The organism is Streptomyces sp. URMC 124, from assembly GCF_051386455.1.
Lineage (GTDB): Bacteria > Actinomycetota > Actinomycetes > Streptomycetales > Streptomycetaceae > Streptomyces.
In genome coordinates this window covers 1-51,206 of the sequence record NZ_JBPQTS010000031.1, presented here as the reverse complement: position 1 = coordinate 51,206, position 51,206 = coordinate 1, and the positions used below count along the sequence as shown (strand labels likewise).

At 70.9% G+C, this 51,206-nt stretch carries 57 protein-coding genes; 21 read left to right on the top strand and 36 right to left on the bottom strand.

The genetic code is table 11. The features are described from left to right. Positions 1 to 163: 163 nt before the first annotated feature. The 17 genes from ACSNOG_RS09435 (at position 164) to ACSNOG_RS09355 (ending at position 21,289) form a co-directional block, all read left to right on the top strand. Positions 164 to 418 carry a hypothetical protein gene (locus ACSNOG_RS09435; protein ID WP_436752119.1) on the top strand — a complete coding sequence of 85 codons (255 nt, stop codon included), beginning with the start codon at positions 164 to 166 and terminating at the stop codon, positions 416 to 418. 10 nt (positions 419 to 428) lie between these two features. Then, positions 429 to 1,628 carry a DUF4255 domain-containing protein gene (locus ACSNOG_RS09430; RefSeq protein WP_436752118.1) on the top strand — a complete coding sequence of 400 codons (1,200 nt, stop codon included), beginning with the start codon at positions 429 to 431 and terminating at the stop codon, positions 1,626 to 1,628. Further along, complete coding sequence (locus tag ACSNOG_RS09425) at positions 1,625 to 3,874, top strand: ATP-binding protein (protein ID WP_436752117.1); 2,250 nt, start codon at positions 1,625 to 1,627, stop codon at positions 3,872 to 3,874. The genes ACSNOG_RS09430 and ACSNOG_RS09425 overlap by 4 nt, the downstream gene beginning before the upstream one ends. Then, entirely contained in the window at positions 3,871 to 4,164 is a 294-nt protein-coding gene (locus tag ACSNOG_RS09420; RefSeq protein ID WP_436752116.1) for a hypothetical protein, read from the top strand. The genes ACSNOG_RS09425 and ACSNOG_RS09420 overlap by 4 nt, the downstream gene beginning before the upstream one ends. Next, entirely contained in the window at positions 4,161 to 4,802 is a 642-nt protein-coding gene (locus tag ACSNOG_RS09415; RefSeq protein ID WP_436752115.1) for a hypothetical protein, read from the top strand. The genes ACSNOG_RS09420 and ACSNOG_RS09415 overlap by 4 nt, the downstream gene beginning before the upstream one ends. A 24-nt stretch (positions 4,803 to 4,826) precedes the next feature. Beyond that, positions 4,827 to 5,153: a hypothetical protein gene (locus ACSNOG_RS09410; protein WP_436752114.1), complete on the top strand. Its 327-nt coding sequence runs from the start codon at positions 4,827 to 4,829 to the stop codon at positions 5,151 to 5,153. Next, positions 5,150 to 6,271: a hypothetical protein gene (locus tag ACSNOG_RS09405; protein WP_436752113.1), complete on the top strand. Its 1,122-nt coding sequence runs from the start codon at positions 5,150 to 5,152 to the stop codon at positions 6,269 to 6,271. Before ACSNOG_RS09410 ends, ACSNOG_RS09405 begins: the two co-directional genes overlap by 4 nt. Beyond that, positions 6,268 to 6,801 carry a phage baseplate assembly protein V gene (locus ACSNOG_RS09400; RefSeq protein WP_436752112.1) on the top strand — a complete coding sequence of 178 codons (534 nt, stop codon included), beginning with the start codon at positions 6,268 to 6,270 and terminating at the stop codon, positions 6,799 to 6,801. Before ACSNOG_RS09405 ends, ACSNOG_RS09400 begins: the two co-directional genes overlap by 4 nt. A gap of 9 nt (positions 6,802 to 6,810) precedes the next feature. After that, on the top strand, positions 6,811 to 7,152 hold the full coding sequence (locus tag ACSNOG_RS09395; protein WP_436752111.1) for a hypothetical protein: 342 nt from the start codon (positions 6,811 to 6,813) through the stop codon (positions 7,150 to 7,152). A 7-nt stretch (positions 7,153 to 7,159) separates the two neighbouring features. Further along, positions 7,160 to 7,522: a GPW/gp25 family protein gene (locus ACSNOG_RS09390; protein WP_436752110.1), complete on the top strand. Its 363-nt coding sequence runs from the start codon at positions 7,160 to 7,162 to the stop codon at positions 7,520 to 7,522. Continuing rightward, entirely contained in the window at positions 7,519 to 10,527 is a 3,009-nt protein-coding gene (locus tag ACSNOG_RS09385; RefSeq protein WP_436752109.1) for a putative baseplate assembly protein, read from the top strand. The genes ACSNOG_RS09390 and ACSNOG_RS09385 overlap by 4 nt, the downstream gene beginning before the upstream one ends. Further along, positions 10,524 to 13,799, top strand: a complete 3,276-nt coding sequence (locus ACSNOG_RS09380; RefSeq protein ID WP_436752108.1) for a putative baseplate assembly protein — start codon at positions 10,524 to 10,526, stop codon at positions 13,797 to 13,799. Before ACSNOG_RS09385 ends, ACSNOG_RS09380 begins: the two co-directional genes overlap by 4 nt. Next, positions 13,796 to 16,045 (top strand): hypothetical protein, encoded by a 2,250-nt coding sequence (locus tag ACSNOG_RS09375; protein ID WP_436752107.1) that lies wholly within the window; start codon positions 13,796 to 13,798, stop codon positions 16,043 to 16,045. The genes ACSNOG_RS09380 and ACSNOG_RS09375 overlap by 4 nt, the downstream gene beginning before the upstream one ends. 45 nt (positions 16,046 to 16,090) lie before the next feature. Further along, positions 16,091 to 17,530: a DUF6519 domain-containing protein gene (locus ACSNOG_RS09370; protein ID WP_436752106.1), complete on the top strand. Its 1,440-nt coding sequence runs from the start codon at positions 16,091 to 16,093 to the stop codon at positions 17,528 to 17,530. A gap of 105 nt (positions 17,531 to 17,635) precedes the next feature. Further along, positions 17,636 to 18,955 (top strand): TolB family protein, encoded by a 1,320-nt coding sequence (locus tag ACSNOG_RS09365; RefSeq protein WP_436752105.1) that lies wholly within the window; start codon positions 17,636 to 17,638, stop codon positions 18,953 to 18,955. A 188-nt stretch (positions 18,956 to 19,143) separates the two neighbouring features. Next, positions 19,144 to 20,247 carry an alpha/beta hydrolase gene (locus ACSNOG_RS09360; RefSeq protein ID WP_436752104.1) on the top strand — a complete coding sequence of 368 codons (1,104 nt, stop codon included), beginning with the start codon at positions 19,144 to 19,146 and terminating at the stop codon, positions 20,245 to 20,247. Between the two features lie 418 nt (positions 20,248 to 20,665). After that, positions 20,666 to 21,289, top strand: coding sequence for a GntR family transcriptional regulator (locus ACSNOG_RS09355; RefSeq protein ID WP_436752103.1), 624 nt, complete (start codon positions 20,666 to 20,668; stop codon positions 21,287 to 21,289). Between the two features lie 363 nt (positions 21,290 to 21,652). On the opposite strand, the gene ACSNOG_RS09350 is transcribed toward ACSNOG_RS09355, so the two are convergent. Continuing rightward, a complete protein-coding gene (locus ACSNOG_RS09350) occupies positions 21,653 to 21,922 on the bottom strand; it encodes a hypothetical protein (RefSeq protein ID WP_436752102.1) in 270 nt (89 codons plus the stop codon). 146 nt (positions 21,923 to 22,068) lie between these two features. Between ACSNOG_RS09350 and ACSNOG_RS09345 the strand changes: the two genes are divergently transcribed. Then, a complete protein-coding gene (locus tag ACSNOG_RS09345; protein WP_436752101.1) occupies positions 22,069 to 22,302 on the top strand; it encodes a hypothetical protein in 234 nt (77 codons plus the stop codon). A gap of 10 nt (positions 22,303 to 22,312) precedes the next feature. Continuing rightward, on the top strand, positions 22,313 to 22,615 hold the full coding sequence (locus tag ACSNOG_RS09340; RefSeq protein ID WP_436752100.1) for a DUF6233 domain-containing protein: 303 nt from the start codon (positions 22,313 to 22,315) through the stop codon (positions 22,613 to 22,615). A 14-nt stretch (positions 22,616 to 22,629) separates the two neighbouring features. On the opposite strand, the gene ACSNOG_RS09335 is transcribed toward ACSNOG_RS09340, so the two are convergent. The 3 genes from ACSNOG_RS09335 to ACSNOG_RS09325 all read right to left on the bottom strand — a co-directional run bounded on the left by ACSNOG_RS09335 (position 22,630) and on the right by ACSNOG_RS09325 (position 24,384). Further along, the gene (locus ACSNOG_RS09335) at positions 22,630 to 23,661 is read right to left on the bottom strand and encodes a tyrosine-type recombinase/integrase (RefSeq protein ID WP_436752099.1); all 1,032 of its coding nucleotides are present in this window, start codon (positions 23,659 to 23,661) and stop codon (positions 22,630 to 22,632) included. Beyond that, positions 23,658 to 23,879 carry a hypothetical protein gene (locus tag ACSNOG_RS09330; protein WP_436752098.1) on the bottom strand — a complete coding sequence of 74 codons (222 nt, stop codon included), beginning with the start codon at positions 23,877 to 23,879 and terminating at the stop codon, positions 23,658 to 23,660. The genes ACSNOG_RS09335 and ACSNOG_RS09330 overlap by 4 nt, the downstream gene beginning before the upstream one ends. A gap of 253 nt (positions 23,880 to 24,132) precedes the next feature. Next, entirely contained in the window at positions 24,133 to 24,384 is a 252-nt protein-coding gene (locus tag ACSNOG_RS09325) for a hypothetical protein (protein WP_436752097.1), read from the bottom strand. A 262-nt stretch (positions 24,385 to 24,646) separates the two neighbouring features. On the opposite strand from ACSNOG_RS09325, the gene ACSNOG_RS09320 reads away from it, so the two are divergent. Beyond that, a complete protein-coding gene (locus ACSNOG_RS09320; RefSeq protein WP_436752096.1) occupies positions 24,647 to 24,934 on the top strand; it encodes a sigma-70 family RNA polymerase sigma factor in 288 nt (95 codons plus the stop codon). Between the two features lie 179 nt (positions 24,935 to 25,113). Beyond that, positions 25,114 to 25,719 (top strand): hypothetical protein, encoded by a 606-nt coding sequence (locus tag ACSNOG_RS09315; protein WP_436752095.1) that lies wholly within the window; start codon positions 25,114 to 25,116, stop codon positions 25,717 to 25,719. A 241-nt stretch (positions 25,720 to 25,960) separates the two neighbouring features. Here ACSNOG_RS09315 and ACSNOG_RS09310 read toward each other — a convergent pair whose 3' ends face one another. From ACSNOG_RS09310 to ACSNOG_RS09155, 32 genes are all read right to left on the bottom strand, one after another. After that, positions 25,961 to 26,104 carry a hypothetical protein gene (locus ACSNOG_RS09310; RefSeq protein ID WP_436752094.1) on the bottom strand — a complete coding sequence of 48 codons (144 nt, stop codon included), beginning with the start codon at positions 26,102 to 26,104 and terminating at the stop codon, positions 25,961 to 25,963. Positions 26,105 to 26,106: 2 nt separating this feature from the next. Beyond that, positions 26,107 to 26,466: a hypothetical protein gene (locus ACSNOG_RS09305; RefSeq protein WP_436752093.1), complete on the bottom strand. Its 360-nt coding sequence runs from the start codon at positions 26,464 to 26,466 to the stop codon at positions 26,107 to 26,109. Beyond that, positions 26,463 to 26,909: a hypothetical protein gene (locus tag ACSNOG_RS09300; protein ID WP_436752092.1), complete on the bottom strand. Its 447-nt coding sequence runs from the start codon at positions 26,907 to 26,909 to the stop codon at positions 26,463 to 26,465. Before ACSNOG_RS09300 ends, ACSNOG_RS09305 begins: the two co-directional genes overlap by 4 nt. Continuing rightward, complete coding sequence (locus ACSNOG_RS09295) at positions 26,909 to 27,277, bottom strand: hypothetical protein (protein WP_436752091.1); 369 nt, start codon at positions 27,275 to 27,277, stop codon at positions 26,909 to 26,911. The genes ACSNOG_RS09300 and ACSNOG_RS09295 overlap by 1 nt, the downstream gene beginning before the upstream one ends. A 5-nt stretch (positions 27,278 to 27,282) precedes the next feature. Beyond that, the gene (locus tag ACSNOG_RS09290; protein ID WP_436752090.1) at positions 27,283 to 28,233 is read right to left on the bottom strand and encodes a peptidoglycan recognition protein family protein; all 951 of its coding nucleotides are present in this window, start codon (positions 28,231 to 28,233) and stop codon (positions 27,283 to 27,285) included. A gap of 62 nt (positions 28,234 to 28,295) precedes the next feature. Further along, a complete protein-coding gene (locus tag ACSNOG_RS09285; protein WP_436752089.1) occupies positions 28,296 to 28,961 on the bottom strand; it encodes a hypothetical protein in 666 nt (221 codons plus the stop codon). 10 nt (positions 28,962 to 28,971) lie between these two features. Continuing rightward, positions 28,972 to 29,709 carry a hypothetical protein gene (locus ACSNOG_RS09280; protein ID WP_436752088.1) on the bottom strand — a complete coding sequence of 246 codons (738 nt, stop codon included), beginning with the start codon at positions 29,707 to 29,709 and terminating at the stop codon, positions 28,972 to 28,974. Beyond that, entirely contained in the window at positions 29,706 to 30,797 is a 1,092-nt protein-coding gene (locus tag ACSNOG_RS09275) for a DUF5047 domain-containing protein (protein ID WP_436752087.1), read from the bottom strand. Before ACSNOG_RS09275 ends, ACSNOG_RS09280 begins: the two co-directional genes overlap by 4 nt. Then, entirely contained in the window at positions 30,798 to 33,035 is a 2,238-nt protein-coding gene (locus tag ACSNOG_RS09270) for a hypothetical protein (RefSeq protein ID WP_436752086.1), read from the bottom strand. 6 nt (positions 33,036 to 33,041) lie between these two features. Then, positions 33,042 to 36,473, bottom strand: a complete 3,432-nt coding sequence (locus tag ACSNOG_RS09265) for a phage tail tape measure protein (protein WP_436752085.1) — start codon at positions 36,471 to 36,473, stop codon at positions 33,042 to 33,044. A 20-nt stretch (positions 36,474 to 36,493) separates the two neighbouring features. Continuing rightward, entirely contained in the window at positions 36,494 to 36,799 is a 306-nt protein-coding gene (locus ACSNOG_RS09260) for a hypothetical protein (protein WP_436752084.1), read from the bottom strand. A gap of 107 nt (positions 36,800 to 36,906) precedes the next feature. After that, a complete protein-coding gene (locus tag ACSNOG_RS09255; protein WP_436752083.1) occupies positions 36,907 to 37,245 on the bottom strand; it encodes a hypothetical protein in 339 nt (112 codons plus the stop codon). Positions 37,246 to 37,248: 3 nt separating this feature from the next. Continuing rightward, the gene (locus tag ACSNOG_RS09250; protein ID WP_436752082.1) at positions 37,249 to 37,584 is read right to left on the bottom strand and encodes a hypothetical protein; all 336 of its coding nucleotides are present in this window, start codon (positions 37,582 to 37,584) and stop codon (positions 37,249 to 37,251) included. 69 nt (positions 37,585 to 37,653) lie between these two features. Beyond that, positions 37,654 to 38,175: a hypothetical protein gene (locus tag ACSNOG_RS09245; RefSeq protein WP_436752081.1), complete on the bottom strand. Its 522-nt coding sequence runs from the start codon at positions 38,173 to 38,175 to the stop codon at positions 37,654 to 37,656. Positions 38,176 to 38,227: 52 nt separating this feature from the next. Continuing rightward, positions 38,228 to 38,668 (bottom strand): hypothetical protein, encoded by a 441-nt coding sequence (locus ACSNOG_RS09240; RefSeq protein ID WP_436752080.1) that lies wholly within the window; start codon positions 38,666 to 38,668, stop codon positions 38,228 to 38,230. After that, complete coding sequence (locus tag ACSNOG_RS09235; protein ID WP_436752079.1) at positions 38,665 to 38,949, bottom strand: hypothetical protein; 285 nt, start codon at positions 38,947 to 38,949, stop codon at positions 38,665 to 38,667. The genes ACSNOG_RS09240 and ACSNOG_RS09235 overlap by 4 nt, the downstream gene beginning before the upstream one ends. 13 nt (positions 38,950 to 38,962) lie before the next feature. Continuing rightward, positions 38,963 to 39,283, bottom strand: a complete 321-nt coding sequence (locus tag ACSNOG_RS09230) for a hypothetical protein (RefSeq protein ID WP_436752078.1) — start codon at positions 39,281 to 39,283, stop codon at positions 38,963 to 38,965. A gap of 29 nt (positions 39,284 to 39,312) precedes the next feature. Further along, the gene (locus ACSNOG_RS09225; RefSeq protein ID WP_436752077.1) at positions 39,313 to 39,864 is read right to left on the bottom strand and encodes a mobile element protein; all 552 of its coding nucleotides are present in this window, start codon (positions 39,862 to 39,864) and stop codon (positions 39,313 to 39,315) included. Then, entirely contained in the window at positions 39,854 to 40,192 is a 339-nt protein-coding gene (locus ACSNOG_RS09220) for a hypothetical protein (protein WP_436752076.1), read from the bottom strand. The genes ACSNOG_RS09225 and ACSNOG_RS09220 overlap by 11 nt, the downstream gene beginning before the upstream one ends. After that, positions 40,192 to 40,404 (bottom strand): hypothetical protein, encoded by a 213-nt coding sequence (locus ACSNOG_RS09215; protein ID WP_382038025.1) that lies wholly within the window; start codon positions 40,402 to 40,404, stop codon positions 40,192 to 40,194. The genes ACSNOG_RS09220 and ACSNOG_RS09215 overlap by 1 nt, the downstream gene beginning before the upstream one ends. Positions 40,405 to 40,416: 12 nt before the next feature. After that, on the bottom strand, positions 40,417 to 41,748 hold the full coding sequence (locus ACSNOG_RS09210; protein WP_436752075.1) for a phage major capsid protein: 1,332 nt from the start codon (positions 41,746 to 41,748) through the stop codon (positions 40,417 to 40,419). Between the two features lie 6 nt (positions 41,749 to 41,754). Further along, positions 41,755 to 42,624, bottom strand: a complete 870-nt coding sequence (locus ACSNOG_RS09205) for an HK97 family phage prohead protease (protein WP_436752074.1) — start codon at positions 42,622 to 42,624, stop codon at positions 41,755 to 41,757. A 1-nt stretch (position 42,625) separates the two neighbouring features. After that, positions 42,626 to 44,557 carry a phage portal protein gene (locus ACSNOG_RS09200; RefSeq protein WP_436752073.1) on the bottom strand — a complete coding sequence of 644 codons (1,932 nt, stop codon included), beginning with the start codon at positions 44,555 to 44,557 and terminating at the stop codon, positions 42,626 to 42,628. Continuing rightward, positions 44,557 to 44,781, bottom strand: a complete 225-nt coding sequence (locus tag ACSNOG_RS09195; protein WP_436752072.1) for a hypothetical protein — start codon at positions 44,779 to 44,781, stop codon at positions 44,557 to 44,559. Before ACSNOG_RS09195 ends, ACSNOG_RS09200 begins: the two co-directional genes overlap by 1 nt. Before the next feature lie 21 nt (positions 44,782 to 44,802). Continuing rightward, positions 44,803 to 46,524, bottom strand: coding sequence for a terminase large subunit (locus ACSNOG_RS09190; RefSeq protein ID WP_436752071.1), 1,722 nt, complete (start codon positions 46,522 to 46,524; stop codon positions 44,803 to 44,805). After that, on the bottom strand, positions 46,487 to 46,951 hold the full coding sequence (locus ACSNOG_RS09185) for a phage terminase small subunit P27 family (RefSeq protein WP_436752070.1): 465 nt from the start codon (positions 46,949 to 46,951) through the stop codon (positions 46,487 to 46,489). Before ACSNOG_RS09185 ends, ACSNOG_RS09190 begins: the two co-directional genes overlap by 38 nt. A gap of 204 nt (positions 46,952 to 47,155) precedes the next feature. Next, positions 47,156 to 47,506, bottom strand: a complete 351-nt coding sequence (locus tag ACSNOG_RS09180; RefSeq protein WP_436752069.1) for an HNH endonuclease — start codon at positions 47,504 to 47,506, stop codon at positions 47,156 to 47,158. Between the two features lie 86 nt (positions 47,507 to 47,592). After that, on the bottom strand, positions 47,593 to 47,934 hold the full coding sequence (locus ACSNOG_RS09175; protein ID WP_436752068.1) for a hypothetical protein: 342 nt from the start codon (positions 47,932 to 47,934) through the stop codon (positions 47,593 to 47,595). Between the two features lie 14 nt (positions 47,935 to 47,948). Beyond that, positions 47,949 to 48,278 (bottom strand): hypothetical protein, encoded by a 330-nt coding sequence (locus ACSNOG_RS09170; RefSeq protein ID WP_436752067.1) that lies wholly within the window; start codon positions 48,276 to 48,278, stop codon positions 47,949 to 47,951. Positions 48,279 to 48,294: 16 nt separating this feature from the next. Continuing rightward, a complete protein-coding gene (locus ACSNOG_RS09165; RefSeq protein ID WP_436752066.1) occupies positions 48,295 to 49,683 on the bottom strand; it encodes a hypothetical protein in 1,389 nt (462 codons plus the stop codon). Between the two features lie 78 nt (positions 49,684 to 49,761). After that, complete coding sequence (locus ACSNOG_RS09160; RefSeq protein WP_436752065.1) at positions 49,762 to 50,559, bottom strand: glycoside hydrolase family 16 protein; 798 nt, start codon at positions 50,557 to 50,559, stop codon at positions 49,762 to 49,764. A gap of 106 nt (positions 50,560 to 50,665) precedes the next feature. After that, positions 50,666 to 50,896, bottom strand: coding sequence for a hypothetical protein (locus ACSNOG_RS09155; RefSeq protein WP_436752064.1), 231 nt, complete (start codon positions 50,894 to 50,896; stop codon positions 50,666 to 50,668). Positions 50,897 to 51,206: the final 310 nt, after the last annotated feature.

Sequence of the window (51,206 nt, the reverse complement as noted above, 5' to 3'; positions counted from 1 at the left end):
CCCCACGCCGCCGCACCCGGCGGAGCTCGCCGAGCCCCCCGCCGCATCCCGGCCGCCGTCCCCTCTCCACGCACCCGCCGCGGCAACGCCTCGCTTCCGCCACGCGCCTGCCACCTCGCCGGTTCCTCCTGACGCCCACCTCGTGCAACCTGTCGCACCCCCCGTGCCCACGCCCGTTCGCACCGGCCCGCCGGAGCCGCTGCCCACCGGGAGGACCCGCGCGGAACGCGGCCGGAGCGGACTGCGTCACCCCGCCCCCGGCGCGCGGGACGCCGCCGAGACCGTCGTCCGCATCAGCATCGAGCGGCTGGAGGTCCGGGCGGCGCCTCCGGCGTCCCCGGCGGCGCGCCCGCAGGATGCCGGGCGCACCCGTAAGGCCGGCCCCGGCCTCGACGAGTACCTGCGGGGCCGGACGTGAGGGGCCGGACGTGAGCGACTCGGCCGCCGTCGCCGCCGTCACCAGCGCCCTGCACGTGGTTCTGCGCAGGGCGCTCGAACCCACGGTCCCGCTGATCCAGGTCACCTCGAAGACGCCCGACGAGGCCGCGGCCCATCACGAGTCCCCGGCCCTGAACCTGTTCCTGTACCGGATGACGACCGACGGCAGCTGGCGCAACACGGATCCGCCCGGGACCCGTCCCGGAGAGACCGGGCGGCCCGCCCTGCCCGTCGTCCTGCACTACCTCCTCACCCCCTATCCGACGGACGACCCGCAGGGCCTGCTCGCCCTCCGGATGCTCGGTGCGGCGATGGCTGCCCTGCACGACCACAGCGAACTCGGGCCGGACGACTACGCCGAGGACCCGGTCCTCGGCGACGCCCACCTGCAGCCCGAGCCCGTACGGATTACTCCGGCGGACCTGTCCGTCGACGACATGTCCAAGCTGTGGAGCGCCTTCCAGAGCCAGTACCGGGTCTCGGTCGCGTACGAGGCCCGCATCGTGCTGCTCGACAGCGCCCGGCCCGCCCGCGCCCCGCTGCCGGTGGTGCGGCGCGGGACCGAGGGACGGGGGCCCGAGGCCGCCCCGGACCCGGTCGATCCGCACCCCGTACTGACCGGCGTGACCCCGCAGGTCGCGACGGTCGCCGACGAACTCGTCCTGACCGGCCGCAAGCTGGACGCCGGAACGCCGGTCGTCCACCTCACCCACCCGCTGTTCGGCGCGGTCCCCCTGACCACGACCGCGGTGAGCGAGAACGAGGTGCGGGCCGCCTTCGGAGAGGACGACAAGCTGGTGCCGGGGCCGTGGTCGGTGACCGTCGTCCTCAGCCGTGACGACGGCACGCGGCAGGTCACCCGGACGCTCCCGCTGGCGGTCGCGCCGAGTATCACCTCTGCCCTGCCGCTGTCGGCGCAGCGCAGCAGCGAGGGCGAGGTGAAGCTCAAGGTGGAGTGCAAACCGCCGGTCGCGGCCGGCCAGCGGATCCGGCTGCTGGTCGGGGACCGTCCCGTGCCCGTCACGCCCTTCCAGGGGGCGCGCGCGAAGACGCTGGCCTTCTCCTTCCTCACCTCCGGACCGGGCCGCCACGTGCTGCGGCTGCGCGTCGACGGGGTGGACAGCCCCGTCATCGACGCCGGTGCCACCCCGCCCCGCATCGACGAGGACCTGGCGGTGGTGGTGACGTGACCTCCGTCAAGCCGGGCTCGGCGCACAAGCCGGGCCCAGAGCCCAAGCCGGGCCCAGAGCCCAAGCCGGGCCCAGAGCCCGAGCCAGGCCCGGCGCGCAAGCCGGGCCGTGCCTCCGCGCCCGCAGGTGCCGCGCCCACGGTAGATGCGGGCGCGCAGGCCCCGCCGGAGAGGTGGGAAGACGCCAACGAGCGCTATCTGGAGGCCGGCCTCGCATGGCTGCGGCTCCTGCTGCGCGCCGCGGCAGGCAGACAGCAGGCCGGCAGAGACCAGGCCGGCAGAGACCAGGCCGGCAAGGACCAGGTCGGCAGAGACCGGACCGCGGCCGACCGGACCGAGCGCGTCCCCGTCACCGACAAGCAACTCGCCTCCGCCGCCGCGGCCATGGAGCGTGCCGCGGCCGCCGACCCGCCGCCCGCCCTCGTCTCCCTCGGCGGGCTGCTGGGCCTGTCCGCGTTCGAGCGGCACGCCCTGCTGCTGTGCGCCGCACCGGAGCTGGACCCCGGCTTCGCGGAGCTGTGCGCGGCGGCGCAGGGCGACCCGGGCCTGCCCTGCGCCACGTTCGCCCTGGCACTGTCGGTGCTGCCGGAGCCCGCGTGGGACGTGCTCTCCCCGTACCGGGGACTGCGGTACTGGAGGCTGGTCGAGATCGACCGTGCGGCGGGCCGGACGCTGGTGACCAGCCCGCTGCGCGCCGACGAACGCATCGTCAACCACCTCAAGGGGCTGGACTACGTCGACGAGCGCCTCGAATCGCTGGTCACCCTGCTGCGGCCCGCACCCGGCCCGGTGGACCGCGCCGCCGGCTCCGGTACCGATGCAGGCCACCCGGCCGCCGCCGAGATCCTCACCCACTGGCAGCACGCCCCCGCGTGGTCCGGCGGTCGCATGCCGGTCGTCCAGCTCGTGGGCCCCGACCGGGAGACGAAGCGCGCCGTGGCGGTCGAGGCCGCCGCCGCGGCGGGGCTGCTGCTGTACGGGATGCCGGCCGGTCTGCTGCCGGGCGCGGCGGCGGAGCTCGACACGGTGGCCCGGCTCTGGCAGCGGGAGTCCCGTCTGCTGCCGCTGGCCCTGTGGCTGGACGCCGGGGACGAGGGGCGCGCCGACGGCGACGGAGCCGCCGGCGGGGAGACGGCCGGGCGGCTCGGCCGCTTCCTCGACCGTGTCGGCGGCCCGTGCCTGGTGGCCACCAGGGAGACCCGGGCCGACGTGCCCGCGCCCACCGCCGTGGTGGAGGTCGTCCCGCCGCCGGCCGCGGAGCGGGCCGCCGCCTGGCGCACGCTGCTGCCCCCGGCGGACGCGGACCGGCTGGCCGGGCAGTTCGCCCTGGACCTGCCCTCGATCCACGAGATCGCGGCCGCCGCGGGCGGCGACTTCGACGCCGCCTGGCGGGACTGCCTCGTGCGCACCCGCCCCCGCCTCGGCGGACTGGCCCAGCGGCTGGAGCCGGAGGCCTGCTGGGACGACATCGTGCTGCCCGCGCGGGAGGCGGGGCTGCTCCGGCAGATCGCGGCCCAGGTGGCCCACCGCGACACCGTGTACCGGGCGTGGGGCTTCGCGCAGCCGGCCGGCCGCGGGCTGGGGATCAGCGCGCTGTTCACCGGGCCCAGCGGCACCGGGAAGACCATGGCGGCCGAGGTGCTCGCCCGGCACCTGCGCCTCGACCTGTTCCGGGTGGACCTCTCCGCGGCGGTCAGCAAGTACATCGGCGAGACGGAGAAGAACCTGCGCCGGCTCTTCGACGCCGCCGAGCCGGGCGGCACCATCCTCTTCTTCGACGAGGCCGACGCGCTCTTCGGCAAGCGCAGCGAGGTCAAGGACTCCCACGACCGGTACGCCAACATCGAGGTCGGCTACCTGCTGCAGCGCATGGAGTCCTACAGGGGACTCGCCATCCTGGCCACGAACCAGCGGCGCGCGCTGGACACGGCGTTCGTGCGCCGGCTGCGTTTCATCGTGCCCTTCGACTTCCCCGGCCCCGACGAACGCCGCCGCATGTGGGAGCGCGCCTTCCCGGCCGCCGCGCCGGTCGACGCCCTCGACGCGGGCCGGCTGGCCGAACTCCCGCTCAGCGGCGGGATGATCCGCAACATCGCGCTCAACGCGGCCTTCGACGCCGCCTCGGCGGGCACCCCCATCGGCATGCCGGGCGTGCTGGCCGCGGCCCGGGCCGAACTGCGCAAGACCGACATGCCGATGCCGGGTGCGGACTTCTCCTGGGACGGTCAGCCGGAGGTGACCCCGTGAAGGTCGAACTGTCCATCGGACGGCTGGTGCTCGACGGCGTTCCCGGCCACCGGGCCGCCGCCCTGCGCCGGGCGCTGGAGACGGAACTCGGCGCCCTGCTCACCGCCGCACCGCCCCGCGGGCAGGGAGACCTCCACCTGCGCCGCGCCGCGACGGCACCGGTGCGCGCCACCGCCGACCCCGCCGCCCTCGGCCGGCGCATCGCCCACGCCGTCCACGGGGCCCTCGGAACGCCCGGCACCACTCCGGTGGCCGGGGCCGCGGCCGCGCACCGGGAGACGCCCCGATGACGACGCCCCTCGCCCTGCGCGGCGGGTTCGTGTTCCTCGACCCGGAGCAGGGCCGCGTCCTGCGGGTCGCGCCGTTCCAGTACAACCCCGACACCCTCACCCGCAGCCTGCAGCCGCGCGGCGCCGGGGCCGAGGGCGGCGACCGGCTGGAGGCGCTGCGGCTCAGCGGCCCGCCGCAGGAGACGTTCAAGTTCGAAGCGGAGTTCGACGCCGCCGACCGGACCGACAAGGGCGGCCGGCCCGACCCGGCGGCCGGCACCGGGCTCTTCGCGGTGCTCTCCGCCCTGGAGAGAGCCATCCACCCCACGGGGGCCCAACTGCGCGAGTCCGAACGGCTGTCGTCCATGGGAATGATCGAGATCGCCCCGATGGAGTCGCCGCTGACCGTCCTCGTGCTCGGCCGGCGCAGGGTCGTACCGGTGCGGATCACGGAGATGTCCGTCACGGAGGAGGCCTACGACAGCGCCCTCCAGCCGGTGCGGGCCAAGGTGTCCCTGTCCGTGCGCACCCTGACCACCGACGACGTCGGCTTCGAGCACCGGGCCGGGGCGCTCTACCTCCGCTACCACCAGGGCAAGGAGAGCTTCGCCGCCCTCGGCGCGTACGGATCCGACGCCGTCGGCCTGACCGGGATCTGAGCGCGGGGAACCGAGGAGACACCGATGATCGAGTCCACCAGCCGCTACCACGGGCTCCCCACCGCCACCTGGACCGGCCCGGACGGACGGACCGTCGCCTACGTCCGGCGCCGCTTCCCGCCCCACCCCGAGGACCTGGCGACCATCCGCGAGGAAGCGGTCGGGGTGGGGGAGCGGCTCGACGCGTTCGCCGCACGGCACCTGGGCGACCCCGAGCAGGACTGGCGGATCGCCGACGCCCACCGGGTGCTGCGCCCCGACGACCTCACCGCGCTGCCGGGCCGGCGGCTGCGGATCACCCTGCCCGCGGGGATGCCGGGCGCGTACGCGGTGGGGGGCGCCCCGGGATGACCCACAGTGTGCAACTGATGCTGCTCACGGGGAAGTACGTGCCCACGCCGGCGCCTCCCTCGCTCCTCGACGCCCTGCGGTCGGTGCAGGTCACGGTCGCGAGCGAGGGGGCGAGCGGCTTCCAGCTGACGTTCGCGCTCGGCAAGCGGTCGGCCGTGACGCGGGAGATGCTCCCGCTGGGGATGCTGGACCCGCAGACCCGCATCATCGTGACGGCCGTCGTCGGCGGCATGCCGCACGTACTGATGGACGGCCTGATCACCCGACAGGACCAGGCGTGCGGGTCGTCTCCGGGGAGCTCGACGCTCACGGTGACGGGTCAGGACATCTCCATCGTCATGGACCGGGAGGAGAAGCTGCAGCCCCACCCGGGCCTGACACCGCACCTGACGGTCATGGAGCTGTGCGTCGGCTATCTGCGGTACGGCATCGTGCCGCTGGCCGTCCCGCCGCTGCTCCCGGTGCTTCCGACTCCCGTCCAGACGCCACCCCTCCAGTGCGGCACCGACCTGGCGTATATCAAGAACCTGGCGGCGCGCGTCGGCTACGTCTTCTACATCGACTCCGGGCCCCTCCCGGGCGCCAACATCGCCTACTGGGGGCCGGAAGTGCGGGCGGGTGTGCCGCAGCCCGCGCTCACCGTCGACTCGGACGCCGCGACCAACGTCGAATCGCTGAGCTTCGGCTACGACGGCCTCTCCCGCACCACCTACTCGATCGGCATCACCGAGCCCACTACCAAGATCAGTTTCTCGGTGCCGGTCCCCGACGTGAGCCCCCTGCGGCCGCCCCTCGCCGTACGCCCGGCGCCGGCGTTCCAGGAGAAGCCCCTGCCCGACCTGACCGGCCGCTCCCTCCCGGAGATCCTGCTGATGGGGCTCGGCGAGACCGCCCGGTCCAGCGACGTCGTCACGGGTCAGGGCCGGCTGGACGTCCTGCGCTACGGGCACGTCCTGAGCGCCCGCCGCCTGGTGGGTGTCCGCGGCGCGGGCCTGGCCTACGACGGCCTGTGGTACGTGCGCAGCGTCACGCACGAGATCAAGCGCGGCGAGTACAAGCAGAGCTTCAGCCTCACCCGCGAGGGCCTCGTCTCGAACACACCGGTGGTGATCCCATGACAGCCTCCACGACGAAGCGGTTCCACGGCCTGCACCAGGGCGTGGTCGTGTCCAACGAGGATCCGCTCCAGGAAGGCCGGCTGCTGGTGCGCGTCCCCGAGGTGCTCGGCAACCACCCCGGCATCTGGGCCTCGCCCCTGTCGCCCGTCGCGGGCGTCGCCAGCGGCATGTACGTCGTACCGCTGGTCAACTCGGGCGTGTGGGTGCAGTTCCTGGAGGGAGACCCCCACCGGGCGGTCTGGGTGGGATTCTGGCGCGGCGGCGCGGGGGACGTGCCCCCGGCCGCCCGTACCTCCCCGCCCGGAACCCCGCAGATCGTGCTGGCCACCCCCGGGCAGAAGGCCCTGGTGATCAGCGACGCGCCGGCGCCGATGGGCGGCATCAAGCTGCAGTTCCTGGGCGAGGCCGGGCCCTACATCAAGATCACCGCACTGGGCATCGAGCTCTCCTGCGGGCCCGGGCTGGCCAGCATCAAGCTGGAGGGGCCGGTCGTGAGCATCAACGGCACCTCGCTGCAGGTCGTGGGGTGAGCGCGGGTCATGCCCGGACTGGTCCTGCACGCCGGCGCCGTCATGATGTGCGCCCACCCGCCGGGCGTCGTGACCCTGCCCGCGCCCACCCAGCTGAAGGTGCTGGTCGGCCTCCAGCCGGTCGCGACCGTCGCGGACGTCTTCGTGGTCGGGGGCTGCGCCCTGACCGGTTCCCCTTCGCCCCCGTGCGTCACCGTGCGCTGGTTCCAGTTCTCCGCCCGCGTGCTGGCCGGCGGCCGGCCCGTCCTCGTACAGCCGGCCCCGCCTCCCGGTCCGGGGCCCGCCACCGGGGTGCCCGCCCCCGGACCGCCGATGGTCCAGGCCATGCAGATCAAGGTGAGAGCGAGCTGAGCGGACCGTGGACATCGACTTCCCCTACCGCATCGACGAGCGCGGCCGCACCGCGGAGACCGGCCACCCCGACCACGTCCGCGACATGGTCGAGATCGTGCTCTTCACCACCCCCGGCGAGCGCGTCAACCGCCCCGACTTCGGCTGCGGGCTGCTCGACCTGGTCTTCGCCCCCAACGGCCCCGAGCTCGCGGCCACCGTGGAGCTGACCGCCCAGGCCGCACTGCAGCGCTGGCTCGGCGACCTGCTCTCCGTCGAGGCCCTCGCCGTCACCGCCGAGGAGTCGGTCCTCACCGTCTCGCTGAGCTACCGGCTCACCGCCACGGGACAGCGCCACAGCATCGTCGTCGACGGGGGGACCGCGGCATGAACCCCCAGGGCCCGCCGGTCTGCGACGACGAGCGGCGCCGCGCCTCCGTCCGCCGGGCCGGGCTGGCCGGCATCGACTCGGTGACCGTCGACGCCGACCAGCGCGGACTCACCGTCACGCTGTTCGGCGCCGTCCCGCCCGGCATCGACCGGCACGGCTTCCGCATCGAGGGCGGCCGGCGCGTCACCGGCATCCAGGTCGTCGCCGCCACGCTCCACGGCTGCGCCGACGGGGACCCCACCACCGACGTGCACCTCGCCCTCGACCGGCGCGGCGACACCTCCACCTACCGCGTGCTCGCCCTCGGCGACGCCTTCGACCCCCGTTACGTCGCGCACGAGTTCGCCTTCCGGCAGCACTGCCCCACCGGCCTGGACTGCCGGCCCGACGGCGGCCCGCCCCCGCCTTCGCCCCCGGCCCGTCCGGCACCCGCCATCGACTACCTGACCAAGGACTACGCCGGCTTCCGGCGCCTGCTCCTGGACCGGCTCGCCCTGACCGTGCCGGACTGGACCGAGCGCCACGTGCCGGACCTCGGCATCACCCTGGTCGAGATCCTCGCCCACGTCGGCGACCGGCTCAGCTACCAGCAGGACGCCGTAGCCGCCGAGGCGTACCTCGACACCGCCCGGCTGCGGACCTCCGTCCGCCGGCACGCCCGCCTGGTCGACTACCCCATGCACGACGGCTGCGCCGCCCGGACCTTCGTCTGCGTAGAGACCGAAACGGACATGGACGCCGACCCCGCCGAATTCGCCTTCGCCGTCGTGCCCCCCGGGCAGCTTCCCGACGCGGGGCCGGTGATCGCCGATGATGTCCTACGGGCCCGGGCACAGGTCTGTTTCCGGCCCCTGGAGGACCGCACGATCCGCCTCCGCGCCCACCACAGCCGCATCGAGCTGTGGGCCTGGGGCAACGAGCAGTGCCACCTGCCCGCGGGAGCGACCGAAGCCACCCTGCGCGACGGGGGGACGGAGGACGGGCGTCCGCGCCGGATCCTGGACCTCACCCCCGGCGACGTCCTGGTCCTGGAAGAGGAACGCGGCCCGGCCACCGGCGCCCGCGCCGACGCCGACCCCGCCCACCGGCAGGCCGTCCGCCTCACCCGCGTCACGCCGCGCATCGACGCCGTCGAACAGGTCCCCGTCCTGGACGTCGCCTGGGACCCCGAGGACGCCCTGACCTTCCCCCTCCACCTCAACACCCGCGGATGCAAACTCCCCCTGGCCGTCGCCCGGGGCAACGCCGTACTCGTCGAACACGGTCTGGACAACACCTGGGGGACGGGCGCAAAGGCACCGGTGTTCACCGCGCCCGACCCCGCGGCCGGCGGGAAGCCCTTCGCCCCGGCCCTGCCCGACACCGGCATCACCTGGTCCGCCCGCTTTCCCGAGCCGGCCGACATCGCCACCGCGCAGGCGCGTCAGCTCGCGCTGCTTCCGGAACGTGCGCGCGACCGGATCCGTAACCTCTTGCACGCGGCGAACGCCGCGGGGAAAGACACCGGGAAAGACGCCAGTAAGGAGACCGGGCAAGCCACCGGTAAGGAAACCGGGAGCGACTACGGCGGCGAAGCCGGGAGCGCTGCCGAGTCCGGCTCCCGCAGCTATCCCGGGGACGACGCCGCGGCCGGGGGCTCCGCCCCTACCGACGACGACCGCGCACTGGCGATCCTCTTCGGGGAGGAGACCCTGCGCGCAGTCGGCCTCTACGAGGACCGCAGGCGTGCCCTCGACACCCTCCTCTCCCGCTTCGACCACTTCCTGGCCGCCAAGCTCCGGCGCCTGGCCACGCTCGTCCAGCAGGCCCGCTCCGGATACGTCCTGCCGGAAGAGGACGTCACCGGGGAGCTCACCGGAAGCTGGGGCCCGGACGCCCGGGCCCTCCTCCCCGACTCCCCGCTCCTGCACGGACCGGCAGCCCGCGCCCTGCGGACCGACCCCCGCGCCGCACTGCCACGGCTGCTCCTCCACCCGCTGCCTCCCGCGGAGGAGAAGAAACCAGGGCACGGCGAGCCGGCCGGGCGACCGGCACACGGCAAGAACCGCACCCAGGGCTGGGGCTTCGGCTCCGCCCCCTGGACGCCCGGCCGCGACCTGCTCGGCTGCGGCCCGCGCACCCGGCACGTCGTGGCCGAGACCGACGACGGGGGCGTCGTCACCCTGCGGTTCGGCGACGGGCGGGCGGGCTGCCTGCCGGTGCCCGGCACGAGGCTGCGGGCCGAGTACAGCATCGGCAACGGCCGCGCGGGGAACGTCGGCCCCGGCGCGGTCAACCGGGTCGCCTTCCGCACCCTCCGGCCCGGCGGCATCGTCCGCGTCCGCAACCCCCTGCCCGCCACCGGCGGCACCGACCCCGAACCCGTGGCCGACGTACGCCGCGCCGCGCCCCGCGAACCCTTCCGCAGGCTCCTGCGCGCCATCACCGCCGACGACTACGCCGCCCTGGCCCAGCAGCAGCCGGGCGTCCAGCGCGCGGCCGCGGCCCTGCGGTGGAACGGCAGCTGGTACGAGGCCGACGTCGCCCTGGACGCCCGGGGCAGCGCGGACGTGCCCCGGGCCCTGCTCGACGGCGTCCGGCAGGCCCTGCACCGCTACCGCCGCATCGGCCACGACGTCGTCACCGGGCAGGCCGTCCAAGTGCCCCTGGACGTCGCCCTGACCGTGCGGGTGGACCCCCACCACATCGCCGGGCACGTCAAACAGGCCGTGCTGAGCGCGCTGCGGCCCGGCCCCCTGCCCGGCGGCGGGCGGGGCTTCTTCGACCCCGACGCCCTCTCGTTCGGCACCCCGGTCCCCGCCAGCCGGCTGATCGCGGCGGTCGTCGCCGTCCCCGGAGTGCGGCACGCCGAAGTGACCCGCCTGCGGCGTCTGCACGGCACCGGCCCCGCCGTCCCGGACGACGGGGTGCTGCGGATGCGGGCGCTGGAGATCGCCCGGCTCGACGACGACAGCGCCCGGCCGGAGAACGGCCGGCTGGACCTCACCTTCGAAGGAGGACGATGAGCAGCCCGACCTGCCGCTGCGGCTGCCGCCCCACCACCGGCCCGGCCGGTCCGGCACGGATCCGGAACCGGCCCGGGCTGCCCGAGCTGTCCTGCCGCGCCGGGACCCACGGGCAGTTCCTGGACGCCATGCTCGCCCGGCTGTCGAGCGAGGACCACCAACAGCTCGCCCGTCTCACCCACCGCGAGACCGACGACCCGTCCATCGCCCTGCTGGACGCCTGGGCCGTCATCGGCGACATCCTGACCTTTTATCAGGAGCGCATCACCAACGAGGGCTACCTCGGCACGGCCACCGAACCGGAGTCCCTGACCCGGCTCGGCCGGCTCGTCGGCCACTGCCCGCGGCCCGCGCTGGGCGCCGGCACCTTCCTCGCCTACACCCTCGACCCCGGCGGCCGCGCCACCATCCCGGCCGGGTCGCAGGTCAAGAGCACGCCCCTGCCGGGCGGCCTCCCCCAGACCTTCGAGACGTCGGAGGACCTCCACGCCCGCGCCGAGTGGAACCAGCTGCCCGTCCGCCGCACCGAACCGCCCGAGCTCGGTCCCGAACACCTGCGGACGATGCGCTCGCTGGAACTCTCCGGTCTCCATGCGGGCCTGCGCCCCGGCGACCGGATGCTGTTCACCTTCTCCGATACCACCCCCTTCGTCGTCCACACCGTCCACGACAGCAAGGCCGACCCGGAGAACCAGCGCACCACCGTGTACTTCGCGTCGGCCACGCCCGAGGACGAGTACGCCGACGCGGTCGAGGCCCTGGGCACGGCCGTCAGCGAGGCGATGGCCGGGCGGGCTGCCGACGACAGCGTCAAGGAGGAGGTGCTCGAACCGATCCGGGAAGCAGGCACCGGTGAAGCCGGCCCCCCAAAGGCCGGCTTCCGACGGGAGTCGCTTTTCTTCGCCGGCCTCTTCGAACCGCTCAACCGGCTCGACGAGCACCTCGCCGTCGCCCGTAGGAAGGGCGACCGGGTGACCGTGGAGCTACTCGATCCGGTCGCGGCCGCGGCGAGAGCGCTCCGGATCGCGGCGGCCCGGGCGACGAAGTCCCCGGAACTGGACGCCCTGATCCACCTCGGTGAACCGCCCGCTGGGGGCAACGGCGGCAGCGGGACCCGTCACGGGCTCCTCGACTCGGGCGAGGAGCGGAAACCGAGGGCCGACGACAGCGAGCGCGAGGGCCAAGTGCTGCTCGGTCTCACCCCCGTCCTCGCCGCCCTCGCACGGCCCCCGTCCCGTCCCCCCGCCGACCGGCGCGACCTGACCACGCCCGTCGCCGACCTGTACGGGACGGGCTCCGACGCCCTGCTCAGGCTGCTGGCCGCCACCCGGCCCCAGCTCGCCGGACAGCTCTACCAGGCCATGGGGACGGCGTCCGTCACGCCGGTCGAAGATCTCCAGGAAGTCCGGTGGCTCCGGGTCAAGGCCATCCCCTACGGTGCGACCATCAGCAAGAAGCTGGCCGAGGACGCCATTAATGTGGACGGCAGCAACCGGAAGCAGCTCACCCTCGACGCCGTCTACGACGCGATTCTTCCCGGTACGCCGATCGTTGTGGAGAAGGGGGGTGCTTCTCCGCTCCTCCGCACGGTAGAGACCGTGACCCAGTGCGCCTTGCGCAAGGACGAGAACCTGGCCTTGACGGTGACCCGCATCACCCTGACGAAGGCGCTGCCCGCCACGGGCTACGAAGGCACCGAGCGCGCACTCATCACCATCTGGGCCGCCGGAGAGCCGCTCACCCCCGCCGAAGTCCCCGTCACCTCCGACGTCATGGGCCGTGAGATCACCCTCGACGACACCTACGAAGGGCTCGCCCCGGGGCGCCGGCTCGTCATCTCCGGCGAACGCACCGATGTCCCCTACACCACCGGCGTGCGCGGCACGGAGCTGGTCATGCTCGGCGGAGTGCGCCAGCAGACCGACCTCCGGCGCCCGGGCGACCGGCTGCACACCACGCTCGTCCTGACCACGGACCTCGCCTACAGCTACCGGCGGGAGACCGTCGTCATCCACGGCAACGTCGTCCCCGCCACGGTGGGCGAGAGCGTGGCGGAAGTGATCGGCAGCGGCGACGCCGCGCAGGCCGGGCAGACGTTCCCGCTGCGCCGCACGCCCCTGACCTGGCTGCCGGCGGCGACGCCCACCGGCGCCGGCGGCACGCTGACCGTCCGGGTCGGCGGCGTCGCCTGGCACGAGACGGACGACCTCTCCGAACTCGGCCCCGCCGACCGCGGATACCGGCTGCGCACGGGCCCGGACGGCGAGGCCGCGGTCACCTTCGGCGACGGCGTCCACGGCGCGCGGCTGCACACCGGGACGGAGAACGTCACCGCCACGTACCGCGTCGGCGGGGGCAGCGGTGGCAACCTGCCCACGGGCCAGGTCAACCAGGTCGTCAGCAGGCCGCTGGGCGTCAGTGCCGTCACCAACCCGCTCCCGGCGACCGGGGGCACGGACGCGGACGGCCCGGACGACACCCGCAGCCGCGTTCCCCTGAGGCTGCGCGCCCTGGACCGGATCGTGTCGCTGCGCGACCACGAGGACTTCGCCCGCGCCTACGCGGGCATCGGCAAGGCCTCCGCCCAGTACTGCCAGGACATCGGGCGCCGCGTCGTCCAGGTCACCGTCGCGACCGTCGGAGACATCCCCGTCGGGCCCGCCTCGCCGCTCCTCACCTCCCTCGAAGCCGCCCTCAACCGCTACGGGGACCCCGCGCTGCCGGTCGTGGTGGCCCTGCGCGAGCGGGTCCTCCTCGTCGTCTCGGCGGGGATCCGCGTCCTGCCCGACCACCGGTGGGACGACGTCGAACCCGCCGTCCGCCGCGCCCTGCACGACGCCCTCGGCTTCGCGCGAGCGGATCTCGCGCAGCCCGTCCACCTCAGCACCGCGATCGCCGCGGCCCAGGCCGTTCCCGGCGTCGACCACGTCGACGTGGACGTCTTCGGGGGCATCCCGGACGACATCGACACGGTGGGGCTCACGGGCCTCGCCGAACAGCTCACCCGGCCGGCCCCCTGCGTCCCGGCCCTCCGCGCCCGGTACCAGGACGTTCCCGCCCGCATCTTCGACATGGACACCCTCACCTCCGTCGCCCTGCGCTACGGACTGAGCCTCGACCGCCTCGTCGCCCTCAACCCCGGCGCCGTTCCCAGCGACGATCTGAAGACGCTCGGGACCAAGCTCATCGTCGGGCGCGGGCTGCGCCCCGCCCAGCTCGTGGTCCTCGACCCCGCGGTGCCCGAAACGCTCGTCCTGCGGAGGATCCAGTGAACCCCGACCGGCTCTACGACCTCCTGCCCGCCGTCCACCGCCGGATGGACGAGCGCAACGGCGGCCGGCTGCGCGCGCTGCTGGCCGTCATCGCCGAACAGGTCCGCGTCGTCGAGGCCGACATCGAGCGCATGTACGACGACTGGTTCATCGAGACCTGCGCCGAGTGGGCCGTCCCCTACCTCGGAGCGCTCATCGGCTACACCCTCCCGCCCGGCGCGGACGCGGCCGTCGCCGAGGCCGGGGAGGGCGGCGACCGTCTCCTCGCCTCCGTCGTGCCGCGCCGCGAGGTCGCCGACACCGTCGCCAACCGCCGGCGCAAGGGCACCCTCGCCCTCCTGGAGGATCTCGCCGCCGACGTCTCCGGCTGGCCCGCCCGGGCCGTCGAGCACCGGCGGCTGCTCGCCCTCACCCAGCCGGTACGGCGCCTCACCGCCGACGAGCACGACACCGCGCGCCGGATGCGCCGCGGAGGGTTGGCCGACCTCCGCCGGACCGAGCCCCTCAACCGGGCCGACGGCCCCTTCGACGAGCTCGCGCACACGGCCGAGGTGGCGCGCGCCGGCGGGACCCGGCGCGCCGGCCGCTACGACCTCCCCGGACTGGGGCTCCACGTCTGGCGGCTGCGGGCCCACTCCCAGACCCGGGCTCCCGCCTCCTGCCTGGACCGGGCCGCGTACCGCTTCACGTTCAGCGTGCTGGGCAACGACACCCAGCTGTTCACCCTGCCGGTACCCGAGCCGTCGCCCTGCCACATCGCGGGCGAACTCAACGTCCCGGCGCCCATCGGCCGGCGCTCCCTGACCGAGCGCCCCCACGACTACTACGGGCCCGGCAAGAGCATCTGCGTGTGGGAGGGCGACGAGGACGGGCCGCCGGTGGCACTGGAGCGGATCATCTCCGCCGACCTGTCCGGCTGGGACTACCGCACCCCGGAGGGCAAGGTCGCCGTCGACCCCGTCCTCGGCCGCATCGCCTTCCCCTCCCGGCAGGCCCCCGAGCAGGGCGTCCGGGTCACCTACCACCACGGGGCCGCGAGCGACCTGGGCGGCGGCGAATACCCGCGCCCGTACGCGACGGTGCCCGAGGGCGAGACCCCGCCCTACCGCGTCGGGCCCGGCGAGCAGTACGCCCGCATCACGGACGCCGTCGAGCAGTGGCGCGCCGACCACGACCGGTGGCGCGGCGCGTCGGAACGGCAGCAGGGTGCCGCGGACGGGACGCCGCAGCAGCAGACAGGACCGCATCAGCACCGCTTCCGCATCGTGCACCGGCCCGCCCCGCCCCGGGACCCCGGGCCGAGGCCCTCCGACGTCATCGAGATCAGCGGCAACGACGTCCACCAGGACCTCCTCGACGTCTGCCTCGACCGGGGCGACAGGCTCGTCCTGCGGGCCGCCGACGGCGCGCGTCCCGTCCTCCGCCTCATCGACCGGTCCGGCAGCCGCCCGGACGCCCTGCGCATCACCGGCACCGGGGCGGGGGAGGGGCCCGCGCCCACCGTCACCCTCGACGGCCTGATGGTCACCGGGCGCAGCATCCAGGTCCGCGGGGAGGTGGGCGAACTCCTCATCCGCCACTGCACCCTCGTACCCGGCTGGGACCTCGACGAGCGGTGCGGCCCTCGGCAGCCGGAGGAACCGAGCCTGGAACTCGTCGACACCCCCGCCGACGTCCGCGTCGAGCACAGCGTGCTCGGGACCGTCGTCGTCCGCCGCGACGAGGCGGCCGACGAGCTCCAGCGGATCCACCTCTCCGACAGCGCCCTCGACGCCACGGCACGGACCTCCGCCGCCCTCACCGGACCGGAGGACCGCCCCGCCCCCGCCGTGCTGACCGCCCACCGCACCACGGTCATCGGCACCGTCCACGTCCACTCCGTCGACCTGGCCGAGAACTGCCTGTTCGACGGGGACGTCGACGTGGTGCACGGGGCGTCCGGCTGCGTCCGGTTCTGCTGGCTGCCGCCCGTATCCCGCACCCCGCGCCGCTTCCACTGCGAACCCGAGCACTCCGGCACCGCCGCGGCCACGCCGCTGTGCTTCACCAGCACCCGCTACGGCACCCCCGGATACCTCCAGCTCGCCGACCGCTGCCCGGACGCGATCCGCCGCGGCGCGGACGACGGATCCGAACCCGGCGCGTTGCACGACCTCTTCCAGCCGCAGCGAGAGGACAATTTGCGCACGCGCCTCGCCGAGTACGCCCCCGCGGGCTGCGACCCCGCCCTCCTCTTCGCCACCTGACCCCACCTGCCCCCACCGCGGTTCAACCAGGGAGCCCGAACACCCATGCAAGGCGACTTCTCCCGCGTCACGTTCGACAAGGACCGGCGGTTCTCGGCCGTCCTGGCCCAGCAAGGACGCGTCCAGCTCGACGCGGACCTCAACGAGCAGACCGCCATCCTCATGCACTACATGCGCACCCTCGTCACCGACCTGTTCGGCCCGGCGGTCTATCCCGCGGGCATCACAGGGAATGAGGCCGGGGGCTTCAAGGTCGCGTTCGAGAACGGCACCTTCTCCGTGACGTCCGGCCGCATGTACGTGGACGGGATCCTGTGCGAGTGCGAGAAGGGGGTCGACTACCAGAACCAGCCCGACGGCCCCCCAGACCCGGACCGGACCCCGGACTTCCCGGCGTCGTTCCTGGTCTACCTCAGGGTCTGGGAAAGGCTGGTCACCGCCGCCGAGGAGCCGTCCCTGCGGGAGGTTGCCCTGGGCCTGCACGGCCCCGATACGAGTGCGCGCTCCCGCGTCGTCTGGCAGCTCGACTGGATGCCTGCCGAGGAGAGCATCTTCCACCACGATACGAAGCCTCTGACTCTGCTCAAAGCCAAGCTGGACGAACGATCCAAGCCCCGCGGCAGACTCGCCGCAAAGGTCGCGCGTCCCGAGGAGGGAAGCGCCCCGTGTGATCTGCCGCCGGAGTCGGGCTTCCGCGGTCCGGAGAACCAGCTCTACCGGGTGGAGATCCATCAGGGCGGCACGGCGGGTACTGCGACCTTCAAATGGTCGAGGGAGAACGCCTCGGTGGTCCTCCCCATCCGATCGGCCGCCGGTGCCACGCTGGAGCTGGAGTCCCTCGGTCGGGACGGACGGCTCGGTGTGGAGGCGGGGGACATCGTCGAGATCGTCGACGACGCCACGGTCTGCCGAGCGGCTGCGGACGAGATCCTCAAGACCTCCACCAGCCTGTATCGCGTCGTGGAGGTCGACCACACCGCCCGGCAGGTCGTCCTGCACGACGACCCCTCCCAGGACCGGCACCAGCCGGGTCTCGGTGCTGACCCGGCTCTGCACCCCGTGCTGCGCCGCTGGGACCACCGCCCGCAGCCGGAGAAGCCGGAGAAGGAGCAGGAGGGAGCCCGGGAGCAGCAGCATGTGCGCCGACACACGCTCCTCGTCGAGCCGGACAGCTGGATCGACCTTGAAGACGGCGTCCAGATCCGCTTCGGCACGGACAAGGACGAGAAGGCACCGCCTCGGAAGTACCGGACCGGTGATTACTGGCTGATCCCGGCACGGGTGGTCACCGGTGGGGTGGAGTGGCCGAAAGACGCCCAGGGGGAGTGGAGCCAGGAGGAGCCGCACGGTATCGACTATCACTACGCACCGTTGGCACTGGTGATCAAGGGCGAGGGAGGGGGAAAGGACATGGTGAGCGATCTCCGTACACCTCTCCGGCAGCCGCCCCCGCACAAGGTGGGCCCCGAACAGCCCGACCAGTAACCCCCGGCGTTTTCGGCTCACATCCGGATGGCCGCCGAAGGCGCAGACACGCCATGCTGCCTCCACCGGCACGGACTCACCCCCGCATCCGATGGGAGCACGAGCATGGCCGTCAACGCGCGCATCAGACGCACCCTGTTAGCCGTTACCGCGCTCACCGCACTCACCACGACCACCGTCCCCCTCACCGCCGCAGTACCGGCGACGGCGCACACCCACCCTCCCCGTACGGAGCGGGTGAGCACGGCCACCGACGGCACCGAGGCGAACGACACGGCGCACTCGCCCGCCATCAGCGCCGACGGCCGCTTCGTGGCCTTCGACTCGGAGGCGTCCAACCTCGTGCCCGGCGACACCAACGGCACCGGCGACGTCTTCGTGCGCGATCTGCGCACCGGCACCGTGGTCCGGGCCGGGGTGGGCGACGACGGGCGTCAGGCGGAGGGAGGGAGCTGGTGGGCGACGCTGAGCGCGGGCGGACGCTACGCCGCCTTCGCCTCCCGCGACGCCGCGCTCGCGCCGGGGGAGCGGCCCTCCACGGGCACCCACGTCTACGTCCGCGACCTGCGCACCGGGCGTACCGAAGCGGTCAGCATCGACGTGGACGGCGCGCCCCGGCTCCATGCCCGCCCCGCCGCCCTCAGTGCCGACGGCCGCTACGCCGCCTTCGTGGCGTCCGTGCCGCATCACGACCCGCACCTGGGCGGGTCCGCGCTCTACTTGCGCGACCGTGAGCGCGGCACGACGGAGGTGATCAGCCAGCCGCTGGAGGAGCGCCTGGACACACCGGCGATCGGCTCGGTCTCCCTCAGCGCGGACGGCCGGTACGTCGCGTTCGGTGCGGACGCGCCGAGGATCTCCGCCCGCAGCGACGCGTACGTGCGGGACCGCGTGACCGGCGAGCTGCGCAGGGTGGACCGGCTGCCCGGTGACCCGCAGCGGACCAGCAAGTGGATCAGGGAACCCTCGCTCAGCGCGGACGGCCGCCGTCTCGCCTTCCTGAGCTACCGGGGCGGTGGGGACCGGCCCACTCCCGTCACGCTGTGGGAGGTGTTCGTGCACGACCTGCGCACGGGGCGGACGGTCACCGCGAGCACCGCACCCGACGGCGGCCGTCTCGACCGGACGGCGGGGGCACCGGGGATCAGCCCCGACGGGCGGCACGTCGCCTACGCCACCTCGGCGTGCGCGACCGCCGAGCCCGGCTGCCGCTCCGCGCTGTACCTGCGCGACCTGCGGCGCGAGGGGCCCGGGGCGACGCGCCGGGTCAGCGTCGCCGTGGACGGCGGCTTCCCCGACGGGTCCGCCGAGTCGCCCGCGCTCGCCCTCGGCGGGCACGTGGTGGCCTTCGCGTCGCGTGCCACGAATCTCGTGCCCGGCGACACCAACGGCGTCACGGACGTCTTCGTGCGGCACATGAACTGAGCGCAGCGGAGCTGCCGGACGGCGCGGGCAGCCGGAGCAGGCATCTCCCGCGACCGTCATGGTCAGGTAAAAATGTCATCATTCCGTGAGAATCGGAACCCTCCGCAGCACGGACCTCATCTCCTCAGGCGCCACTGGAAACGACGAGGGCCGCACACGGTCCCCGGCACCGGAGTGAGGTCCGTTCGATGTCATACAGCCAGCCGACCACCAACCGGACCCGGCGCGGACGTCCGGCCCGTACCAGGCGCCGGGTCGTTGCCGCGGCCTCCGTCGTCACCCTCGGCCTGGTCGCCTGGCCGGTCATGTCGTACTTCGAGATCCCGCCGTTCACGGACAAGGGGGACCCGATCTCCTTCGGCAAGGGGCCGGACGGGAAGGGCGGCGACCAGGCGCCGGGCTCGAAGGCCCTGATGCCCCTGGGGCCCGACGCCGGCTTCAAGGTCTCCGGCACGGTCCCCGAGGACGGGTCCAAGATCGCCGTGACGACGTACGAGGGCAAGAAGTCCGGCTTCAAGGGCAAGGTCTGGGTGTGGGCCCCCAAGGAGTACGACGACCCGAAGTACGCCAAGAGCGGCTTCCCGGTGCTGATAGCCCTGCCGGGTGGTGCCGGCTTCCCCAACAACTACTGGATGGGCTCCGACCTCAAGCTGCAGGCCTCGATCTCCAAGTGGGCGAAAGAGGGCAAGAGCCTGCCCTTCATCGTCGCGATGCCCGTGCTGAACCCGGAGAACCACGACAAGGACCCCAAGGACCCGAAGCTGGGCCAGTACTGGGACGGCAGTGACATCCCGGGCGAGCCGAAGATGGGCACCTGGCTCACCGAGGACGTCCCGCAGCTGGTCAAGGAGAACTTCCGGACCATCAAGTCCCGCGACGGGTGGGCCTTCATGGGCTCCTCCACCGGCGCCTCGGCGGGCCTGAAGTCCGTGCTCCAGAAGCCGGACAAGTTCAAGGCCGTCATCGCCTCCGGCCCCGACATCGTCCCCGACTCCCGCCTGTGGGCCGGCCACGCGAAGGAGAAGGCGGACAACAACTCCGACGTCCTCGCCCAGCGGCTCATCGCCCGGAAGGGCCCGGACGTCTACCTCGGCTTCCAGGTCGGCTCCAGCGAGCCGGTCAAGCCGCCGATCGACCGCTTCGTCGGCAAGTACGGCAACAAGGGGCCGGTCAAGACGAAGTACCACGTCATCCAGGGCGGGGAGCACAACGCCGCCAGCTACGTGCCCAACATGGAGACCGGCGGCCTCATCCAGTGGATCAGCGAGCACATGCAGGGCCCCACGTCCTGAGGCGCTGATGCCCGGCGGGGCGGGAGGTCAGCGGAGAGGGGGCTGGCCAGCCGGAACGCTGAACTCGCAGGCCAGAAGATGCATGGGTAGCCGGCGGGGCCGCTGGGAAGCCCTTCTCGCAGATACGAGCGATCGAGCATTTGCGCGCGGAATCCTGCATGGCGCTGCATTCTCGTGCAGATTCGTGCAGCAACTTGCCTTGATCATTTCCCACTCGTCTCCCACTTTCCCCGCCTACGGCGCCGGCCCGGATCGCCCACTTGGGAGGTGGGACGGCGATCCGGGCCGGCAGTCACGGGGCCGCAGCGGCGTGAGGACTGGTCGGCGGGGGAGGCTCCGTGGGACATCTTGATATATCAAGCTCGGAGTGCGATTCCTAGCCTGATCTCTCCATGGGGATGATCATCTAGGGGTCGGCATGACGGAGGCGCTGCACCGTCGCATCGCCGCTGACCTCGTGCGCCGCATCCAGTCCGGCGAGTGGCCTTCAGGGGCGCAGCTGCCGTCGCGCGTCACCCTTGCGAGTGAGTACTCCGTGCACGAGCAGACGATCCGGCTTGCTGTGACGCTGCTGCGACGCCGCGGGATCCTCGAGGGAGAGCAGCGCCAGAGGCTGTACGTGGCGCATCCTCCTCCCATGCGCGCGCTTACGGACCCTGACGCGGAGTGGCCTCACGCGTTCGAGGTGCTCGACCGGTCCTCGCAGGCCGCCACGGTGGACCTCGCTGGCCGGTTGAGCGTTGCAGTGGGTGCCAGCTTGCGACGCGAGATCGTGGAGTGCATGGACCCGGGCGGCCGTTCGGCCATGGTCGTGACGACCTGGCGGCGCGGGAGGCGTGTTGGGCACGCGACCGCAGTCGTCGAGGTAGGGGTTGCCGAGGTGGACGTGCGGCAGGCGGCGGCTCTCGGATTGCCGGTCGACACGCTGGCGTACCGGCTCGTGCGGACGCGGCTGGACGGGCAGGGGTGCCCGGTGGAGACAGCTGATCTGATCCTGCCGATGGATCGGTGGGTGATTCGATTGACGCCTGGACACGCTTAACCCCCGTTCAGGCAGCGATCATCGCGCCGCCAGCCGACCGATGGAGGGTCGGCCTGCTCTCCATAGTGCTTGAACCTGCGACTACCGCATAGATATATGCGCGGCATAGTCGTCTTTCACCCCCGTCCGGGGGTAACTCGCGGGCCGGACAGCGTTGTCAGTGCCTGCTCGTAGCCTGCACTCATGACTGTCGCGCGCTCTGCCACTGTCGTGAATGACGAGATCCGCTCCCTGCTCGCCGGGGCTCGCGGCCGGCGGCTGGGTGTCGCGGAGCGGGAGCGGTACGAGCGGCTGCGGTCAGAGTGGGTGGCGGCTGTCCTGTGCCACCGAACCTTGAGCGATGTATTCGAAGTTTGCGCTTGGTTAGCGCCCGCGCTCCCCGTTGCCGGTGCCTAGTTCCGGGTCGTCGGCCATGGCGCGCAGCATCGCGGCGGTCTGGGCATCGGTGAGCACGGCACCAGAGGCCCGGCGGCGCGCGTCATCGGCAAGCCCGAGCTCGGCTTCAAGCGCGAGCATCGCCGCAGGTGTGTCGGTGGCAGGCGTGCCGTCGGGTTTGTGGCCAAGGCATAGGAGCGGCTCCGGCAGGTCACCGCAGCGAGAGCAGCGCAGCTCGTCGGGGATGGGCTCGGACATCGCGCCTCCTTGACCTGCAGCACTCAACCTTCGCTGACACTAACTCGCGTTCGTCAAGATCCGGTGGCAAACGGTCAAGGTTCGGTGGCACGGGATAGCGGCTGTCGAGCGGGGCCGGTGGGTGGTGGCGGCTTAGAATCGCTCGCATGCCCGATGCCCTGAATATCCCTAATGAGCTTTTTGATCTGCAGCGCGCCTCGGATGCCGAGAGGGGGAAGCTGGCTGGCCTGGACGGCGGCGACTATGACGCGCAGTGGCGTGCCTGGCGGGAGGCTGCCGAGCGAGCCCAGGCCGCCATCACCGATCATGCCGCAGCTGCCGGGCTGAACCGGTTCGAGGTCGAGAAGGCGGTGAAGAAGATGGTCCGCCACTCCGAGTAGAATCGAACGTGTGAACGACCTGCCGCCGGATCTGCCCCGCCTCCGCACCCTGGAGACGTATCTGGAGCTGCAGCTCCAGCAGGTCCGCGAGGCCATCCAGCGGCAGGAGCGCGCCCAGGCGGAGGAGGAGGGGTGGACGCTGCAGCGGATACCCAGCGGCAAGGGGCACCCGCTGCTCTGGCTCCACCGGACCTCCTGTCACCTAGCCAAGGGGGCCCGGCTCAGCCGGCAGGAGGCGGTCCTGGCCCTGGGCGAGCCCGGCGTCCGGGTCTGCGACGGCTGTCACGCTGACGAGGGCCTTAAGGGCAGCTAGCGGATCACGTTCTCTTACTCGCAGGCTTCAGATTCGAGGCGTGCGGCCAGTCGTGCGGCGAGCCCGTAGGCGGGGTGGTCGTCGAGGGCGCGCCGGCGGCGGTTGTACCGCTGCGTCGTTCGCGGGTCACTGTGGCCGACGGCGTCCTGGACCCGCTCCAGCGGGACGTTCTCGGCGAGGTTGTCGGTGATGAACTGATGCCGCAGAGTGTGGGGCTTGATGCTGGTCGCGGCGGGGATGTCGGCGGCGCGGGCGAGGACGCGGAGGTGCTTCCAGACTTCGGGCTGGGACCATCGCCGTCCCGAATCGGTGACGAACAGAGGGCCGTCGGTACGGCCACCGAGGTAGTGCTCAAGGGCGTCGAGCGCGAGCGGCGGTACAGGGTCCTTCTTCTGCTTGCCGCCTTTCAGGCGGACGGGCAGGGTGCGGTGGCCGCGGTCGTAGCCCAGGTCGGAGGCGTTTAGGGCGAGGATCTCGTCGATGCGTTTGCCGAGCAGGTAGAGCAGGAGGACGAGGGCATAGGAGCGGGGTGCCCAGTCGCGGGCCGTCTCGATGAGCCGTTCGACCTCTTCGGGGGTCATGCCCTCGGTGGGGCTGTGGTCGGGGTCGATGTAGGGCCGGTCGACGTGGGCGAAGGGGTTCGCGGGGAGGGCCTCGATGCGGACGGCGTAGTCGTAGAAGCTGCCAGCAGCGGCGAGAGCTTGAGCGCGCGCGGACTCCGAAAGTGTCGCGCCTTTGCGGCCGGGCTGTCGGGCAAGGTGGTTGGCGTAGGCGTCGGCGAGCGGCAGCTTCGCGTCAAGGGGGTGGATCTCGGTGCCGCGGGCGTAGGCCTCCCAGCGGAGGAGGTTGCGGGCGTAGGCGCGGCGGGTGTGCTTGCTCTTCTGGCGGGCGAGCCAGGCGCCGGCGGTGGTTGGAAGCGGGTCCTGGTCTCCGTAGATCTCGGCGAGGTGGTCGCGGAGCTGGCGGGCTTCGTCGGGCCAGTCGTCGCGGGGGTCGTGCCGGTCGGTCGACAACTCCGCCGACGGGCGCGGGATGAGAGCGGTCATCGCCCAAGCGCCGCGCGGACCACGGGGATGGCGACACAGACGATCGCGGCGGCCGTGGCCGCATCACCGTAGCCAGCTAGGGCGAACACGGCGGTCCACATGAACGGGATCAACGCCGCGATCACCCACGGGTCCTGTGGTGCGACGGACTTGATCGAGTTGAAGGCACGTTCGTTGAAGCGCCAGTAGGCGACTGCTGCCCGCGAGACTCGGTTCACGATGTTCCTCCGGAGTATGGGATAACTGTCATTATCAACCATCGAGTTGGAGCCTGTCAGGCGTTTGAAGCAAGAGAAGACCTCGCCCTCAAGGGGCCGGTGGTCGGCTGGGCCCGCACGTGGGGGCGGATGGCGTCGAGGTGCTTCTCGGCTGCCTCTTCCATGGCGGTCAGGGCGGCGAGCGTCGCAGCATCGTAGACGGCAGGGGCGGCGCCTGGCTGGCGCGGGGCGAGATTTGGGTAGTCGGCGCTCACTAATGGCCGCCACGGAGCGACTTGGGGTCGGCCTCCAGGTAGTCGCCCTGCCGGAACTTGCCCCGAGCGATACCGTCGGTGCCGTACAGGGTGGCGTAGCCGTCGCCGGCGGGCTCCCAGTTCCGCACAGTCACCTGAGCGAAACTGGCCCAGCCCTCCACCACCACAACGGTCCCCGGAACCGCTTGGCGGGCGGTGATGACGACGTTGGATGCGTCGATGCGGGTGCTGTGCGGGTCGTGACGGTCCATGGTGCAGCTCCATCGGCTCGGCGGGCTGAGGCCCACAGAGAGCAGAGCTGCCATGGCGGGTGCTACGTGATCCTTGAGGGGGTCTACCCAGTCTCGCGGGTGCTCTCCGCGCCCTCTTCGGCTTCGTCTGTCCCATGGTTACGCCTGCACAGCCAGCACGTGCAGGAGGTCTGCTCTCTATGGAGTTGTCGCCGGGTTCCCCCGACACGTCCAATGTAAGGGCACCCCTTACATCTGTCAAGCCTCCCCCTACACTGACTCCATGACCACGCCGCCGAGCCCCTTCGAGAACCTCAAGCACCTCGCCGAGCAGGGCGACGCCACTCAACGCGCCAAGGATGTGAGCACCGCACTCCAGGCCATCCCGGAGCTGCAGAAGTGGCTGCGCGCGATCCGGCACGAAGCTGTGCGAGAGATGCGCGAGGGCGGACACAGTCACGCTCAGGTGGCCACGGAGCTGGGTATCAGTCGGGCTCGGGCCCAGCAGATCGCAGAAGGGCGCACCACCGGCAAGCGCGCCGAGGGCGAGTCGGACAATCACCCCAAATAACGCCTGCGATATGGCAACTTATCGCGGGCACACTTCTCCCAACCGGCCTGCTCTGCAGACGGGTTGTCGAGGCATGGCCGGGGCCCAGACGTCACGTGAGGGTGACAACTCCCGTGCATCCCCTGCGGCTCAGGCGTCTCGGGCGGTACGGTGCGCCGCAACTGCTCCAAGGGGGAACCATGCGCAACGCTGCCGCTGCTCTTCTGCTCGCCGCCGGACTCTCGCTCACCGGGTGCAGCGGCGACGGATCACCGTCACCGTCCGCGGACAAGCCGTCTGCGGCGACATCCTCCGCGGCCCAGCTGTCGAGCCCGAGCGCGGACGCCCCTCTCGGTAAGAGCGTGGAGACTGTTGGCTCCGGCGGGACGGGTCGTCTCGAGGTGACGCCGACGAGCGTCGTGTACGCCACGAAGGCCATTGTCGACAAGCCGGCCCGCGGCCTGTTCGTCGTGGTGACAGTGAAGGACAAGTCGATGACGGCCGTGGCTGCGGCGGAGACGGCGCCGATCGAGCACGGCGGCTGGCAGTGGATCGCGCCGGACGGCCAGACGGTCACCACCAGGGATGGCAACGCCGACATGGTGACCTTGGACGGGTTCGATGCTGGCGGCCCGGTCCAGCCGGGGGCGTTCAAGTGGAGGGCGCGGGCCTTCGACATCGCCGAGGCGCAGCGTGGCGGAACGCTCGTCTACACCGACGGTCAGGGCATCGCGCACCGCTGGAAGATCCCGGCTCAGGACGCGGGTCCGCAGGTGGACGAGCTGAAGCGGCTCCTGGCCGGATAGCCGAGTAGGCCCCGCCGTCCCGGAGGACAGCGGGGCCTTACGTTGCTCTGATCAGCTAGCGAACTGCAGCCCAACCACGACAGCCAGAATAAGCATGGCCGGAAGCACCGAACCAGTCACCGCCGCTCGGTAGTCGGGCTGCTGGAACCATCCCCGGATGGTCAGGAACGGATTCATGACTCTCCCACTCCGCAAAAGGGTTTGGGCGCCAGTGTGACACGACCGTTGACAGCATTGCGTCCTAGCCGTCGAGCGGCGGGGCCGGCGGTTCGGGCGAGGGTTCCGGCAGGGGGTCGGCCCAGCCGAGGTCTTCGAGGGTGCCCATGTCGGCGGCCGGCGGGGTACGGGGTTGCATCGGCACGGGGGCGGGCTGGTCGTCGGGCATGGTCACACTCCAGTTCGGTTGTACTCGTCCACTAGAGGAGGTGGATCCGGCGGCTCGACACCCGACGCCCGCATCAGCGCCGTCAGCTCCCCTACATAGCCTGCGAAAGCACGCACGACACCCCGCAGTCGACTCGTCTCGGCCTTCAGCTCCCGCAGTTCTTCGGTCAGATCGTCCCGGATTGCCTTGAACGTTGCGAGATCCGCCTGCCGCTGCGCGGGCTCGGCTGTGGCCTGGGCTGCCGCCTGCGTGGCCTGAGCCGTGGCGGACGCTGCCGCCCGAGTGGCCCGCGCGGCAAAGAGACCAGCGACCACCATGCCGAGGGTCCCGATGATGGCCACGGCCCCAGCCCAGATGCTCATGTATCGTCCTCGCTCTCCCGGCTGCAGAGCTGCGGTGGGAGTTCGTACTCAGGCACGGAAGCCGCCCAGAGGATGGCGCCGATGTGGGACGTCAGGTACCAGGCGGCGACGAAGCCGCCGCGAGCGAAATCGCCACTGACGAGGGCCGCGGTGTAGGCGATGGCCCACAGGCCGGGCGGGATCAGGGCGGCCACGAAGCCAGCCCAGTCACGTCCGACCCTGACGAAGGCACAGCTCGCGGTGACGGCCCCCGCTAGAACCCAGACCCATGCCCAGCAGTGAAGCGGGGCTATGTCGGTGAGCAGTTCCAGGCCCTGAGGGCTGGGCTGTGGGGAGAGGATGAAGCCAGCACCCCAGCAGACCTTGCCGACGCCGATGATGAGGAGGAAGGTGCCGCGGCGGCCGATGCGGCGTCGCAGCCAGCAGGCCGCCGCGGAGCGCATCAGACGGTCCGGCTCGGGCCTGCGCGCCGGGCGACTGCGGCAGCCGGGGCGGGCGCGGTGATCTGGGTGCGGTCGAACATGCCGACGATGGCCGCGACGAGGGACATGGCGACAGCCTGCTTCTCGCTGCTCCAGTCGAGGCCGAAGCCGATCGCGAGAGCGAGGATGGCCTGGGCGAGACCGAGGACGGCGGCTCCGATGGCGTCGTGGGCCATGATGGCGAGGATGAGGCCGACAAGAGCGGCGGCGACGGCGTTGATGACGGCCTGCTGGTCAGTGGAGACGTCGATCCAGAATGCCGAGACGGTCTTGACGATGATGGCGACGAGGGCCAGCCACAGGGCCGGCTCCCGGTTGAGGATCTTCATGGTGCTCACTTCCAGTAAAGGCCGCGGGCGCGGGCGGCAGTGATGATGGCGGGGGCCGTGTCGGCTGCGTCGGCGGGGCCGTAGGTGATCTCGAAGCGGACGGTTTCGCCTGCGGAGATTGAGCCGACGTGAGCGAAGTCGACGAAGGATGAGCCCTCGGTGGTGACGCGTTCGATGATGGGGCCGTCCCAGCGGGAGCCGTCGGCCCGGCGGTGGTAGAAGCGTCCCTGCAGCACGCCGCCGGGCGGGGCCTTGACCGTGAGGTAGGCCGCGGCGGTGTAGGACTGGGCGCCGGCGACGAGGTCTTGGCGGCCGATCGTGAGCGTGGTCCAGGTGTTGGGTGGCAGGCTGACGGCGGTGCCGGTGTACTCGCCGAGGGTGTAGGGCACGTCGTTCTCCTGCGGGGTGCTGGGCGGGGTGGGGGTCTCGCCATTGGCGCGGGCGACGATGCCAGGGAAGATCACGTCGTGGAACTGGCGCACGCGGGCGTCGCCCGGGCAGTCGGTTCCGTCGGTTGCCCAGGCGGCGTGCAGCCGGTGGTAGCCGTAGCCGGGGTCGGCAGCGGTGCGGCAGATCCGCAGGGGGATTCCGTGCTGCTGGTGCATCCACACGCCGAGCTGGATGAGCGTCTCGATCTGGGCTGGGCTCCATGGATCGCTCGCGTCCATGTTCGAGGCGCTCTCGACGCTGACGGCGCCGGTGCCGTCCGGGCGCCTGTTTGCCTGATAGTTGGCGTCGGCTCGGGTCTGGGTGCCAATGAACTGGGCGAGGCTGCCGTCGTAGCCGAGGCCGAAGTGCGATTCGAGGTTCGTCGAGTCGCGCCAGTACTCGTAGGTGCGCTGTGGCGTCCACGGGGCGGCGATCGAGTGGAGGATCAGCTGCGTCGGCACGATCGCCGGCTGCGCGTCGGACTCGGGCTGCAGCTCCATCTTCTGGGCGCCCGGATACCAGGCCATGGGTGCCTCCAGGGCATGAAAAATGCCCCTCGGCGGGGCGCGGTTCGTGGTGATGATGCTGGTCAGGTCGCCGTCTGGTACGTGCCCCAGATCCTGAAGACGTTGGTGCTGGCCGGCGTCCACGGGCTGCTGTCGGTCCACACGTTGGCGTCACCGACGACCGAGGCGTTAGGAAACCAAACTTGATCAGTCGTGTTGGCGCCATTTTGCAGGAGAACATCCCCTTGTCCATGGTTCGGCGTGGATGCCCGGCTGAAGCTGGCGTTCAGCGAACCTGGTTCGCTGTTCGTGATCGTCGCCGCGGTGAACGGAAGCGAAAACTTATACGTTCCGCTTCCCTTGTTCGTGGTCGACCCGATCACCAGCTTGATAAAGATCTCGCACTTGGTACCGATCTTCATGTACTGGCCGACCAGCGTCCCGTTGCCCAGGGCCGGATTCGTCGTGGTAGCAGTCCAGGCCACGGAGTACGTGGTCCACTGCGTGCCATAGGGCACCGCCTTCCAAGCGGTGCCGTCGTAGACCTCTAGCGAGTTGGTGTCCTGGAGCCAGGACTCCATTCCCTCCACGGGACTGGCAATCGTTGCGGCCCGTGCCGATGCGGAGGCGAAACGCATGATTGATCGCTGAGCGAGTGCGTTAGCGATATTGGAAGCCAAGGATGCCGCGTTGGGAGCCTCAGTCAGCGAGGCGATCGATATCCCTTGACCGTAGTCGTCGGTAGCCATGGGCGCCTCCTCAGGCGACTCGGGTCAGGGACATCCATGAGTGGGTGAACAAGGTCGTGTCGCTGCCGTTGCTGGCGTTCTGGGCCCACTGCAGGGTGAAAGCGCCGCCGGTCCCGCCGACGACGACGAGCCCGGTGGGCTGGGCGGTCATGGCGTGGCTGGTGTCCGAGGCTCCGATGGGGATAGCCGTGGTGAGCGTCCCCACGCTGTCGGCACGGACCTGGGCGGTGTTGCCGCCGGACGTCATGGACAGGTCCGGGCCGTAGGCGGACCACCGGCCGGCCGTCCCGGACGGGACGCTGAACGCCAGCTTGATGCCGCCCGCGTTTGGGCCGGTCCAGAAGAGCGTCAGGGCCAACTCGTAGACGGCGTTCGCGGTGACGGTCACGGTGAGGTGCGGGTCGTCGGCCAAGGTCGTCGTGGTGTTGCGTGCGGTGTTCGCCGCCTTGCGCGCGAAGAGCTTGCTCCCCAGGGTGTCGACGGCTGTGGCCATGCGTCCGGCGGCGAGCCAGTTTCCGCTGCCGGAGACCGTGATGACGATGACGTCGTTGACGGCGGGGGCCCGGTAGGTCTCCAGCCGACGGGCAGTGATCCCGTCCGTGGTCAGCACGGTCCCGTCACTGTTGACGGTCTGGACGGTGGCGAGGCGCCAGTCCGCGCCGCGGACCGCCGGCGTCTCGACACCGGCCTGGACGGCCTGCCGCCGGATCGCATCCGCGAGGTCGGCCGGCGTTGCTGAGTCGCTCACGCGTCCTCCTTGGCAGAGATGGTGGCGATGGTGAAATCGCCGCCCACGTCAAGGGGGACGGAGAAGGACTGCACCTGATGCACTTCCTTGCTGCCGTCCGGGTACAGGACGCGGATCACGTCGCCCGGTTCCAACGCGGGGTTCGGCAGGGCGCTGATGTCGGCGGAAGCGTTCGGCGCAACAGCGGCCCGGAGCTTCAGCGTGGCCGCCGCCGTGCAAGCTGCTGTCGTCGTGAGGGTGCTGGAGCTGTAGAAGAAGGGCCTGTGCCCGAACGGGCCGTTCCAGTACGTCGGCGAGGTCGGGTCGTTGTCGACGATCAAGGCGGAGACGGGAGCGACGTTGGTCTCGCTGTTCTCTCCGCGCGCCAAGACCCCGTTGTAGACATTGTCGCCACTCATGCCGCGGCTGGCGGAGACGTAGGCGCCGCCCTCGCCAGCCGCGATCGTCCAGGCCGGTGTGCTGGTGAGCAGGTCGGGAAGCTCGGCGATGACGAAGACTCCGTCCGCATCGGCATAGGCCTCGGCGCCGATGGCCGCGGCCACTTCGGCGACGGCGGCCCAGCGGTCGCCTTCGGTGTCCCAGGTGCGGGGGCCGATCGCTGCGTCCGTCGCGCGGTTGATCACAGAGGCGGCCGGGATGCTGGTCTGGATCAGGGTGGTGACCGCGGCGACGGCGTTCCCGGACGCCTTGTACGGGGCCGTGAACTTGTCGTCCGCGACGACCGCCTCCAGTGACTTCCCGGTGATGGTGACGGGGCCGTCGTCGATGTCGCCGGCCACGGAGTCAACCCGGAAGACGCCAAGCGGCACCAGCTCCTGGCTGCCGTCGGAGTACTGCACGCCGCGGGAGATCCTCAGCGTGGCTCCGTAGACGGACAGCTTGTCCGTCGGCGTTCGCGGGATCAAGGTCGTGTCCGCGAGGGTGACGGAGCAGGTGCGGCGGACAGCTTGGCCGCGGTCGACGGTGACGGATCCGCCCGTGTGGTCCAGGCGCTCCACGCGCCCGTCCGTCCGGAAGAGCACAACCTCGGTGACCAGCGGCCCGGACTCGGCGATGGCGGCGAGGAAGCGAGCGGAGACAGCGTACATTCACCCTCCGATCCGCCGGTTGAAGAGCACGTCCTCCCACGTGGCGTAGGCGTTGAGGACGTCCTGCCAGGTGGCGAATTCGGTGAAGATGTCCTGCCAGGTGCGGCCTGCGGTGCCGGCGACGCCAACGGTGGCGGGCATGTCGACCTGCGTGAGCGGCAGCGTCCATTGGCGCCATTCCTCGTCGGCCCGGTCGACGACCCGCGGCAGTCCGACCTCGCCAACGGTGACGTACAGGTCGGTCTCGTGAACGCCGGGCACAACCTGCCAGAGCAACGTGTTGCCGGAGTCAAGCAGCCAGTTGAGGGCTGCTGTCTCTTCGTCGGTGCGGGTCCAGACGACGAGGTCGCCCTCAAGGCCGCCGCGCACGTCGGAGAGAACGACCGGGTTGCGGCGGCCGCGGACGCGGTAGGCGGACTGGGTGATCGGCCGCTTCCATGCCGGCGGGGACACGACCATGAACATCGCGTTCCTCTGCGGCTGGCCGGGGTCTTTGATCCAGCAGAGGTTCTCGTCACCTGCGGTCAGCGTGACGCCGTCGCTGGCCCGGGTGCCAGCGGTTGAGGTGAGCGTGGCCCTGATCTCGATGTAGTACGAGACCTCCACGCCGAGCGGCGCTTCGTAGTCCTCGATGACCATGAGGTCCGACGGGATCACCATCAGGCTGATCAGTCCGCTGGGTCCGCGGACAAGGGTGCGTGAACCGTCCGGGCCGATGCGGTAGATGGTGATGTACTGGCCGGCAGTGAGCTCCCGCAGGGTCAGCGTGATCGACGCAGTGTCGTCGTGGCCCTCGACGGTGGTGAGCGGCAGGGACTGCCACAGAGCGATCCGGTCGATGCGCCACACGCTGCTCGTCGTCGTGGCGGTCACGGTGTACTCGATCGCCGCCTGCGTTGCGTTCGCCGGGGCCGTGAACGTATTGCCGATCAGCCACCAGCCCGGCGTGGGGATGGCAGCCGCCGATCCGGAGGTGAGGCCCAGGTCGGTGTTCGACGCGTCGTACCAGCGGATGCCGCGGGTCAGGTTGAAGCCGCCGGCGCTGACGTTGCTGTAGACCTCGGTGCGGAACGACTGGCTGGCCGCGCCCGCGGGCAGCGCGAACTTCGCGGAGCGGATGACGCTGGTCGTGGCGGTGCTCGAGGAGACGGTACCGGCATAGGCGGCGTCGAAGCTGTAGCTGCCCCAGGGCGTCGACCGGGTGATGGTGGCGACGCCGGATACGACCGTCCAGCCCGCGACGCCCTGCTCGAAAGAGGCATCCGCGTAGGGCAGGACGGAGCCGGCGCGCAGCACGGGGGCTGTTGTGACGACGGCATTGTCGACACGGAGCACCTGTCCGGCGGTCGCGGAGTCGATGCCGACCGCGATCGAGCAGGCCGCGGTCCCCGCGGGGGCGACGGCGGAGGCGTACTCGCGGTACCAGCCGGTGCCGGGGGCCGCGAGGGTGGAGCGGGTGGCGGCGATCTGGGATCCGCCGGAGTCATAGAAGCGCAGCTCGACCCAGGTGACGCTGCCGGACGTCGGCGGGTTGAGGTAGCAGTACGCCGCGTACTCGACGCCCGGAGTTGCGTCCGGGCGGTCCGTGCTGCGCATCGACGCGTTGCCGTTGGCGGTGGCCGTCATCGCGGCGACGTGACCGCCGGCAAGGTAGTAGTCGACGGCCCAGGACACCATCGGCGCCTGGCGGGCGACCGTCGAGTTGACCTCGTTGAACCAGCCGCTCGCGTCGATCTCGCTCGACTCGGTGTTGAAGGCGAACTTGTTGCCGACGGTGGTGATCGGGAAGCCGAGGTAGAAGTTCTCGTAGTAGGAGAAGACGCCGCTGGCGGCCGGCGTGGAGGAGACGACGACCTGCGCCCGGGCCGCGGTGCCGGGGGCTTCCCCGCCGACCGCGATCCGGTGCCAGGTCGCCGACGCCGACGCGGTGGTCAGCGACCACGTGATGCTGATCTCTGCGTTGGAGGCGTCGAGCCAGCGGATCCCGATCCGCTCCGGCACGGTCGCCCCGGAGGCGTCACAGAACGCCTCATACTCGGTCCAGGGGACGACCTCGTAGGAGGAGATGGTGCGGGCCTGCATCTCCCCTGACGCCGCGGACCGGACGGCGAGGCAGCCGTCGCCGTTCCGGCCGCCGCTGCCGAGGCTGATCGTGCAGTTGAGCTTGGCGACCCAGCCCGAGGTATTCGGGTCGACGGACTCGGTCGTCGCGGACAGGAAGTTCCCCGGAATCGCCACCCGCGGTCACCTCCGTCCCGCGCGCAGGGTCTGGACGAGCTGCCCGTTGGAGCGCCGGACCTCGGCCCGCGCGATGTCCGTGATCTCCCGGTCGCCGACGTACACCTGGACGTGGAGATCTCCGAAGCCTCCGGCCGCGGCCGCCGTCATGACGTCCCACTGCGGTCCGGTCAGCACCGCTTCGGGGCGCCTGGTCCCGTTGAAGACGCTGCTGTAGCCGGGCATGAGCCAGCCGCCGGAGTCGTAGCCTCCCGGACGGTTGTAGGCGGCCGCGAGACTGCCGTAGCGCGCGAGTGCGTACCGCATGGAGGCGTACACGTTGGCCAACGGGTCATAAATGCCGCGACTCCGAAGAGGTCCGGCATATGCGTTGAAAGTGCTTGCGATTGTCTGCATGAGGCCCCTGGAGGGGTCCCCTGCCTGGGCGTTGCTGTCCCAAAGGTTGATTGCCATGGGGTTGCCGCCTGACTCCTGGTTCATGCGGCGGAGCACGATGGGCAGGAGGGATGCGGGCTGGCCGACGAGCTTGAGTGCCTGGAGGACGACGCCGGACCAGCGTTCGACTCCGGACCCGCCGATGTTGCCGCCGCCGAAGTCGAGGAACTTCTTTGCGGCGGAGACGACCTTGTCCTTCAACTCTTTGATCATCTTGAGCGGGAGGCCGGCAACGCCCTGGGCCCACTGGCTCGTGGCGATGCTGCGGATCTTGTCCCGCGTCGGCTGGATGATCTTGTCCCAGATCTTCTCCGGGTCGGTCAGGATGTCCCACGCACTGCCGGCCCAGCCCCCGATGGTCTTCGCCGCGCCGGTGATCCCGCCCCAGATGTCGGACACGATCCCGCCGTCGGCGAAGCGCTGCACGGGACCGCCTGCGGCGAAGGGCAGAGCTCCGTAGCGGTTGATGTAGTCCAGCGTGCCGAACCCGATCTTGCGGGCGGAGTCGCGGCGGACAACGTACTCGTCCGCCATCATCAGGGCAGGGATGGAGTCCCGGCCCGGCACGCCGCCCCGGGTGCGCCCGCCCCGGGCGAACTTGACCGCCTCCAGTTTGCCCAGGTCGAGCAGCCCGGCGACTGTGTTCCAGACCTTGCGGATGCCGTTGTTGTAGACGACATCGACGACGAACTGGACGGGCGCCCGCGTCTTGTCCTTGATCGTGGACCAGACGCGGCCGATGAACCCGACCCCGCTGTCGAAGGCGTCGGCGACCGACCGCACGCCCCGCTTGAGCAGGTCGAACGCAGGGCTGATCACGTTCCGCCAGACGCTGGAGATCACGCTGCCCGCAGCCGACCAGACGGGGCGGATGACGCTGTCGTAGATCCAGCGGAAGGTCCCGGCCAACGGGCCGGTAATGAAGGACCGCACCGCTGTGAAGGTCGCGAGGACACTGTCCCACCAGGCCCGCACCACCAGGGCGATGCCTTGGAAGACTGGCACGGCGATGTTTCTCCAGAGCCACGTCGCTACCGAGCCGAGCAGCCGCACCCCACCCATGAACAAATCGAACGTGGGTTTCACTGCGTTGGCCCAGAGCCACGTCGCCACCGCGGCGATGCCCTGAAAGGCGGGCCGGATCGCTGCCGTCCAAAGCCACAGCGCCACGGCGGCGATGCCCTCGAGAGCTGGTTTGAAGGCGACAGCCCAGAGCCACGTCGCGATTGCCCCCAAGAGCTTGATCGCGAGGTAGATCGGGGTAATCACGGCGGTGACCACGATCGCCAGGAGCACGCGGGCGCCCAGCCCGATCGCCGAGAAGACAGGGCTCAGGACGTTCGACCACAGCCATACCGCCGCTGCTCCCACGGCCTGAGCCCCGGTGACGATCCCGGCCAGGGCGGGCTTGAGGACCGAGTTCCAGGCCCACATCGCTGCCGCCTGTATCCCCGCCCATGCGGCCTGCACGGCGTCGCGAAACCAGCCGACCTTCTGGTAGGCGACGACGAGGGCGGCGCCGAGCGCAAGGATCGCCGTGATCCCCAAGATGACCGGGTTGGCGTTCATGACCAGGTTAAAGGCGCCCATAGCGAGGGTGGCGCCGTTCTGCACGACCGTCCACGCCAGGATCGCCGCCCTGTAGAGGGAGAAGACGGCCGTGACAGCCGCGGTGGCCACGGCCTGCGCGGTCAGGGCAAGGGTGAAGCCGCCGACCGCGATACCGATCGGGATGAGCCAGGTGCCCATGTCGCGCAACCAGCCGACGACCCCAAGGCCGGCGTCCTTCAGGCTGGACAGGGCGGGCATGACGGTGCCCAGCAGGGCCGAGCTCACCGCCATCAGGGGAGGCAGTACGTAGGTGTTGACGCCCGTGCCGATCTGGCCCAGGACCGGCAGGACTTGGCCGCCGAGGAAGTCGACGAAGTTCTGCTTGAGGGTGCGGGTGAACACCTCGATCTCGTGGGTGGGGCCGGAGTGCAAGTCCTTCCCGAGCTGGCCCGCTGCTCCTCCGAGCTTGCCCATGCCCGTGGCCGCCTTGCCCGGGTCGAGCTTGAAGAGGGCGGCGCCGAGGTCTTCGGCCTGGGTGCCGAAGAGGCCGACCGCGGCAGCGTTGCGCTCGACCGGGTCCTTCATGGCGCGCAGCTTGTCCAGGACGGTCTGCAGTCCTGCGCGTGCGCCTTCGCCGCCCTTGCTGATCTGCGCTTCCATCTTCTCGGCACTCAGGCCGAGAGCCTCATACGCTTCCCGGGACCCCTTGGACATGTCGATCGCCCGGATCGAGAACTCCTTGAAGGCGTCGGCGATGATGTCCGTGTCACGGGCACCGCCCTGCAGGCCCTGGCGGAAGAGGCCGAGGGAAGTCTGGGCGTCCAGGCCCAGCTTCTTCAGCTGGACCGGGTACTCCTGAAACGTCTCTAGGAGGTCTTCGGCGTTGGGGCCGAGCCGCTGCATCCCGACGGTGATGACGTCGAGCGCGTCCTCCGCTGACGGCGCCAGCCCGTTCTTCAGGAGCGCCGAGACAGCCTGCGTCTGCAGCGACATGTCCGTGCCGAACGTCGTGGAGACGTCCGCCATCTTCGCGGCGATGGACTCCAGCTGCTTGTTCGTCGCGTCCGGAGGGACCAGGCCGGCGTTGACGATCGACCGGATCGCCTCGGCACCCTGTTCGAAGGACTCGGTGATGCCGTGGCTGTAGAGCTGTCCGGCGACCTTGCCGTACTTGGCGGCCTGGGGGCCGGTCGCGCCGAGCTGGGCTCGGAGGATGCCGGTGATGTTGGCCTGCTCCATGGCCTCGTGCAGACCGGCCACGATGAGAGCTCCGGCAGCCACGCCGGCCGCTGCTGCCCCCTGCTTCAGGCGGTCCTTGAAGCCGCTGCCGGCTTCTTCGCCGGCGGCCTCGCCGGCTTCGCCCGCGGGTCCGACCAGTTGGGCGCGCAGCTCGGCACCGATCCCCCGGACCGAGGGGATGATCTGGATGGAGGCGTAGCCCACGTTTGCCACCGGCCACCTCCTCGGTCAGGTCAGGCGATGCGGCCGTCGGCGATGGCGCGTCGGCGTTCCTCCCGGCGGCGGCGTGCGTCGTCGAGACGGGCCGTGCGTGCGGGGCTGAGCTTTGGCCGGGAGGGTGCGGTGTCCCACCAGCGCGGGTACGGCTTCGGCTTCTTCGGCAGGTCGGACTTCTTCGTGACGGCGGTGGCCTGCACGTGCCAGTCCAGGTGGGCGACCATGTCGAAGACGTCAGCGAGCAGGACCTGCTCGCCGGTCGGCTCTGGTCGGCCCTGGGCGAGGGCGGTGCGGGTGGCTGACTGCGGGGACAGGCCCCGCACCAGGCTGGACAGCTCCCGCCAGGTCAGCTGTCCGGTGAACAGGTCTCGGAGCCGGACCCCGTACTCGCGGCGGAGGTCTGCCTCTACGGCACGTCCGTGCTTGCGGATCAGCTCGCAGAGGCCTCGGATTCCCCCGGCTCCAGCCCGCAGTGCCGGCGGTAGCCGTCGAAGAGGGCCTTCATCTTGTACTGCGGGAGCTTGATCTTTCGGAACTCCGCCCATGCTTGGTCACCGAGGGCGGCCCGGAAGATTCCGGTCATGGCGGTGATGTCGCCGCCCTCGGCCGCCTCCACCAGCGTCCAGACGTCCAGGCTCTGCATGTGGGCGAACATCCATCTCTTGCCCGCCCAGTGGACGCGCCAGGGTGTCAGGTCGACCTCGGCCTCGACGGCGTCGAGGTTGAAGTCGAACGGCTCATTGTCGGGAGTCGCGGTTCGGGTGGCCATCGGTCACTCGCTCTCGTCGGCGGGCTTCAGGATCTGGATGCTGCGGGCGGGCAGGGTCAGGCGGACCATGCCGGCGCCGTCGGGCTGGAGGGTGACCTCGATGAGGTCGGCCTGGACCAGCCAGGGAAACGGGCGGCCGTCGACTTCGACAGAGCCGCCGGGCTGGATGACAATGCGCTCGGCCACCGGCGGCGGTACGGCCGTGGAGCGGGGCCGCTCAGTGTGCAGGGCGGCGACCACGCGGCCGCGGAGGTGACGGGGCAGGTCCTCGCCGTCGGTGATGAGGCCAAGCTGGACGGCTTTGGCAGTGATCTGCTCGTCGGTGAAGGACAGAGGCATCGCGGTTCCCTCGGTGGGTGGGGGCCGGGGCGCGGTCCGAACCGCGACGAAAGGACCGCGCCCCGGCGGTCAGGCGCCGGCCGTGAACTGGCGGACGAAGAGGACTTTGCCGCTGGTGGGGAAGATCGTTGCGACGAACTTCGCGGTCGCCAGGTCGGTCTCGTTCTCGGTGACGTCGCCATCGACGGTGACCTCGGCGTACTGAGCGGTGATCACACGCTTGATCTTGTCGTCCTCGCGGACCTCGAACGCCATCTTCACCTGTGCCGGGCGCGGCACGATCAGCTGCGTGTCCGTGCTGCCGGGCCACAGCAGCGACCGGGTGGTGGCGTTGTCCTCCAGCGCCGTGAAGGACTTGGTCAGCTTGAAGTGCGCACGCGACGTCCTGACGAGGATGCCGCCCCAGGCGTACTTGTCGTCCACGTCCTCGTCGCGAGACTCAGTGAACCCGTCGTCGCCGTCGAGGAGACCCACCAGGTCCCACTCAGAGGGGAAAGGGTCGTCGACGGTCGCGGGGTTCACGGCACTCAGCGGCCCGACGTACACGTCGGCGTCCGTCCAGAGTGCGGCGTTTGTCGGGTCGCCGGCCACGGCGTCCTCCTTCGTGTGTCTCGGTCAGGACGTCGCGGTTCGTGCAGCAGGGTCAGGCCACGGTGGGTCGGACATTGGCGAGCACCGTGAACGTGCTCAGATCGATGCCACTTGAGCCCGGTGAGTTCTGGCTGGAGTCGTCGACGGCAGCCAGTGGGCCAGTGGCTGGGCGCACGCCGCGAATCACCGGACCGGAGTGGACGATCAGCAGGCCCTGGCACAGCTGCGCCAGGTCGTGAGCCTGATCAGGGTCCTGGTGCCAGATGGTCACCCGCAACGTGCACCGGGTATTGGCCATCGACGAATGCGGCAAGTCGCTGTCCTTGCGCACCAGGACATACGGCAGGTGCGGTGTCTCGGGCGACCGGTCGCCGGGCACGCTCGTGCCCACCGTCGCCCCGGCCGCATACGGCTCCAGCCGCCCCGCCAGCGCTGTCCGCAGGACGCCAGCTGCAGCGGCCTGCGTGTCAGGGAAGAGCACCAGGGGTTTCACCTTGCACCCCACTCCTTGACCTCCAGGCGGGCTGCGCCAGCCGCCCGGGTCAAGACGCCGTGTTTGGCCTGCAGGCCCATGCCGCGTGGGTGGGCGATCACCACGGATGCCGCGCCGCGGTCGGTGGTGTAGGGGCGGACGTGGACCGGGACGTTTTCCGGCACGAGGCCGCGGGCATGCGCGGCGACCTCGGCGGCGACCTGGTCAACGAGGGCCCGAACGGCCTGGCCGCGTAGCACCTCGCGCACGCCGGCACTGTCGAGCCGGAAGTCGGTGAGCATCAGGGCACCTTCCTTATCCGGTCGCGCGGACCAGGTCGAACTCGACGTGGTGGGTGCCGCCTTCAATCGGGTCGCTCCAGCGGGCGACCTCGCCGTCTATCTCCAGGGTCATGCCGTCCCACTCGATGCGGTCGGCAGCCCGGACGTCGAGGTCGACGCCGGGCGGGGACTGCACATGCCACCCGGTAATCACGGCAGTGCGCTCGGGGGTGGCGGTCTCGGCCGCAGTGGTGGGCTGGATGCTCACCTCGGTGATCGGCAGGCGCGAGACTGCGTCGGGCGACCAGTCGGTGACCACGTTGCCGCCGCGGTCCAGGCGGGTGCCCGCACGCACGCGCACAATGTTCTGATCGAAGAACTGCATCACGCATCGCTTCCGGTGCGGACCTTGTGCCGGTTAACCGCGGCCGTCCACTGGGCCGTGACCCCGACGGAGGCCTGCGTGCCGAAGGTCACGCTCTGACCGCCGACGGCTTTGGACTGAACCCCGGGCACCACCGTGTACAGCGAACGGGCCTGGTCGATGACGGCCTCGGCGGCGTCGTCGGGGATCTCCGCCCACCCGTGGCTGTAGACGACCTCCAGGCAGCCCAGCCGGTCCGGCCAGTACTGGCAGCCCAGGCGCCGCAGGATTCCGGACTCCGACCATTCGTAGTCCGTGCCTGCCACCAGGAGCGTGCCGTCGAGCGTGACGGAGGAGACGGCCACGGTCGGCCAGACCGGCAGCAGCACCGCCCCGCGGCCATTGCCGTCCAGACGGACGGTCTCCCCTGCGACGAGCGTCACTGGGTGGCCGACCGCGCCGCGGAAGCGGCGGGTCGCCGCCCGCAGAGCGGCCAGCAGCTTCGGGTCGTCCGGGCTCTTGCCCAGCCACACGGCCAGCTCGGCCGGGTCGGCGAGGAGGTCAGTCGCCACCGCCGCCGGCCTTGGTTGCCGAGGTGGTGCGGGCCTTGTTCCGGGCGGCGGTACGCGCCTTGCTCGCAGGCTCGGCGGCACCCTCTGGCTTCGGGGCGTCGGCGAGGTCCGCGTCCGTCAGGCCGCGCGCCGCGGCGTCGGCGTCGTTGAACTTCATCACCGTCTCGGTGCCGGCGGTGCGGATGCGGTACTTCTTCAGAGGGCCGCCCACGACGGCCACCTCCTCGGGCAGGTCGAAGGGCACGCTGGCCGAGGGCGGGCCGCAGGCGGCGTGTTCGGCGCCGCAGCACGGGCACCGCCCGTTGGCCAGACGTGAGGTGATCAGCATCAGGGCGCGAGTTGGCCGGAGGTACGCATCGCGGCCAGCAGCGCGTTGAGCTTGGTGCGCAGGGCGTTGACGTCCGCGAGCAGCGCGTCGTACTCCGCTTTGGTCGGCGTCGCGCCGGCCGCTGCCGCTGCGGTGGCTGCGGCAGCGTTGGTGACGGCGGCAGTCTGCTTGCCTTCTCGGGCCGCCCCCGCCGCGGGGTTCAGGTAGGGCATGGCGGTCTCCGATCAGGCGGTGAGGTCGACCTCGACGAAGGCGTTCGGCTGGACGATGCCGAAGGCGGCACGCATCTCCGCGAGGATCGCGACCAGATTTCGCACGAAGAAGTCGAGGTGTGAATCGGTGATCTGGATGGTGGCCTGCTCGCGGTCCCACAGGATGGCCTTGCGCCAGTCGCCGACGTAGCCGGTGCCCGCGGGGACGGCCTCGGTCTCGATGACCGGGATGCCCCACAGCGTCTGTGCCGTGCCGGCGCCCGAGGGCCCGCCGAAGTAGTACCGGCCCTCGTTGTCCTGGAGGAGATCGATGGTCTCCAGGTCCGCGGGGTTGAGGACGAAGGCGTTGGCGATCGACCGGCCGACCGTGCGGACCTTCGTCTTCGCCTTGCGGAGGGTGACCAGGATGTTGGTGTCCCAGGCCTGTGCCTGCACACCGGAGACGGTGCCGACGCCTTCGAAGTTTTCGCCGGTGCCGTCGCCCTGGATGATCTGGTCTTCGACCTCCTCTTCCAGGCCGTAGCGCAGGAACGCGTCGATGAGAGTGCGGATCTGCGCTGCGTCCGACAGGGCCCGCTTGGTGATCGGGATCCAGTGCGCGATGGTCTTCACCGGCGTGTTGATCTTCGCCGTGGCCAGGGCCGACTCCGGCTTGTAGCCACCGCCGGAGGCATTGACCAGCGCGCCGGGCACCGAGGCCGGGGCGGTCGGTGCTGCCGCGGTGGTGGCCTCCGCGACGGGGGCGGCGTTGTTAGTGACCGACGTGACCCGCACGTACTCGACCGTGTCCGACGTCGTGGTGCCGTTGGTGACCACGTCCCGGATCCTCAGCGGCCGCTGGAAGGCGTCCAGGCCGACCTGCAGGCCCAGCTGGTCGTTGAGGACGAAGGCGCCGGCGGAGGTGTCGGAGGCTCCGGTGACCAGGGACTTGAAGCCGGCCAGCCCGGACTGTACGCGCTGCTTCTGCCCGAACTGGCCGCTGGGCGCGGTGGCCATGAGGGCCGCGTACTCGGCGGAGTCGGTGAACTGCTCGCCGGTGCTCTTGCGCCGGTCGGGCAGTTCGAACCCGGAGGCCGTCCTCCGGCGGCCGTCCTCATCGGTCTTGGCGTTGAGGGCGATGTCGTCGCCGAGGTCGGCAAGCGTCTTGCGGAGCTCGTCGTTGCCCTTGAGCCTTTCGATCTCGCTCTTGGCGTCGGTGGCCTTGGCCATGTGCTCCCGCAGCTGCGTCGCCTCCTCGGGCGTGAAGTCGCGGTCGCCGTCCTCTTCTGCCGCCTTGGTGATCTGGCGTGCCTCGAGGAGGTGGTGCTTCATGAGCTCCTTGAGCTCATCGATCTTGCTGGGCATGTGTCCTCATTCCGTGAGCGAGAGCTCCAGCTCCTTCAGCTGCAGCTCGGTGCGCAGACGGGCAGAGGCGGCACCGGCCTTGGCGGCCCTCTCTTCGGGGGCTTCGCGGAGATCCGGCGTGGTCTCGTCCTCGGTGCTGCTGGGGGTGGTGCCCTCGGTGTCCTGGGCGGGCGGGGCCTCTGGCTGGGCGGACGGCGTGGTGCCGTCGGCCGCCGGGCCCGGCTGGCCGGACTCCTCGATGGTGTTCCTCTGCGGGGCGGGCCCGGACTTGTCCGGCTCCGCCGCGGCGAGCACCTCACCGATCGCGTTGTACGCCTCGGTGAGCGTGTCGAAGTTCTTCTGCGACAGCACGCGCCCGGCCTTCGCGCCTCGGGCGAGGCCGGCGGCCTTGGCGGCCAGGAGCTCGGTCTCCTGATTCGCACCCACCAGGGTGGGGCCGACCTCGTGGATCTTCAGCTTGCGCAGCTCGTACACCTCGCGGCCGTCCCGCTCGCCCCAGCCGCCGTCCTCGATGTCGTAGGCGAAGCTGAACTGGGTGACCCTGCGGCCCTTCAGGAGCCGGAAAACCTGCTGGGCCTTGGGGTTGTCCAGGTCGAGCTGGCCGGTGACGAGGAGCCCGCCGGCGGCCTCGCGGGCGTCGGTGACGTGCCCGATGTGCGAGAAGGGGTCGCTCCAGTCGTGGGACCAGATCACCGGGATGGGGTCACCGGAGTCCTTCCAGCGCGCGAGGTCGTCGGCGAACGCGCCCGGCATGACGACGTCCCCGACGCTGTCTTCGTTACCGAACACCGAGACGATCGCGGTGAACTCACCGGCGCCGAGCCCGTCCCCTTCGCCTGCGGCCTTCACCCGCGCGGGGGCATCCTTCGTCAGCACGTCAGCCCTCCTTCGCGTAGTCGAGAGTGCAATGGCAGTTCGCGAGCTCTTTCGCTTCGCCCCGCCCGTCCCCGGGCCAGCGCAGCCCGTTGGAGAACACGTCGTCCAGGGCGACCCGCTCGCCGTTCTGCGCCTTGTGCGAGGGGCGCGGGTTGGTTCCGCCCGTGCGCCAGATCTTCTTCGTCAGCCCGCTCACGCCCGCGGCGTCGTGCCCGCCGAAGCCGCGCAGCCCCGTCCCGGCGGTGACCGCCCGCATCGCGGCCGCCGCGACCCAGGTGCCGGCCGCTGACTTCAGGGCCTCCCGCCAGTCCTCCCCGCCGGTGGCCTGGACCTGGGCGACGGCCTCGCGACCGGCCTCCTCGTGTTGCTCGGCATGGGTTTCGGCTGCTGCCAGCACCCATGCGAGCATCACCTCCGCCGACCAGCCCTCAGCCTCGGGGTTCCACAGCGAGAGGACTTCCCAGGCCCCCACCTGTGCCATCCGGTAGCCGTGATCGGCCAGCAGGGCGGTCAGCTGCGCGAGCCTGTCGTCGTGCCCGGCCGCCCACAACTGCAGCAGGTCCGGCACGCCGCCGTCTTTCGCACCGGACGCCGTCAGCAACCGGCCCGCGGCCCGCTCGGTGAAGCGCACCAGCGAGGCCTCCAGCGCCTCCTGCTCGATCGCGGCCGTGCCCAGGTCAGCCGGCCTGGCGCCCTTGACCAGCGCCAGGCCGCGCGCTTTTGGGAGCGCCTCCGGCGCCGGCGCCGTATCCCGAGGCGAGGCCAGCCCGCCTTCGGTGACGTTCATCGGGACGATCAACTCGTCCCCGCCCTCCACCGCCGGCAGGTTGTTGCGCGCACGGATCTCGTTGCGGGTCATCCACGGCCCGCCCGTCGCCGTCGACGCCGCCACCGCCTGCTCCTCGAAGGAACCGCGCAGCTTCGCGGCGATGTTGAACTCCGCGTACACGTCGCGGTTGTCCGGAAGGTCGGGCAGGATCTGCGCGCCGATCTCCTGCTCCAGCATCACCAGCCACGGCCCGAGCGTGTCCTGGTAGAGGTGGCTGTGCTGCTCACGGATGTTGGAGTAGGTCGCGTGGTCGAGGATCCCGATCAGCGGCGGCGGGATGAAGTACGCGGCCGACACTTCCTCGCGGGTCAGTTTCCGCGCCTCGATGTACTGGGCCTGCTCGGGATTGAAGCCGACCGGCACGTACTCCATGCCGTCCTCAAGGATGGGCGTGCCGCCCTCAGCGCCGCCGCCAGAGGCGAAGGTCCGCCACATCTCACGGAAGCGTTGCTTCTCCTTGCCGCTCCACTCGGGCGCGTCCATGGGGCGCTTGATGACGCCCGTCATGCGGGCTCCGCCGCGCCACATCGCCGCCCGCTGCTTCGACGCCTCGGTCGACTCCAACAGCAGCTCCCGAAGCGACTCGATCGGCGAGGCTCCGTAGGTCAGAGTTTCCGGCGCGTAGCCGTGGAGGTGTACCACCTCGTCGACACCGAACTCGCGTCCACCCGCCGTTTCGTAGTGATCAGGCGCGATCCAGTTGCCGCCGTGGGGGCGGATCAGCGTCGGCGGGACCGGAAGGATCCGCACCCGCCCGTCCAGCTTCAGCTTGATCCCGTAGGCGTTGTCGTACAGCGCCAGGTCAGAGACCATCCGCTCCACAAAGCGGTACTGCGTCATGCCCGGAAGCGGCGAGCTCAGCAGCACCGCCAACGGGTGATCGGTCAGCCGCTCCCGGTCGGTATCCGATAGCCGCCGGAACACGTGAATGCCCAGCTGTGCGACGTTGCGGGCGATGAAGCCGATCACCGTGCGGACCTGCGGCTGTGTCCGCCAGATCGCCTCGTACTCCCACGGCGCCGCCAGCAGCGGCATCGGAGCGAAGGTCGGCAGCACCCCGGCGCCGGTGGTCGACAGCCGCCCGGAGGAGACGACGAACGCCATTACCCACCCCCGCCCGCGGCCAGCACCTGGGTGAACTCCACCCGGGTCCGCTCGACAACGACCTCGCCGTCCACGCGCTGCGGCTCCCGGCCCGCCTCCAGCAGCTCCACGTCGCGCAGCACCAGCAGCGGGCCCCGCTGCGCCCACAGCACCCCGGCGAACGCCTTGTCGGAGAGGTTGACCACGACCCGCTTACGGACCGCCGTGCGACGCCACGCGAACATGTGCGACCCCCTTGCCGGCCGCTACACGACCATGATCTCGTCCTCATCCGCGTACCGGCTTCTACGCCTCGGCGGCCGCGCCACGACCTCCGCCATTGCTGTGGCCAGCGCGCTCACGCCGTCGATCTTGTCGCCGCTGTTGGCCTTGTCCGGCTTCACGTTGCCGGCCGGGTCCATGGCCACCGCCAGGTTGTCCACGCACCAGCGGGTCACGGGATGGCCCCCGTGCCGCAGCGCCGGCGCCTCCGCGGTGCCCTGCAGCGTCAGCCGCTGGATCTCCTTCAGGACCGGGGACATGGTCGCGAAGCCCTGCCGGACTTTGACCATCGGCGCCCGCTCACTGATCAGATCGTTGGTCAGCTGCGAGGCGTTCCACGGGTCGTAGCCGATGCTCTTGACCTTGAAAGAGTCCCGGTCCCGGCGGACCTGCTCCTTGATCCAGTCGTAGTCCGCGACGTTCCCCGGCGTCGCCACCAGGAAGCCCTCCCGCACCCACCGCGAAGCAGCCCCAGCCGTGCGCTTGTCCAGCGCCCGGAGGTTGTCTTCCGGCGTCCAGAACCGGAACACGGCGTCCAGGGTGCCGGTGCGGTCGTCAGGGAAGAGCCAGCACAACGCACACAGGTCGGACGTGCTCGCCAGGTCCAGGCCGCCATACGCCTCCCTCCCTGCCAGCCGCCGCTCATCCACCAGCCCCGCGTTGCGGTCCCAGGCGTCCAGCGTCAGGAAGCGCGTCGTCTGCTTGGTCCGGATCCCCAAATGCAGGCGCAGGAATTTCGCCAGGTCAGCCGGCGACTGCTGCGCCTCCGCCGAGGCGCCCCGCAGATAGGCGGCCGAGGGCGACACCCCGTAGCCGGGGTTCGCCTTGCGCCACGTCGCCTCGGCGTGCGGATCGTCGTCCTCGCCCGCACCCCACACCACCCCATAGGTATCCGGGTCATGCAGAGCGCCGCGAGCCAGCTGCTCGATGTACTGCCGCTTCCGGTCGTAGATCGACTCCTGCTTGCCGTCATCCGCCGTCGTGATCGTCACGACCAGCGGCTGACGCCTAGAGCCCGTGCCCGTCTCGATCGTCTCGACCAGATCCGGCGTCTTGTGGACGTGCAGCTCGTCGATGATCCCGCCATGCACGTTCGCCCCGTGCATCGCCTCGGCGACCGAGGAGACCACCGTGAAGTACGAGCCCGAAGCCGGGTGCGTGATCTTCTTCGTGAACGCCTTGACGTTCCCCTTCAACGCCGGGGCCCGCTCGGCGATCTGTCGGATCGGATCGAACGTGAAGCGGGCCTGCCGCTCGTTCGTCGCCGCCGCGTACACCTGGGCGCCCGGCTCGCCGTCCGCCGCCATCAAGTACACCGCGATCCCGCCAGAGAGCGTGGTCTTCCCGTTACGGCGGGGGACGTCGACGTACAACTTACGGACGACGCGGACATGCCCGTCGGCCTCATCGTCCCAGCGCACCCACCCGAACACCGGCGCCAGGATGTACGCCACCTGCCACGGATCCGGGTCGAGAGGCTTGCCAGCCCATTTGCCCTGGGTGTGCCGCAGCAGGTGGAATGCCTGCAGGACCCGGTCCACCCGGTCCGGGTCGAAGACGGCGCCCGGGGCCTCGCCGGGGCTCGGGGTCTGGACCTTCGGCGGGCAGTCCGGCAGGGGGATCCCGCGGTCCTTGCAGTACCAGGCAACCTCGGGACTGATGCCCAGGTCAGCCGCCGCCGGCGAACGGGTTCGCTTCGTCGCCATCGCCGCCCCCGCCCCGCGCCAGGGCCTGCTCCGTCGACGGCGTCAGGCCGAAGTGGGTAGCCCAGCTCCTCATCTCACGCCCGGCGTTCCGTGCAATGGCCACGGCTGGGTGAGCGAGGGTGCCCTGCCTCGCCTCGATCGTCAGCCCCTCAGCCTGGATCGTCCGTGTCGCCGCGACGAACACCGCCCACGCCTCGCAGTACGCGGCCAGCGCAGCCCGGTCCGACTCCTTGACCAGGTCCAGCCGCGACAGCTCCGGCATCACGCGGTCCCATTCGGCGGCCGCCTCCGGGCTCAGCCACTCGGGGGCCTCGGGTGGCAGCCGCTTGAACGCCGGACCTGGGTTGACCTTGCGACCGCCCGAGTCCCGGCCGGGACTACGGCCAGTAATCAGCTTCAGGGCGGCAGGCGCAGGAGCCTTGGCCATGGCGTCCCCCTATCAGCGATCTGAGCTCGCGTCTTCCCGGCTGACCGGGGCGCTGTCCGCAATGTCCGATTTGGTGATTCCGACTCCTCTACCCTTCGAGGCGGCCGAGACGTCCACGATGTCCGATTTTGGCGACTCCGGAGAGTGGCGATCGGCCTGCGCGGCCCCCTCCAGGGGCTCCCTGGGACGCTCCGTGAGGCCTTGTCAGGTGCTCAGGTAACGGTCCCTGGTACGCCGGCGCCGATCCTCCGCGCTCTTGACCTCATGACATGTCACGCAGAGTATCTGAGCGTTATCCGGATCCCAACGCGACCCACCTTCGGACAAAGGGACGATGTGATCGACCTGCAGATCCTTCGTCGTGCCGCATCGCCTGCACTCGGGCTCCTCAGCCAGCCGCTCGGCACGCCATCGCCTGTGCTTGCGTGTGCTGCCCGAACCCCAGGCCTTCGAGGGATTGGCCCAGGCCTTACGTGTGTGCTGCTCGCACCTGCCTGTGGTGGTGAGCTCATGGCACCCACCTTCACTGCACCGTGTGGGCGGGGAAGTCGGCATGGCACCCCCTGTCCTGTGCACCCCGGGGAGGGATCCCCGGGGAGGGTGACGCCCCCCCGGGGGCTGGTTGGTACCTCTCCTGGGGGTCAGGTGGAGACGGGGAGGGTGTAGGCGCTCAGCTTGAGCTCGGCGTTGTCCACGTCGAGGAGGAGCGTGGTGCCGAAGAGCCTGACAGGGAAGGGCCCGATGTACCGGGTGCTGCTGGTCGGGATCGACCAGGTCTTCGCCGGAACAGTCTGGCCGTCCACCTGGTTGGCGTAGACCGCGCTGAGCACCCGGGCCACAGTGGAGCCGCTGTTGCGGACCATGACCCAGGTGTTGCCGTCGTTGGCGAGGCTGTGGTTGTTCGTGGCGTCCCCGTTGACCTCCGTTGCCGGGGCAATGCCCGTGCGCGTGATGCTGGTGACGGGCACGTTGACGCGGGGCATGGCGGGCTCCTTGGTCAGGCTGTGGACTTGCTGGCTATGACGGTAGGACTGTCCCCCTGCTGATCCGCCCACTCCGTAAAGACGCGCTTCAGACCGCCGTCGCTGATGTCGAAGGAGTCATGCCATTCGACGGCGAGCCAGACATCTTTGAGTTCCTTGGCACACGCCTCGGCGAGATCGAAGAGATCTAGGATCCGTTGGGTGAGGCTAGCGGCACGAGATGCCCCGGGCACTTCCTCCTGAGCAAGTTCGGTGAGGCGGTCGCGCATAGCCGTGATGTCGTCGCTTTGCGCTTCGAGGCCGTTGACATGGGCGTAGAGGTAGTTGTAGCTGCCGCCGCTCACGGTGCCTTCCCCTTGCTCATGGCGTGCTCTGGTCGTTGATAAGGCCGAGCGTGTCCAGCGCCGTCAGCAGGGAAGCCAGGGCGGCGTTGCCTCCGCGGGAGCCCGTGACAGCCTGCTGCGTGACAGGCGTCTGGCCGTGGAAGCCGAGCGCGTTGGCAGCACCGTCAATCACATGCCGGGTCGCGCCGTACAGGCTGTCGACGTACTCGACCTTCCCCGCGATCTGCACGTTCTGCGCGTCGGCACTGAGGCGGACGTAGGAGTGCTGCGTCCCGGTGAAGTCGCCGGCGGACCACACGGAGATGATCAGGTCGGCTCCGCTGCCCTCGAAGTCGAGGCCTCCGCCGCCGCGGCGCATGCGGTACGCCTTGCCGGAGCCGATCAGCCGCAGGTCACCGAAGGCGGCGAGATCCGAGTTGAACTGGCCTCCGGCCAAGGTCGTGTAGCCGGTGACGGTGAGGTCGCCGGTAACAGTGCCGCCGGCCAGCGGCAGGAGCGCTTCGAGCGCGGAGACGAGACCGGTGATCTGCGCTTGGGTCAGAACGACGGGGTCGCTGCCCGCCGCGGCATGCGTGGACGCGTGCGCCGTTGGAATCCGGGCATCGGTGAAGCGGGCGTCGTCGCCCGCCGCCACGGTCCCGGAGGCCGTGCCGACGTTCAGGACGGCGGCTCCGCCGAGTCCGAGGTTCGCCCGGGCGGTGTTCACACTGCCTAGATCGGAGAGGTTGGCGGTCTTCGCGAGCTTTCCGTCAGCGTAGGCCCGGTCCCCGTGCGGATCGCTTGAGGCCGTGTGTGCTGAGACCTTCGCCGTAGCGCCGACCTGTGTCTCCAGCAGGGAGGTGTCGGCGATCCCGTGCACGGCCGTGGTGTCGCTCTCGTGCGCCGCCAGCGCGGCAGAGGCGGCAGCGCGATCACCATGAGGGTCCGACGCGGCGACGTGCGCGGAGACCTTGCTTGTCGCGTCCGTGGCGGCATCTGCAATGGCGGCTGCTTGGGCGGTTGCCGCGGCTCCGGCGGGGTCGAACAGGGCGATGGTGGCAGAGGCCAGGGAGGGGTTCGGGTACGAGCCGGCCAGCGCCCCACCAGCTGGTCCTGAGGGAGGGGCTCCGAGGCTGGCGCCGCCTGGCGCGGAGACCGGTGCGACGTCGGCGAGATCCACGGTCGGGCCCATCTCTGTCGTGAGCTCGATCCAGTACGTGCAGTGGGTACCGCGTGCAGGTTGCTCGTCGACTCGCCAAAGCCAGCCCGCAGGTGCGACACCACTGGCGTCGTTTCGCAGCAGCTCGACCGAGTAGGCGCCATTGGCGTCCAGGGGGATGGCGCCGCCACCGGTGTAGATGGTGTTGTGAGTGGCGTCGACGAGGCGAGCGGACGGGGTGAGGGTGACCTGTCCGGCGCTCGCCATGCCTCCCACGGGGACGGTGAGCCTTCCGGTGAGAGTGATCGTCTCGGCGCCTACAGGGAACGACATGGGCACCCCCGTTCAGCTCCAGGTCCATCCGCGCACGTAGTCGATGTCCATCTGCGCCCAGCTGTTCGGCGCGGCGTCGCTGCCGTCGAGGGCGGCCTCGTTCTGGATGATCCAGCTCATCGGCCGGTCCGGCACGCCGCGGGTGGACTGCCCGACGAGGCGGCCGTCGAGGTAGTAGCGGACGCGCCCGGGCGTCCACTCGATCACCGACGTGTGCCAGGACGTCCACGCCTCACCCGTATCGAAGGCATCCTGGCGGCCGCAGCTCCGGGGGTGCGTGAACGCCGAGATGGTCTCGGTCCATTCGAGTTCGGGAAAGTCGATCTCCGAGCAGCCGTCGTTGACCACGGGCCAGAGCAGGTGTGCGGACTTGTAGCCCTCCGCCGCCCGGACGACCCGGAAGCGCTCCTCGTACCGCCCGTACCGCAGGTTCATCATTGCCTTCGGCACGACCGCGGCCGAGTGAACCGCCCCGCCACCACGCCACATCCGGATATGCAGCCGCCCACCCGAGATCCACAGCGTCGACGCCGGGTCGTAGAAGCCCCCGACGGGGTAGTCGCGTTGCGTCGCCGTGTCCGGCCAGCCCGCCGGATACGCCCACCACTGCGACCGCACGCTCGCTGGCAGGCCGCCGCAGTAGGCCCGCGGCGTATCGGCGTAGTGGCCGCAGTCGGCGAACGAACCGCGCGGCACGGACACGCTGAAGTCGTCGGAGAACCGCAGCCGCCACGACGGAGTCGCGTCCGCCGGCGCCGTACCTAAGCCCAGCAGCGCGGCCACCACCACACCGATCACAGGGAGACGCACGGCACCTCCCTACGAGAAAGGCCCGCCCCAGAGCCCTCGGAAACCCCGGGACGGGCCGCCCGCCACCCAGACGGGGGTCATGGAAACGGGCAGCGGGAGCAACCGGTCAGGCCGCGCGGCGAGGCCGGCCCGGCCTCACCTGAGCAGCCCGAGCGACGGTCGGCAGGTGGAAGAGCGGCTCACCGCCGTCAAGCGGCATCGGCTCGATCTTCCCCCGCGACACCCACACACGGATCGTCCCCGGCCGCACCCCGGCGACCCGCGCCGCCTCCCACACCGTGCCGAGATCAGCCCGGTCCGCAACCTCGTACACGGTGGGGTTCGGGAAGGTGACCATGCCGCCTCCCCGGGGAATGTGAAGACCCCCATCGGCGAGTCGCCGTGGGGGCCTTGGATGCGCTTGGGATGGGTGTTCCACCATCGATTTCCGAGATTACAGATTGCTTGAACTCTTGACAAGGTTGCCGCGGCTACTGGGTGATGTTGGTCCGGCCCCACCACCGCGTCGTGGTGTGAACCGTCTTGTGCGTGATGTTCGTGACCGTTGACCCACTCCCCACCCTCGCCGCAAGCAGCAGCAGGGCCAGGACTGCCAGGCCGGTGCCCGCTCCGGCGAGGGAGCTGATGATCTGCGCTGCCCCCCACCC

Coding starts and splice junctions, on each gene's coding strand:
- ACSNOG_RS09305 (WP_436752093.1), bottom strand. CDS start 26,466: ATGAGCATCTGGGCTGGGGCCGTGGCCATCATCGGGACCCTCGGCATG.
- ACSNOG_RS09300 (WP_436752092.1), bottom strand. CDS start 26,909: ATGCGCTCCGCGGCGGCCTGCTGGCTGCGACGCCGCATCGGCCGCCGC.
- ACSNOG_RS09405 (WP_436752113.1), top strand. CDS start 5,150: ATGACCCACAGTGTGCAACTGATGCTGCTCACGGGGAAGTACGTGCCC.
- ACSNOG_RS09235 (WP_436752079.1), bottom strand. CDS start 38,949: ATGCTCACCGACTTCCGGCTCGACAGTGCCGGCGTGCGCGAGGTGCTA.
- ACSNOG_RS09165 (WP_436752066.1), bottom strand. CDS start 49,683: ATGGCGAGCGCCGGACAGGTCACCCTCACCCCGTCCGCTCGCCTCGTC.
- ACSNOG_RS09215 (WP_382038025.1), bottom strand. CDS start 40,404: ATGCCCTACCTGAACCCCGCGGCGGGGGCGGCCCGAGAAGGCAAGCAG.
- ACSNOG_RS09250 (WP_436752082.1), bottom strand. CDS start 37,584: ATGCCTCTGTCCTTCACCGACGAGCAGATCACTGCCAAAGCCGTCCAG.
- ACSNOG_RS09195 (WP_436752072.1), bottom strand. CDS start 44,781: ATGTTCGCGTGGCGTCGCACGGCGGTCCGTAAGCGGGTCGTGGTCAAC.
- ACSNOG_RS09410 (WP_436752114.1), top strand. CDS start 4,827: ATGATCGAGTCCACCAGCCGCTACCACGGGCTCCCCACCGCCACCTGG.
- ACSNOG_RS09335 (WP_436752099.1), bottom strand. CDS start 23,661: ATGACCGCTCTCATCCCGCGCCCGTCGGCGGAGTTGTCGACCGACCGG.
- ACSNOG_RS09370 (WP_436752106.1), top strand. CDS start 16,091: ATGCAAGGCGACTTCTCCCGCGTCACGTTCGACAAGGACCGGCGGTTC.
- ACSNOG_RS09295 (WP_436752091.1), bottom strand. CDS start 27,277: ATGAAGATCCTCAACCGGGAGCCGGCCCTGTGGCTGGCCCTCGTCGCC.
- ACSNOG_RS09220 (WP_436752076.1), bottom strand. CDS start 40,192: ATGCTGATCACCTCACGTCTGGCCAACGGGCGGTGCCCGTGCTGCGGC.
- ACSNOG_RS09190 (WP_436752071.1), bottom strand. CDS start 46,524: ATGGCGACGAAGCGAACCCGTTCGCCGGCGGCGGCTGACCTGGGCATC.
- ACSNOG_RS09415 (WP_436752115.1), top strand. CDS start 4,161: ATGACGACGCCCCTCGCCCTGCGCGGCGGGTTCGTGTTCCTCGACCCG.
- ACSNOG_RS09400 (WP_436752112.1), top strand. CDS start 6,268: ATGACAGCCTCCACGACGAAGCGGTTCCACGGCCTGCACCAGGGCGTG.
- ACSNOG_RS09315 (WP_436752095.1), top strand. CDS start 25,114: ATGCGCAACGCTGCCGCTGCTCTTCTGCTCGCCGCCGGACTCTCGCTC.
- ACSNOG_RS09380 (WP_436752108.1), top strand. CDS start 10,524: ATGAGCAGCCCGACCTGCCGCTGCGGCTGCCGCCCCACCACCGGCCCG.
- ACSNOG_RS09310 (WP_436752094.1), bottom strand. CDS start 26,104: ATGCCCGACGACCAGCCCGCCCCCGTGCCGATGCAACCCCGTACCCCG.
- ACSNOG_RS09185 (WP_436752070.1), bottom strand. CDS start 46,951: ATGGCCAAGGCTCCTGCGCCTGCCGCCCTGAAGCTGATTACTGGCCGT.
- ACSNOG_RS09175 (WP_436752068.1), bottom strand. CDS start 47,934: ATGCCCCGCGTCAACGTGCCCGTCACCAGCATCACGCGCACGGGCATT.
- ACSNOG_RS09155 (WP_436752064.1), bottom strand. CDS start 50,896: ATGGTCACCTTCCCGAACCCCACCGTGTACGAGGTTGCGGACCGGGCT.
- ACSNOG_RS09350 (WP_436752102.1), bottom strand. CDS start 21,922: ATGTCCGAGCCCATCCCCGACGAGCTGCGCTGCTCTCGCTGCGGTGAC.
- ACSNOG_RS09345 (WP_436752101.1), top strand. CDS start 22,069: ATGCCCGATGCCCTGAATATCCCTAATGAGCTTTTTGATCTGCAGCGC.
- ACSNOG_RS09365 (WP_436752105.1), top strand. CDS start 17,636: ATGGCCGTCAACGCGCGCATCAGACGCACCCTGTTAGCCGTTACCGCG.
- ACSNOG_RS09290 (WP_436752090.1), bottom strand. CDS start 28,233: ATGGCCTGGTATCCGGGCGCCCAGAAGATGGAGCTGCAGCCCGAGTCC.
- ACSNOG_RS09355 (WP_436752103.1), top strand. CDS start 20,666: ATGACGGAGGCGCTGCACCGTCGCATCGCCGCTGACCTCGTGCGCCGC.
- ACSNOG_RS09360 (WP_436752104.1), top strand. CDS start 19,144: ATGTCATACAGCCAGCCGACCACCAACCGGACCCGGCGCGGACGTCCG.
- ACSNOG_RS09255 (WP_436752083.1), bottom strand. CDS start 37,245: ATGGCCACCCGAACCGCGACTCCCGACAATGAGCCGTTCGACTTCAAC.
- ACSNOG_RS09320 (WP_436752096.1), top strand. CDS start 24,647: ATGACCACGCCGCCGAGCCCCTTCGAGAACCTCAAGCACCTCGCCGAG.
- ACSNOG_RS09385 (WP_436752109.1), top strand. CDS start 7,519: ATGAACCCCCAGGGCCCGCCGGTCTGCGACGACGAGCGGCGCCGCGCC.
- ACSNOG_RS09180 (WP_436752069.1), bottom strand. CDS start 47,506: ATGCCGACTTCCCCGCCCACACGGTGCAGTGAAGGTGGGTGCCATGAG.
- ACSNOG_RS09210 (WP_436752075.1), bottom strand. CDS start 41,748: ATGCCCAGCAAGATCGATGAGCTCAAGGAGCTCATGAAGCACCACCTC.
- ACSNOG_RS09395 (WP_436752111.1), top strand. CDS start 6,811: ATGCCCGGACTGGTCCTGCACGCCGGCGCCGTCATGATGTGCGCCCAC.
- ACSNOG_RS09325 (WP_436752097.1), bottom strand. CDS start 24,384: ATGGACCGTCACGACCCGCACAGCACCCGCATCGACGCATCCAACGTC.
- ACSNOG_RS09285 (WP_436752089.1), bottom strand. CDS start 28,961: ATGGCTACCGACGACTACGGTCAAGGGATATCGATCGCCTCGCTGACT.
- ACSNOG_RS09200 (WP_436752073.1), bottom strand. CDS start 44,557: ATGGCGTTCGTCGTCTCCTCCGGGCGGCTGTCGACCACCGGCGCCGGG.
- ACSNOG_RS09275 (WP_436752087.1), bottom strand. CDS start 30,797: ATGTACGCTGTCTCCGCTCGCTTCCTCGCCGCCATCGCCGAGTCCGGG.